Source organism: Hyphomicrobium sp. 99 (genome assembly GCF_000384335.2).
Taxonomy (GTDB): domain Bacteria; phylum Pseudomonadota; class Alphaproteobacteria; order Rhizobiales; family Hyphomicrobiaceae; genus Hyphomicrobium_B.
The window spans coordinates 2,467,496-2,525,166 of the sequence record NZ_KQ031382.1; the positions used below are offsets into that span (position 1 = coordinate 2,467,496).

Annotated in this window: 52 protein-coding genes (2 of these 52 running past the window's edge); 23 read left to right on the forward strand and 29 right to left on the reverse strand. The window is 59.8% G+C overall.

The window, feature by feature from the left end; genetic code table 11:
* Together G359_RS11850 and G359_RS11855 are read left to right on the forward strand one after the other, a co-directional pair.
* A protein-coding gene (locus G359_RS11850; protein WP_045836304.1) for a hypothetical protein crosses the window boundary here: on the forward strand, nucleotides 1-342 show its 3' portion. 24 nt of this gene lie to the left of the window's left edge; the window shows 342 of its 366 coding nt (coding positions 25-366); the start codon falls outside the window, past its left edge; the stop codon is at nucleotides 340-342.
* Nucleotides 343-456: 114 nt separating this feature from the next.
* Nucleotides 457-1,725: a GNAT family N-acetyltransferase gene (locus tag G359_RS11855; RefSeq protein ID WP_045836305.1), complete on the forward strand. Its 1,269-nt coding sequence runs from the start codon at nucleotides 457-459 to the stop codon at nucleotides 1,723-1,725.
* Between the two features lie 4 nt (nucleotides 1,726-1,729).
* Here G359_RS11855 and G359_RS11860 read toward each other — a convergent pair whose 3' ends face one another.
* From G359_RS11860 to G359_RS11870, 3 genes are all read right to left on the reverse strand, one after another.
* Nucleotides 1,730-2,812, reverse strand: a complete 1,083-nt coding sequence (locus G359_RS11860) for an NAD(P)/FAD-dependent oxidoreductase (RefSeq protein WP_082072908.1) — start codon at nucleotides 2,810-2,812, stop codon at nucleotides 1,730-1,732.
* A gap of 31 nt (nucleotides 2,813-2,843) precedes the next feature.
* A complete protein-coding gene (locus tag G359_RS11865) occupies nucleotides 2,844-3,164 on the reverse strand; it encodes a 2Fe-2S iron-sulfur cluster-binding protein (protein ID WP_045837936.1) in 321 nt (106 codons plus the stop codon).
* Nucleotides 3,165-3,325: 161 nt separating this feature from the next.
* The gene (locus tag G359_RS11870; RefSeq protein WP_245280003.1) at nucleotides 3,326-3,652 is read right to left on the reverse strand and encodes an Hpt domain-containing protein; all 327 of its coding nucleotides are present in this window, start codon (nucleotides 3,650-3,652) and stop codon (nucleotides 3,326-3,328) included.
* Between the two features lie 443 nt (nucleotides 3,653-4,095).
* Here G359_RS11870 and G359_RS11875 point away from each other — a divergent pair, with 443 nt between their 5' ends.
* Nucleotides 4,096-6,849 carry a coiled-coil domain-containing protein gene (locus G359_RS11875; RefSeq protein WP_045836306.1) on the forward strand — a complete coding sequence of 918 codons (2,754 nt, stop codon included), beginning with the start codon at nucleotides 4,096-4,098 and terminating at the stop codon, nucleotides 6,847-6,849.
* Between the two features lie 62 nt (nucleotides 6,850-6,911).
* A complete protein-coding gene (gene dgcA, locus G359_RS11880) occupies nucleotides 6,912-7,889 on the forward strand; it encodes an N-acetyl-D-Glu racemase DgcA (RefSeq protein ID WP_045836307.1) in 978 nt (325 codons plus the stop codon).
* Nucleotides 7,890-7,895: 6 nt separating this feature from the next.
* On the opposite strand, the gene G359_RS11885 is transcribed toward dgcA, so the two are convergent.
* A complete protein-coding gene (locus G359_RS11885; protein WP_045836308.1) occupies nucleotides 7,896-9,101 on the reverse strand; it encodes an MFS transporter in 1,206 nt (401 codons plus the stop codon).
* Between the two features lie 158 nt (nucleotides 9,102-9,259).
* On the opposite strand from G359_RS11885, the gene G359_RS11890 reads away from it, so the two are divergent.
* Complete coding sequence (locus tag G359_RS11890; RefSeq protein ID WP_045836309.1) at nucleotides 9,260-9,808, forward strand: hypothetical protein; 549 nt, start codon at nucleotides 9,260-9,262, stop codon at nucleotides 9,806-9,808.
* A gap of 76 nt (nucleotides 9,809-9,884) precedes the next feature.
* On the opposite strand, the gene G359_RS11895 is transcribed toward G359_RS11890, so the two are convergent.
* The 10 genes from G359_RS11895 to G359_RS11940 form a co-directional block, all read right to left on the reverse strand.
* Nucleotides 9,885-11,129 (reverse strand): OmpP1/FadL family transporter, encoded by a 1,245-nt coding sequence (locus tag G359_RS11895; RefSeq protein ID WP_045837938.1) that lies wholly within the window; start codon nucleotides 11,127-11,129, stop codon nucleotides 9,885-9,887.
* Nucleotides 11,130-11,495: 366 nt separating this feature from the next.
* Nucleotides 11,496-12,311 (reverse strand): bifunctional hydroxymethylpyrimidine kinase/phosphomethylpyrimidine kinase, encoded by an 816-nt coding sequence (thiD, locus tag G359_RS11900; RefSeq protein ID WP_045837939.1) that lies wholly within the window; start codon nucleotides 12,309-12,311, stop codon nucleotides 11,496-11,498.
* Between the two features lie 19 nt (nucleotides 12,312-12,330).
* Nucleotides 12,331-13,128, reverse strand: a complete 798-nt coding sequence (locus G359_RS11905) for a cytochrome c biogenesis CcdA family protein (RefSeq protein WP_045836310.1) — start codon at nucleotides 13,126-13,128, stop codon at nucleotides 12,331-12,333.
* A gap of 48 nt (nucleotides 13,129-13,176) precedes the next feature.
* Nucleotides 13,177-14,376, reverse strand: coding sequence for a phosphoglycerate kinase (gene pgk, locus G359_RS11910; RefSeq protein ID WP_045836311.1), 1,200 nt, complete (start codon nucleotides 14,374-14,376; stop codon nucleotides 13,177-13,179).
* 50 nt (nucleotides 14,377-14,426) lie between these two features.
* Nucleotides 14,427-16,436: a transketolase gene (tkt, locus tag G359_RS11915; protein WP_045836312.1), complete on the reverse strand. Its 2,010-nt coding sequence runs from the start codon at nucleotides 16,434-16,436 to the stop codon at nucleotides 14,427-14,429.
* A gap of 179 nt (nucleotides 16,437-16,615) precedes the next feature.
* Nucleotides 16,616-18,469 carry a monovalent cation:proton antiporter-2 (CPA2) family protein gene (locus tag G359_RS11920; RefSeq protein WP_045836313.1) on the reverse strand — a complete coding sequence of 618 codons (1,854 nt, stop codon included), beginning with the start codon at nucleotides 18,467-18,469 and terminating at the stop codon, nucleotides 16,616-16,618.
* Nucleotides 18,470-18,675: 206 nt separating this feature from the next.
* The gene (locus G359_RS11925; protein ID WP_245280004.1) at nucleotides 18,676-19,329 is read right to left on the reverse strand and encodes a PQQ-dependent catabolism-associated CXXCW motif protein; all 654 of its coding nucleotides are present in this window, start codon (nucleotides 19,327-19,329) and stop codon (nucleotides 18,676-18,678) included.
* A 32-nt stretch (nucleotides 19,330-19,361) separates the two neighbouring features.
* Nucleotides 19,362-20,321: a substrate-binding domain-containing protein gene (locus G359_RS11930; protein WP_045836314.1), complete on the reverse strand. Its 960-nt coding sequence runs from the start codon at nucleotides 20,319-20,321 to the stop codon at nucleotides 19,362-19,364.
* A gap of 193 nt (nucleotides 20,322-20,514) precedes the next feature.
* Nucleotides 20,515-21,381 carry a c-type cytochrome, methanol metabolism-related gene (locus G359_RS20930; protein WP_245280005.1) on the reverse strand — a complete coding sequence of 289 codons (867 nt, stop codon included), beginning with the start codon at nucleotides 21,379-21,381 and terminating at the stop codon, nucleotides 20,515-20,517.
* Between the two features lie 253 nt (nucleotides 21,382-21,634).
* Entirely contained in the window at nucleotides 21,635-23,455 is a 1,821-nt protein-coding gene (locus tag G359_RS11940) for a methanol/ethanol family PQQ-dependent dehydrogenase (RefSeq protein ID WP_045837941.1), read from the reverse strand.
* Nucleotides 23,456-23,899: 444 nt separating this feature from the next.
* Here G359_RS11940 and G359_RS11945 point away from each other — a divergent pair, with 444 nt between their 5' ends.
* Nucleotides 23,900-24,868 (forward strand): quinoprotein relay system zinc metallohydrolase 2, encoded by a 969-nt coding sequence (locus tag G359_RS11945; protein WP_045836316.1) that lies wholly within the window; start codon nucleotides 23,900-23,902, stop codon nucleotides 24,866-24,868.
* 108 nt (nucleotides 24,869-24,976) lie between these two features.
* Here the strand turns inward: G359_RS11945 and G359_RS11950 are convergent, their stop codons facing one another.
* The 4 genes from G359_RS11950 to G359_RS11965 all read right to left on the reverse strand — a co-directional run bounded on the left by G359_RS11950 (nucleotide 24,977) and on the right by G359_RS11965 (nucleotide 27,773).
* On the reverse strand, nucleotides 24,977-25,351 hold the full coding sequence (locus G359_RS11950) for a hypothetical protein (RefSeq protein WP_045836317.1): 375 nt from the start codon (nucleotides 25,349-25,351) through the stop codon (nucleotides 24,977-24,979).
* Entirely contained in the window at nucleotides 25,348-26,040 is a 693-nt protein-coding gene (locus tag G359_RS11955) for a hypothetical protein (RefSeq protein WP_045836318.1), read from the reverse strand. Before G359_RS11955 ends, G359_RS11950 begins: the two co-directional genes overlap by 4 nt.
* Nucleotides 26,041-26,265: 225 nt before the next feature.
* A complete protein-coding gene (locus G359_RS11960) occupies nucleotides 26,266-27,156 on the reverse strand; it encodes a beta-propeller fold lactonase family protein (RefSeq protein ID WP_045837942.1) in 891 nt (296 codons plus the stop codon).
* Nucleotides 27,157-27,230: 74 nt separating this feature from the next.
* Nucleotides 27,231-27,773 carry an SRPBCC family protein gene (locus G359_RS11965; protein WP_045836319.1) on the reverse strand — a complete coding sequence of 181 codons (543 nt, stop codon included), beginning with the start codon at nucleotides 27,771-27,773 and terminating at the stop codon, nucleotides 27,231-27,233.
* Between the two features lie 225 nt (nucleotides 27,774-27,998).
* On the opposite strand from G359_RS11965, the gene G359_RS11970 reads away from it, so the two are divergent.
* From G359_RS11970 to G359_RS11990, 5 genes are all read left to right on the forward strand, one after another.
* Nucleotides 27,999-29,285: a formylmethanofuran dehydrogenase gene (locus G359_RS11970; RefSeq protein WP_045836320.1), complete on the forward strand. Its 1,287-nt coding sequence runs from the start codon at nucleotides 27,999-28,001 to the stop codon at nucleotides 29,283-29,285.
* A 20-nt stretch (nucleotides 29,286-29,305) separates the two neighbouring features.
* Nucleotides 29,306-30,973 carry a formylmethanofuran dehydrogenase subunit A gene (locus G359_RS11975; RefSeq protein ID WP_045836321.1) on the forward strand — a complete coding sequence of 556 codons (1,668 nt, stop codon included), beginning with the start codon at nucleotides 29,306-29,308 and terminating at the stop codon, nucleotides 30,971-30,973.
* Nucleotides 30,970-31,875: a formylmethanofuran--tetrahydromethanopterin N-formyltransferase gene (gene fhcD, locus G359_RS11980; RefSeq protein WP_045836322.1), complete on the forward strand. Its 906-nt coding sequence runs from the start codon at nucleotides 30,970-30,972 to the stop codon at nucleotides 31,873-31,875. The genes G359_RS11975 and fhcD overlap by 4 nt, the downstream gene beginning before the upstream one ends.
* On the forward strand, nucleotides 31,875-32,687 hold the full coding sequence (locus G359_RS11985; RefSeq protein WP_045836323.1) for a formylmethanofuran dehydrogenase subunit C: 813 nt from the start codon (nucleotides 31,875-31,877) through the stop codon (nucleotides 32,685-32,687). The genes fhcD and G359_RS11985 overlap by 1 nt, the downstream gene beginning before the upstream one ends.
* Before the next feature lie 109 nt (nucleotides 32,688-32,796).
* The gene (locus G359_RS11990) at nucleotides 32,797-32,997 is read left to right on the forward strand and encodes a hypothetical protein (protein ID WP_045836324.1); all 201 of its coding nucleotides are present in this window, start codon (nucleotides 32,797-32,799) and stop codon (nucleotides 32,995-32,997) included.
* An 18-nt stretch (nucleotides 32,998-33,015) separates the two neighbouring features.
* On the opposite strand, the gene G359_RS11995 is transcribed toward G359_RS11990, so the two are convergent.
* The 3 genes from G359_RS11995 to G359_RS12005 form a co-directional block, all read right to left on the reverse strand.
* Nucleotides 33,016-33,759 (reverse strand): DUF1194 domain-containing protein, encoded by a 744-nt coding sequence (locus tag G359_RS11995; protein ID WP_245280006.1) that lies wholly within the window; start codon nucleotides 33,757-33,759, stop codon nucleotides 33,016-33,018.
* A 169-nt stretch (nucleotides 33,760-33,928) separates the two neighbouring features.
* The gene (locus G359_RS12000; protein ID WP_052699337.1) at nucleotides 33,929-35,203 is read right to left on the reverse strand and encodes an O-antigen ligase family protein; all 1,275 of its coding nucleotides are present in this window, start codon (nucleotides 35,201-35,203) and stop codon (nucleotides 33,929-33,931) included.
* Nucleotides 35,193-36,695 carry an undecaprenyl-phosphate glucose phosphotransferase gene (locus G359_RS12005; RefSeq protein ID WP_082072909.1) on the reverse strand — a complete coding sequence of 501 codons (1,503 nt, stop codon included), beginning with the start codon at nucleotides 36,693-36,695 and terminating at the stop codon, nucleotides 35,193-35,195. The genes G359_RS12000 and G359_RS12005 overlap by 11 nt, the downstream gene beginning before the upstream one ends.
* 382 nt (nucleotides 36,696-37,077) lie before the next feature.
* On the opposite strand from G359_RS12005, the gene G359_RS20490 reads away from it, so the two are divergent.
* From G359_RS20490 to G359_RS20495, 3 genes are all read left to right on the forward strand, one after another.
* A complete protein-coding gene (locus G359_RS20490) occupies nucleotides 37,078-37,479 on the forward strand; it encodes a hypothetical protein (RefSeq protein ID WP_156150747.1) in 402 nt (133 codons plus the stop codon).
* Nucleotides 37,480-37,702: 223 nt separating this feature from the next.
* Nucleotides 37,703-39,355 carry a L,D-transpeptidase family protein gene (locus G359_RS12015; RefSeq protein WP_045836326.1) on the forward strand — a complete coding sequence of 551 codons (1,653 nt, stop codon included), beginning with the start codon at nucleotides 37,703-37,705 and terminating at the stop codon, nucleotides 39,353-39,355.
* Nucleotides 39,356-39,493: 138 nt separating this feature from the next.
* The gene (locus G359_RS20495; RefSeq protein WP_156150748.1) at nucleotides 39,494-39,667 is read left to right on the forward strand and encodes a hypothetical protein; all 174 of its coding nucleotides are present in this window, start codon (nucleotides 39,494-39,496) and stop codon (nucleotides 39,665-39,667) included.
* A gap of 85 nt (nucleotides 39,668-39,752) precedes the next feature.
* Here G359_RS20495 and G359_RS12020 read toward each other — a convergent pair whose 3' ends face one another.
* Nucleotides 39,753-40,376 carry an N-acetyltransferase gene (locus G359_RS12020; RefSeq protein ID WP_156150749.1) on the reverse strand — a complete coding sequence of 208 codons (624 nt, stop codon included), beginning with the start codon at nucleotides 40,374-40,376 and terminating at the stop codon, nucleotides 39,753-39,755.
* Between the two features lie 394 nt (nucleotides 40,377-40,770).
* Here G359_RS12020 and G359_RS12025 point away from each other — a divergent pair, with 394 nt between their 5' ends.
* On the forward strand, nucleotides 40,771-41,655 hold the full coding sequence (locus tag G359_RS12025; protein ID WP_045837947.1) for an HlyD family secretion protein: 885 nt from the start codon (nucleotides 40,771-40,773) through the stop codon (nucleotides 41,653-41,655).
* Nucleotides 41,642-43,192, forward strand: a complete 1,551-nt coding sequence (locus tag G359_RS12030; protein ID WP_045836327.1) for a DHA2 family efflux MFS transporter permease subunit — start codon at nucleotides 41,642-41,644, stop codon at nucleotides 43,190-43,192. The genes G359_RS12025 and G359_RS12030 overlap by 14 nt, the downstream gene beginning before the upstream one ends.
* 59 nt (nucleotides 43,193-43,251) lie before the next feature.
* On the opposite strand, the gene G359_RS12035 is transcribed toward G359_RS12030, so the two are convergent.
* From G359_RS12035 to G359_RS12060, 6 genes are all read right to left on the reverse strand, one after another.
* Nucleotides 43,252-43,986 carry a CBS domain-containing protein gene (locus G359_RS12035; RefSeq protein WP_045836328.1) on the reverse strand — a complete coding sequence of 245 codons (735 nt, stop codon included), beginning with the start codon at nucleotides 43,984-43,986 and terminating at the stop codon, nucleotides 43,252-43,254.
* A gap of 539 nt (nucleotides 43,987-44,525) precedes the next feature.
* Entirely contained in the window at nucleotides 44,526-45,764 is a 1,239-nt protein-coding gene (locus G359_RS12040) for an aminotransferase class I/II-fold pyridoxal phosphate-dependent enzyme (protein WP_052699340.1), read from the reverse strand.
* A gap of 482 nt (nucleotides 45,765-46,246) precedes the next feature.
* Nucleotides 46,247-46,516, reverse strand: a complete 270-nt coding sequence (locus G359_RS12045) for a hypothetical protein (RefSeq protein WP_045836329.1) — start codon at nucleotides 46,514-46,516, stop codon at nucleotides 46,247-46,249.
* Between the two features lie 40 nt (nucleotides 46,517-46,556).
* Nucleotides 46,557-46,901: a DUF2147 domain-containing protein gene (locus G359_RS12050; protein ID WP_045836330.1), complete on the reverse strand. Its 345-nt coding sequence runs from the start codon at nucleotides 46,899-46,901 to the stop codon at nucleotides 46,557-46,559.
* Nucleotides 46,902-47,033: 132 nt separating this feature from the next.
* Nucleotides 47,034-47,498 (reverse strand): MerR family transcriptional regulator, encoded by a 465-nt coding sequence (locus tag G359_RS12055; protein ID WP_045836331.1) that lies wholly within the window; start codon nucleotides 47,496-47,498, stop codon nucleotides 47,034-47,036.
* A 118-nt stretch (nucleotides 47,499-47,616) separates the two neighbouring features.
* Nucleotides 47,617-48,879 carry an OmpP1/FadL family transporter gene (locus G359_RS12060; protein ID WP_045836332.1) on the reverse strand — a complete coding sequence of 421 codons (1,263 nt, stop codon included), beginning with the start codon at nucleotides 48,877-48,879 and terminating at the stop codon, nucleotides 47,617-47,619.
* Nucleotides 48,880-49,393: 514 nt separating this feature from the next.
* Between G359_RS12060 and G359_RS12065 the strand changes: the two genes are divergently transcribed.
* Nucleotides 49,394-49,972 (forward strand): prepilin peptidase, encoded by a 579-nt coding sequence (locus G359_RS12065; protein ID WP_052699342.1) that lies wholly within the window; start codon nucleotides 49,394-49,396, stop codon nucleotides 49,970-49,972.
* Between the two features lie 22 nt (nucleotides 49,973-49,994).
* Here G359_RS12065 and gspD read toward each other — a convergent pair whose 3' ends face one another.
* Nucleotides 49,995-52,106 (reverse strand): type II secretion system secretin GspD, encoded by a 2,112-nt coding sequence (gspD, locus tag G359_RS12070; RefSeq protein ID WP_245280008.1) that lies wholly within the window; start codon nucleotides 52,104-52,106, stop codon nucleotides 49,995-49,997.
* Between the two features lie 719 nt (nucleotides 52,107-52,825).
* Between gspD and G359_RS12075 the strand changes: the two genes are divergently transcribed.
* The 6 genes in view from G359_RS12075 to G359_RS12100 are tightly spaced (at most 32 nt apart) and all read left to right on the forward strand, a layout consistent with a single transcriptional unit that may run on beyond the window.
* Nucleotides 52,826-54,559 (forward strand): GspE/PulE family protein, encoded by a 1,734-nt coding sequence (locus G359_RS12075; RefSeq protein ID WP_245280009.1) that lies wholly within the window; start codon nucleotides 52,826-52,828, stop codon nucleotides 54,557-54,559.
* An 18-nt stretch (nucleotides 54,560-54,577) separates the two neighbouring features.
* Nucleotides 54,578-55,792 carry a type II secretion system F family protein gene (locus G359_RS12080; protein ID WP_245280010.1) on the forward strand — a complete coding sequence of 405 codons (1,215 nt, stop codon included), beginning with the start codon at nucleotides 54,578-54,580 and terminating at the stop codon, nucleotides 55,790-55,792.
* Nucleotides 55,793-55,824: 32 nt separating this feature from the next.
* The gene (gspG, locus tag G359_RS12085; RefSeq protein ID WP_052699343.1) at nucleotides 55,825-56,292 is read left to right on the forward strand and encodes a type II secretion system major pseudopilin GspG; all 468 of its coding nucleotides are present in this window, start codon (nucleotides 55,825-55,827) and stop codon (nucleotides 56,290-56,292) included.
* Nucleotides 56,273-56,746: a GspH/FimT family pseudopilin gene (locus G359_RS12090; RefSeq protein WP_045836334.1), complete on the forward strand. Its 474-nt coding sequence runs from the start codon at nucleotides 56,273-56,275 to the stop codon at nucleotides 56,744-56,746. Before gspG ends, G359_RS12090 begins: the two co-directional genes overlap by 20 nt.
* Nucleotides 56,747-56,750: 4 nt before the next feature.
* Entirely contained in the window at nucleotides 56,751-57,134 is a 384-nt protein-coding gene (locus G359_RS12095; protein WP_045836335.1) for a type IV pilus modification PilV family protein, read from the forward strand.
* Between the two features lie 10 nt (nucleotides 57,135-57,144).
* A protein-coding gene (locus tag G359_RS12100) for a PulJ/GspJ family protein (protein WP_045836336.1) crosses the window boundary here: on the forward strand, nucleotides 57,145-57,671 show its 5' portion. 235 nt of this gene lie beyond the right edge of the window; only the first 527 of its 762 coding nucleotides appear in the window; its start codon is at nucleotides 57,145-57,147; the stop codon falls past the right edge of the window.

Consider the following 57,671-nt stretch of genomic DNA (forward strand, 5'->3'; position numbering starts at 1 on the left):
ATCGCTATTAAAGCCGTCGCTGGCCTCGTCCTGTTGATCGTGCCGCTCACGGCACTCGCGATCGCCGGGTTGGCGCGGCCGACCACCGGCCTATGGCCTCGTCTCGCCGGTGCGCTTTTACTGGCGATCGCGGCGAGCATCTGGATCGGGCTGGAGTATCCGGCAAGTCGAGGATCGATCGGCCCGGCGGCCCTCGTGCCGCTCAATCTTTTTCCGGCGGCCGTGCTGATCGCAGCACTCGTGATGGGAACGGCTGCACCGACACGCCGTGGCAAGGTCGTCCTTGGACTGACCGCTATTTTGCTGACGCTGCTGGCTTTTCTCGAAATTGCACACGTCTAAGGACATTCCTCAGACTTAGGCCGTGTAACGCTCACCTAACATTTCCCCGCTACACCTTCAGAAGGAAATCCTGAAGCCCGGGCCCACCCCCGCCAATCCAGATCGTGCTGAGCCATGAGCGTTGCCGCCCGTTCGCTGACATCTTTCGAGCTGCCGGCTTTGCAAGAAGACCGTTCACCCAACGTCGTCCGGCATCCCACGTTTTGCGAATTCGATCTCATCACCGAGCGCCGAGCATTCGATGCGCTCGAAGCCGATTGGAACGATCTCTTCGCGCGTGCAGGCAATCCAGCAAACGTCTTTCAAACCTTCAGCTTCTGCTGGCACTGGGCCAATCATTATCTGCATGAGCCGGATCTCCGCGAGCGTCGCAGCCGATCGAGCGGACTGAAACTCCGGCTCATCACAGCTCACCGCGACGGTCGCCTGGTCATGGTATGGCCCCTCGTCTCCGAGCGCGTGCGCGGCATCACGCAAGTTTTCTGGATGGGCGAGCCGGTCAGCCAATACGGCGACGTGCTGATCGACGCCGTCGAGGATAAGGGTGCAATCCTCCGAGCCGCATACGAATTCCTGCGCACGCAAACCCGAGCCGACATCCTCCGCCTACGCCGCGTAAGGGAAGATGCTAACGTCGCGCCGCTGATGGCGGACATCTCAGCTACCGCCGCCGACCGCCAGCTCGCCCCCTACATGGATCTGACGTCGGCGAACGATTTCCAAGCATTCGAACAACGCTACTCAAGCAAGACCCGAAAAAACCGCCGCCGCCTCTTCCGTCGCCTCGAAGAAAAAGGTCCGATCGAGTTTCTTCGTCTGCATGGCGGAGAAGAAGCACGTCAGCTCGCCGTCGAAGCCGTCGCGCTCAAAGCGGAGTGGCTCAAATCGCGCGGCCTGCTTTCGAACGCCATCGCCGACCGGCGAATGGCGGGTCTTTTCGCTGATCTTGCCGAAGGCAAAACGAAACCCACGGGCTGCATTGTCTCGGCGCTCAAATCGAACGGCGAGATCGCAGCTCTCGAAGTGTCCTTCGCCTGCAAAGCGCGACTTGCGATGCATCTCATCGTCTTCAATCTCGCGTTCGAGAAATCGGGCGCCGGCGTCCTGCTTCTCGAGCAGAGCTTGAAGGATGGATACGCAGAACGCTTCGACGCACTCGACATGCTGGCACCGGGCGATGATTACAAATTCGACTGGTGCGATAAGTCGGGCAGCGTTGTCGACTGGGTGAAGCCGCTCACGCTCCGAGGCGAAATCTACGCGCGGGCTTACCTTGGTTTCTTACGCGGACGCATCAAGACCGCGCTCAAGAAACTGCCTCAGCCGTTGCGCCGGCTGATGCGCAACGGTTTGGCGAAAACCGCGTCTCCCTCTTCGGAGTGACGCGCTACTTCACGCCAAGTTTTTTCTGCAGGCTGGACGACGAGGTCGTGTACTGGAACAGGAGCTTCTTGTCCGGATAGACGATCCTGTGCGCGGCCTGCGCCATCAGCGCACCCTCATGGAAGCCCGACAGAATGAGCTTCAGCTTGCCAGGGTACCAATTGATATCGCCGATCGCGAAGATGCCGTGTTCGTTGGTCTCGAACCGCTCGGTGTCGACGAGAATGAGGTTCTCGTGAAGATTGAGACCCCAGTTGGCGACAGGCCCGAGCTTCATCGTCAAACCGAAGAACGGCAGCATGGCCGAGCAGGCAATGCGCTCGGTTCCTGAAGCTGTCTTGACGTCAAGCGCCGACAGCTGCCCGTTCGCGCCCTCGAGCCCCGTGACCTGACCGATGAGCAGACGAACGCTCGACTCTTCGACGAGCTTGCGCATCTTCTCGACGGAATGCGGCGCGGCGCGAAACTCGTCGCGGCGATGAATGAGCGTCAGGCTCTTTGCAACCGGCGCGAGATTGAGCGTCCAGTCGAGCGCACTGTCACCACCACCGACGATAACGATATCGTGCCCGCGCATCGTTTCGATCTTGCGGACGGAATAGAAGACCGACTTGCCTTCGTACTCTTCGATGCCGTTGAGCGGCGGACGCTTCGGCGTGAAGGATCCGCCACCCGCAGCGACGACGACGACCTTAGACAGAAACTCAGTGCCAGCGTCCGTCGTCAGGCGAAAGCGGCCGTCAGCCTCGCGGCTCAATGCATCGATGCGTTCGTTGAAATGAAATTGCGGCCCGAACGGCTTGATCTGCTCCATCAGCCGGTCGGTCAGCTCTTGCCCCGTCACGACGGGAAGCGCTGGAACGTCATAGATCGGCTTCTCGGGATAAAGCTCCGCACACTGTCCGCCGGGGCGGTCGAGGATATCGATCACATGCGATTTGATATCGAGAAGCCCCAGCTCGAAAACCGCGAAGAGACCGCAAGGCCCCGCGCCGATGACAACGGCATCGGTTTCGATCGGCCCGGAGGTTTCAGCGGCCTCCAGAACTTCGGAAGTTTCGGCCGCTGCAGGAGTAGTTTCGATCATTTCGATCGCCCGTTGAAAAAGCTGACTGCGTTCAGAACTGTTTTGCCGGCACGCGGACGACGAGCCCATCGAGAGCGTCCGTGATCTTGATCTGGCAGCAGAGCCTGCTGCCTTCGCGGACATCGAACGCGAAATCCAGCATGTCCTCTTCCATGTCGGCAGCCTTGCCCGTTTTGTCCCGCCATGCCTCGTCCACGTACACGTGGCAGGTTGCGCAGGCGCACGCGCCGCCGCATTCGGCCTCGATGCCCGCGATATCGTTAAGCTTAGCGGCCTCCATGACGGTCAAACCGTTTTCCGCTTCCACCGTCTGACTCTCGCCGTCGGGTTGGATGAACGTTATTTTCGTCATGGTTGCGTACGCGTCCTCAAAGCTGAAAAGGCCACTCATAGGCGGCGGCTAGCGAAAGGGGATGATTAAGTTAGCGCGCACACTTAGAGGGACACCGCACGCATTTCAAGCCGAACGGGCACGCGCGTCCCTGCGACGCGCAAATGCTGTGGCTGCGGCGCTTAGCCGAGCTTATCGGATTGATGGACGAACGTGCGGGCTTCCGACACTGCCGCTTCCAGTTTGGATATCGCATCCAAGCAGGCTTCGGCCTCATTTCCCCGAAGTGCCTCAGCCTGCTGCGCCAATGTGGCAATCCGCCAAGCCCCGACCGCCCGGCTCGATCCCTTGAGCGTATGTGCCGCGATCTTCCAGTCCCGTTCTGTCGCAGCTGAGCGCAAAGCCGCCAATGTCTCGGGAAGTTGCGCTAGGAAAAGCTGAAGAACCTCGTCTTCCAGCGCCTTATCCCCAAGCGTGTAGCGCCGCAAATGCGCGAGATCGACCGGCAATTCATTCGCACCCCCCCGGTTATCCGGGGACTCGACATCGAACGGCCGAGCCGGCTGTGCATCCATCTCAGGCACTTGAAACGCACTTTGCATCGTTGCGACCATAGCTCTGCCATGGCGAGTCGTCAGAATATTATGGTCGCAAATGCGCGATAACTCTGGGTAAAGCGGCCCTGCGTGTTTCGGCCATTCCTGTAAACCGCTACTTAACCTATTGGCTTGAGGCCGCAGGCGGCCCCGCCGGACGAACTTGGCCGCAATCCGGCCGCATTAACCGGTCCAACTCACTAAGTCGTTTAGATGCATAGACATTCCGTATGGTTACCCATGTGTTTCCATTTTGTAACCAAGTAAAAATATTATAGGGTGCGAATGGGAGTTCCGGTGGGCCTGAAGCGCACGGGCTTGTGTCGCGTACCGGATCGAGTGGGGGGCATTGCGCAATGTCGCAGGATCAAATTGCGAAGCTCATGGCTATCGGCGGCAAAACGCAGCCGGCATCGGCGGAGCCTACATTGAGCGCTCCTGACGCTTTGCGCCAAGCGACAGGCCAGGCGACGAACCCATCATCGCTTCAAAAAGGCTCTATCGACACCCCCCTGGCCCTGCCACCGCCGCCGCCGTTACTCGGCGAGGACAACGCACGGCCATCGCCCCCGACGCCCCTCCAAGCCGATAATGAAACCGCCAACGACGAGCCGCCGAGCCGTCGCGTTGCGCGTCGCCGCCCCGCAGGTCCCGTACGCGGAAAGATTGCCGCAAACGACGATGTGCCGAGCATCGGCGGCCTGATCTACGCGCTCGAACAAAAGCCATCGAGCAAGGTCTTCCGTTTTGCCGCGATTGGAAGCGCCGTCTGGGCCGTCGTCGGGCTGACCGTCGGCGCGCTGACGATGGCGCCCGGCTGGCAGGCAGGCGAGTCGCTTTCCTCGCTCCTGCTACAACCGGCAACGTTCTACACCATCACCGCCATCGTCGCGCCGATCGGAATTATCTGGCTGCTGGCTCTGCTGAACTGGCACATCGCCTCCCTCGCCCTCAAATCCGCGACGATGAGCGAAGTCGCCATTCGCCTCGCGGAGCCCGACCGAACCGCCGAGCAATCGATCGCAAGCCTCGGCCAAGCGGTCCGCCGCCAAGTCTCATTCATGAACGACGCCGTATCGCGCGCCCTGGGCCGCGCTGGCGAACTCGAAGCGCTCGTGCACAATCATGTCGCCGAACTTGAACGTTCCTACGAGCACAACGAACGCCGCATCCGTGAGCTGATCAACGAATTGGGCGGCGAACGCCACGCCCTTCTCGACACATCGACGAACGTCACCGAGACACTGAAAACGCTCGGCACCGAAATCCCGACGCTGATCGAAAAGCTTTCGCAGCAGCAGCTGACGTTGCGGGGCATCATTTCGAACGCGGGCGAAAACCTCGCGAACCTCGAAGGCTCGTTGGCAACCGCGACCGGCCGTTTCGAAAACGCGGTCGGATCGCGCACCCTGCAACTGCAGTCCGTTCTCGAAGACTATACATCCGCGTTCTCGACGGCCCTCGGTGCCCGAACCGAGCAGATGCGCGCGACGTTCGACGGCTATATGCAAACCCTCGACACGACACTCGGCAATCGCACCGAGAATTTGCAGACTGTCTTCGAGGAATACGCCCTGGCGCTCGACACGACGCTGTCAAATCGTGCCCAGGCGCTCGACGTTCAGCTTGTAGAACGCACCCGCTCGCTCGACGAAGCCTTCCAGAAGCGCCTCGAACTCTTCGACGATCAGATCGTGCGCTCGACGTCGGCGATCGATACCGCCGTCAGCGAAAAGGCATCGCTGCTTACCAACGCGCTCGAATTGCATTCGCGTACATTCCGCGAAACGATCGCGCATCAGGCGGCCGAACTCGACGATTCCGTGATGAACGGCATCAACGCCGTGCGCCGCACCAGCGAAAACATCACGCGTCAGACGATGAAGGCCATCGACGGGCTTTCAAAGCAGTCTGGCGTACTCCAAAACGTCGCCGAAAACCTGTTCTCGCAAATCCACGGCGTCACCGACCGCTTCGAGAACCAGGGCGAGCAAATTCTCAAAGCCGCAAATGTGCTCGACACTGCGAACCTCAAAATCGAAACGACGCTTCAGTCGCGCCACGCCGAGCTATCCCACACCCTCGATCGCCTTTCCGGCAAGGCCGACGAATTCGGACGCACCATCGCCGGTTACTCGACGAACCTCGAAGGCTCGTTCTCCAACATCGAACTCAAGGCGAGAGCCATCGCCGAAGAGCTGCGCGACAGTGCTGAAAACCGTTCACGCGCCCTGATGGCCGAACTCGATCGCGTCAAGCACGAAACCGAAGCCCAGGGCGACCGGGCGCTTGCCGATCTCCGCAACCGCTTCCAGAACGTATCGGGCGAACTCTCGCGCGAATTCGAAACGTTGACGAACCACCTATCGTCCGCGTCGGACGAAACCCGCCTCCGCGCGGCCGAAGCCGCAGCGACCCTTGCCCGTGAACAGGCCCGCATCCGCGAAGAAGCGGCGCGCCTTCCGGCATCGACGCGAGAGACGGCGGAATCCATGCGCCGCGCCCTCCAAGATCAATTGCGCGCCATCGAACAGCTGACGCAGATCTCCCAGCGCGCCAACGCACCGCGCGAAATCATTCGCCCAGATCCGACGCCGGCTCGCCTATCGGGCTCGTTGACCTCTTCTCTCGTTCAGCAGGAGAGCCCGCCAAGCCGCGGAAGATCTACGGCACAGCCGGAAACGCGCGAAGGATGGTCACTCGGCGATCTATTGGCCCGCGCCTCGCACGAGGATGAAGCGCCCGCCCCTGCTCCCGAACCGCCGCCAGCACCGGCTCCCGTCCGCCTCGACGTCGGAATGATTGCCCGCTCGCTCGACCAGGCGACTGCGGCCGCAATCTGGAATCGCATCCGCGCCGGACAGCGCAACGTCCTCGTCCGCAGCATCTACGCCCCTGAAGCGCGCACGCTTTTCGACGAAATTGCCAATCGCGTCAAAACTGACAATGAGCTGTCCCAGTCGGTTTTCCGCTACCTGGCGGACTTCGAACGGATCATCAAAGAAGCGGAAGCGCGAGATACGACGGGCCGCACCGCGCAGGGCCATCTCGTTTCCGAAACCGGACGGGTGTATCTCTTCCTCGCCCACGCAGCTGGTCGTATTCGCTAGCGGGCTGGCCGCCCGCTTCAGCCCGGCGATAACAAATCCGATGCAAATCCGGGCCATTTCCGATGACGGCGCCAACCATTGAAGCTCGCGGCGAAACCTGGCCGCTGAAAGAAGCCTTCGTCATTTCGCGCGGTGCCAAGACCGCAGCCGAAGTCGTGGTCGTAACGATCTCCGACGGCGAGCATCGTGGCCGCGGCGAGGCTGTGCCGTATGCCCGCTACGGGGAGACGGTCTCAGGTGTTCTCGACGATATCCGGCGCGTGGCAGGACACGTTTCCACTCGCACCAATCTCGCGACATATCTAAAGCCCGGCGCCGCACTCAACGCGCTCGACTGCGCATTTTGGGATTTCGAAAGCAAATGCACGGGCGTTCGCGTCGCCGAGCTCGCCGCCCTCGCCCCGCCTGTCGCGAAGGCAACGTCCTTCACGCTCAGCCTCGATGCGCCCGCGACAATGGCCGACAAGGCAGCGCAAGTTCCCCACCTTTCGCTTTTGAAACTCAAGCTCGGAGGTCCGGGCGACGGTGACCGCATGCGAGCTGTTCGCGCGGCGCGTCCCGATGCGCGGCTGCTTGTCGACGCCAACGAAGCTTGGACAATCGACACCATTGAGAACCTCATATCCGTCGCGGCAGAGTGCGGCATCGAACTGATCGAGCAACCGCTTCCCGCCGACCAGGATGAAGCGTTGCGCGGAATTGATCGCACTGTCCCGATCTGTGCGGATGAAAGCGTGCACACTGCCGCCGACATTCCCCGCCTCGCCGCGCTTTACGACGCCGTGAACGTGAAACTCGACAAGGCCGGCGGACTGACTGGCGCAATTGCCCTCGTCCGCGAGGCCCGGCGGCATGACCTCAAAATCATGGTCGGCTCGATGGTTGCGACCTCGCTCGCCGTTGCCCCTGCGATGCTGCTTGCTTCCGAAGCGGACTGGATAGATCTCGATGGCCCCCTTCTCCTGGCGCATGATCGCGAACACGGCCTGCGCGTGGAGAACGGCATCATCTATCCGCCTGAGCCGGAACTCTGGGGCTAAGGTCGCTTACGCAGATTTCACCTCGGTGAAGACGGCACCCCTCTGCGATTTGACAAGCCACAAACCCGCGGCGAGCGAAATCATCGATATCGCAGCCATTGCGAGATAGGATAGCGATCCCCCGCTCGCGTAGATCCATCCCGCGATCAATGTCGAACATCCCATGGCGAGGCCCGAAGACATCGTCGCATAAAGCGCCTGCGCCGTGCCCTGCTTCTCCCTATCGACGGTATCGTGAATGAAATGGATGGCACCGATGTGCGTCGCGCCGTACGTCAAGCCATGCAGGAGTTGCAGCGGCAGGAGCACGGCGAGCGGAGGGTCGAACGCCATGACGAGCCAGCGCACGATCGAGGCAGCCGCACCGAGCGCGATCAATCGCGCCGCGCCAGTACGTTGAATAACGTGTCGGGAAACAGCGAACAGCAACACTTCCGCAAAGACGCCAATCGCCCAGAGGCTGCCGGACCAAGCGGCTGAGAGCCCTTGCCGTTCCCAGATCAGAATGCCGAACGTGTAAAACGCTGCATGGGAGGCTATAGCGAGCCCCACCGCGACGAGGAAAAAGCGGAATTCCCGCTGCTTCAGCAATTCGCGCAGCGCCTCAGCCCGCCAAAGCGGTAGCGATGGCTTCACCGGCCCTTCGAACCGGTCTTGCGCCGGCAGAATCTGTCCCGCGACAACGGTCAGCGCGCAGCCGAAGGCAACGAGCCAGACGCCCGCACCGCCTCCAAACACGTTCATGGCGACGCCGCCACCAAAGCTCGCCGCGACAAACGACAACGAACCCCAAAGACGCATACGGCCGTAATCGAGCCCGCGATGGCGCATGCCATTCACTGCGATCGTCTCGATCAACGGCATGATCGTCGAGTTGCAGAGCATGAGGAGCGTCGCGAAAATGAGAATCGTACCGAACGATGAAGAGGCGGCGAGCGCCAGCACGAAGCCCAAGCTCAACCACGCGAAAATGATCAAGTATCGGCGATGCGCCATCTCGCGATCAGCCGCCATGGCGACGACGGGGGTGACGAACAGCCTGAGAAAGAGCGGAGCCGCAATGACGACGCTGATCTCGCCGGGCGTTAGTCCACGCCAATCCAGCCACACCGGCATGAACGGCACGTTCGTCCCATAAACAACGAAGAGCGCGGCGAAGAACAATGCCACCGGCACGGCAAAGCGTCGCCTCGCTTGGCCTTCAACGCTCATGCCTGGGTCTCGTCTGCTCAATTTGCTCAGGTCACCGTATAAGGTCGAACTGCCGGGGACGATCCACCAGTTCGGCTTCGTTCAGCTGGAGGTTGTGTCTGCGCCTCATGAGAATCGCGTAACTCATTAAGCTGATTTTTGCGGAGCAAAAAACGGCCATGCAGGCTCTTACATCGGTCATCCCTAGCGACACTGAAACCGAATATCGAGCTATCGAAACGACGCTGCTGGAAACCGCTCGCGGGCGCTGGTTTCTGGCAGAGCACGGGCGCCGCGCACGCAGGCTCGACAGTGCACTTCTCGAGGACGCGATCAAGCGCTTGCAAACCTCGCTTCGCGAACCGCCCGCCCTCCTCGGTCAGCTCAAAGCTGAGATTGAATCTATCAAGGCGCAGATGGCCGAAACGCGGGCCGCCTTGCTTGCGAGACCCGTGGTCGATGAAAGCATTCTCCCGAGCCAAGCGATTCTGAAGGCGGCGGAAGACATTCACGACATCGCGTGGTCACTGCAGGCCAATCCGTTCGATCCGAAGGGCTGCGAGGAAATCGCCCGCAACGCCGGCAAGCTTTACGCGATGAGCCAGTCCCAAGCCGCACAGTCGAACCGCGTCGTCTCCGCAGCGGCCGCGCTCGAAACGTCGGCAAACAAGCTCGAAGGCATTCTCGAAAGCATCATGCACGAGATGAAAGTCGACGACGCCGCTTAAAGCTTCCATCGAGAACCGCGCATAAAAAAACCGGGCAGATGCGCCCGGTTTTTTTGTTTTTAGCCTAGGAAGTGACCTACCACTTCGTCCGCATGCCGACCGAGAACAGATCGATCGATGCTTCGGCGGTTCCGGAGAAGGTCCCTCCTGTTGCATGACCGTCAAATGTCGGCGGGGACAGGCTGACGCCGCCGTCCTGAACGAAGATGTGGGAATAACCGGCATCGAGCGTGATCGAATCGCTCCACTTGTAGCTCGCACCGACGCTCAACCAGACCCGATTGTTGTCGGGGATCTGCACAAGTCTTTCCGAAGCGTCCTGGATCGGCGACAGCTCATAGGCGACGCCGCTGCGTAGCGTAAGACGCGGCGAGTAGTCGTATTCACCGCCGACGGAGAAAAACCAACCGTCATGCCAGTTCGCCTGGACCGCCAACTCATGGCCCGGAATTGACATCGGAAGGTCCTTGAACACGCTCCAGTTCGTCCATTCGACCGTGCCCAAAAGCCTTGTGGTCGGAGTGATGACCTGGCGTCCGCTCAACGTCACGATATCGGGAAGGTTGACCGTGGCGACTGCAGGGGCATTGGCGCCGCCGGTGAGAACCGAATGAAAGGTTCCCTCGAGATCGTGGGTCATCTGAGAGCGGTAACCGAGGCCGATCGTCGTGCCTTCTCTCGGCTCAATCGTGATACCCGCCGTGCCGCCGAACGCCCAATCGGTACCCCCGAATTGAGCTACGGTAGTCGTAGAATCACGGAATTGCAGCTTCGTTTGCGCCCATTCGATCTGCACGCCGGCGCCGATCGTGATCCCCGGCGCGATGCGGTAGGCGATCGTCGGGTTGGCGTTGACCGTGAGAAACTTCGAGGTCACGCCCAGGAAGGAGCCCACATAACCTGAATTCTCGGGCTTTGAGGCTAGGCCGAACGGCGAGTTGATTGCAATGCCGAGCCAAACGTCCTTTGAAACTTGATATGCGCCGTAGCTTGCGCTGGTCGTCGCATCGATACCGATGTTGCCGCTGTTGCCGGGACCAAAAGGCGAATCCTTGATGTCCACTTTCGCGTCCGGCAGGATCAGCGTGTAGGACGATTCCGAGTTCAAACCCGGGAATTGCGCCGTCGCCGCCGGGTTCCAGAACATCGACCCGAGGCTGCCGCCCGCCGCGGAGCCTGCCGAAGCCGACCCGAGGAACACTGTTGACTGCTCGTGAATGTCGAACCCGCCCGCCGAGGCCGCACCGGACCAAGCCGCGACTGCGACCGCGCCGATTGCGGCTACACGAATCGTGTCCCGACCTGTTTTAAAGTTCCGCATGACGTGCGCCCCCACGCATAAGCAGCCGTTAACCTTACTTCTCACAATACGTGTATCTGAACGCCGCCACACCGCCCGAAATACTCAGGCGCGAGGAAACCGTGAATCTGTGCCACTTAGGCAACAAAAAACCGGCCCGCCAATGGCGGACCGGTTCTTGCCAAGCCCCGTTTCAATCCCTCGAAACTTAGCTTGGCGCTCCCCCCGGAGTCTGTGAACGGCGTATAACGCCGAAACCGCGCGCAAGCTGCCAAAGTCTCTGATGCCGCGCAAGACTTGACGCTTTTCCCACAGTGAGAGTCGAACTTCCTAGATGCTCGCTCGCAACAGATGCGGCTCACACATCACTCTCAACGTATTGTGAAGCTACGCTTCCTTGAGCGCGAAATTGTGGTCGACGGGTCCGTTGCCGCTGCCAACCCGCATATCCGCGCCGGCCTGAAGCGCACGCCAGACAAAGAGCTTCCCAGCCTCGATAGCGTCCGGCAGCGGCTTGCCCTCGGCCAGACCCGCCGCGATCGCTGCCGACAGCGTGCAGCCGGTGCCGTGCGTATTGCGCGTCGCCACGCGCGGCCTGCGGAAAATGCGATGCTCTCGTCCATCGAAAAAAACATCGACGGCGTCCGCGCCAGCGCCGTGACCACCTTTGATGAGCACGGCTCCGCAACCGAATAACATCAACGCCTCGGCCTGCATGCGCATCTCGTCTTCCGTCGCAGCCTCCGCACGATCGAGCAGCCTGCTGGCCTCCGGGATATTCGGCGTGATCAGCTGTGCCCTCGGAATAAGCGCGTTACGCACCGCATCGATGGCATCGGCAGCCAGAAGCACATCTCCACTCGTCGCGACCATCACCGGATCGACGACAACCGGAACGCCCGGAACTTCCGCGAGAAGCCGGGCAACCGTCTCGACCGTCGCCGCGTCGCCGAGCATTCCGGTCTTGATCGACGAAACATTGAGATCGGAAACGACGGAATGAAACTGTGCGGCGATGAATTCGAGCGATATCGGAAACACGCCCTGCACACCGAGTGTATTTTGCGCCGTCAGCGCCGTGACGATGGTCGCGCCATAAATGCCGAAAGCGGAAAACGTCTTCAGATCGGCCTGAATGCCAGCGCCACCCGAAGGATCGGACCCGGCGATTGTCAGCGCGATTGGGACGCTCTCTGCCGTCATCTCGTTCATTTCAGCCTGCTTAGGGCATGCCCTTCTTCAAGATCTCGGATCCGAGATTAGAAGGCGTGACGTAGGATTCGATACGGCCCAGCGCCGGAAAATTTTCGATCATCCACTGGCTGAACCAGTTCTGAGCGCCGAAAACGAACAGAAGACCTGTCACGACGAGCAAGAGGCCCATGAACTTTTCGAGCGTTTCGAAATGACGTTTGAACCGCTTCATGAAGCCAAGGAACGGTCTGATAGCCACCGCCGCGAGCACGAACGGAATGCCGAGCCCGAGCGAATAGACGAGGAGAAGACTGACCCCTGTCCAGAGGCTCGATGCACTCGCCGCGAGCGTCAGCACGGTGGCGAGCACCGGCCCGATGCAAGGCGTCCACCCGAACGCGAACGCCAGCCCCATCACGTAGGAGCTGGCAAAGCTCGCTTCCATTGCGGCTGCCGAGTACCGCGCTTCCTTGTAGAAAAGATGGATGCGGAAAATGCCGAGGAAATGCAGACCGAAGGCAATGATGACGAGGCCGGCGAGTGTTCCGAGAATGGCGCGATAGGAAAGCAGCACCTGCCCGATCGTGCTGGCTCCGGCTCCAAGGCTGACGAACACGGTCGTGAAGCCCAACACGAAAAAGACCGCGGAAATGACGACGCGCACCCAAACGCCCCGATCGATCCGCTCCTCACCCGTGAGCTGATCGAGCGTCGTTCCGCCGATATAGCCAAGATAGGGTGGCACGAGCGGCAACACGCACGGTGAAAGGAAGCTGGCGAGGCCCGCTAAGGCGACGCCGAAGTAGATTTGAGCATCTGCCAGCATTGCCGCCTACTTCCTTAACGCACTTGCTTCTTGGTCGTGCCGCGGGCTTTAGCGCGTGAGCGCCGCAACGCCCGGCAATTCGCGGCCTTCGAGCCACTCGAGGAACGCACCGCCTGCCGTCGAAACATAGGTAAAATCGTCCGTCACGCCTGCAGAATTCAACGCCGCCACCGTGTCTCCGCCACCAGCGACCGACACGAGCTTACCCGCCTTCGTCAAAGCGGCGGCAGCACGCGCCAGCGCAAACGTACCCTCGCCGAAGGGTGCAATTTCGAACGCCCCGAGCGGCCCGTTCCAAAGCAAGGTTTTCGTCTGTTCGAGGAGTTCGCTCAAACGGGCGATGGACTGCGGCCCGACGTCGAGGATCATGGCATCTGACGGAACGCTGTCGATCTTGACGACTTGGTACGCGGCACCTTCCTTGAATTCCGTTGCCACGACGGCGTCCACGGGAAGAACGATCTCGCAGCCCTTCTGCTTGGCTTCCGCCATGATGTCCCGCGCGGTGGCGTGAAAATCAGGTTCTGCGAGAGACTTTCCGACCGCGACGCCCAGCGCCTGGAGGAAAGTATTCGCCATGCCGCCGCCGATGATGAGGCGATCGACCTTGGCAACAAGGTTCGTCAAAACGGGAATCTTCGTCGAGACCTTCGCTCCGCCAACGACAGCTGCCGTCGGACGCTTCGGCTTTTCGAGTGCGGTTCGAAGCGCGTTGATTTCTTCCATCAACAGCGGGCCGGCGTAGGACGGAAGAAAATGCGTTAGTCCCTCGGTCGAGGCATGCGCGCGATGCGCACATGAAAACGCGTCACCCACGAAAATATCGCCGAGCTTTGCCAGCTCACCCGCGAAAGCCGGATCGTTCTTCTCTTCGCCCTTGTGGAAGCGAAGATTCTCGAGAACGGCGATGTCGCCGTTATTGAGCTTGTCGACCGTGCCTGCAGCTTCCTCGCCGATGCTGTCGGCACCGAATGCCACTGGCCGGTTCAAGAGACGTTGCAGCATCTCGGCGACCGGCTTCAAAGAGAACTCGGCATCCGGACCATTCTTCGGCCGTCCGAAATGCGAAATGACGATGACCTTGGCGCCGCGATCGGCAAGTGCATTGAGGCCCGGCAGCAATCGCTCGAGACGCGTCGCGTCCGTCACCTTCCCATCCCGCACCGGAACGTTGAGATCCGCTCGAACGATGACGCGTTTGCCTTTGACGTCAATGCCGTCGGTCGTCTTCAACTTGTCGAGGTTCATTCGGCTACCGTTCCGATGTTCCGATGATGTGAGTGCGTATCGTTAGTTGGTCATCCAGCCTTCGAAATGAGGCGGCGCGCTTCGTCCGCGACGCGAGAAGCCGTGATGCCGAAATGCTCGTAAAGCTGGGCGGCAGGTGCCGAGGCGCCGAAACCGTTCATGCCGACGAAGGCATCGGACTTCCCGAGCCATTCGAACCAGCATTGGCCGATGCCGGCTTCGACCGCAACGCGCGGCGCGTCGCCAAGAACCTCGCGTTGATAGCTCTCCGGCTGCGCACGGAAGAGTTCGAATGATGGCATCGAGACGACGGCTGCATTAATGCCGTCCTTTGCGAGCGCCGCGGCAGCTTCGACGGCGAGACCGACCTCTGAGCCCGTCGCGAGCAACGTCACGTCCCGCTTGCCCTCGGCGGCCTTCAGAACATAGGCGCCCTTTGCGCTGAGGTTCTCGGCGCCTTCAGTGCGAAGATTTGGAACCGCCTGCCGCGATAGAGCCAGAACCGAAGGTGCCGTCTCCGAAGCGATGGCAAGCTCCCAGCACTCGGCCGTTTCAATACCGTCGGCTGGACGAAACACTTGGAGGTTCGGGATTGCGCGCAGCGAGCTCAAGTGCTCGACGGGCTGATGCGTCGGCCCGTCTTCGCCAAGCCCGATCGAATCGTGCGTCAGCACGTAAAGCACGCGCTGCTGCATCAAGGCCGAGAGACGGATCGAATGACGGCAGTAATCCGCGAACACGAGGAACGTGCCGCCATAGGGAATGAACGAACCTGAGAGCGCGAGGCCGTTCATCGCCGCGGCCATGCCATGCTCGCGAACGCCATAGTGGATGTAGTTGCCTGAGAAGTTCTCTGGCGTCACCGAGCTGTGATGCTTCGTCCGCGTGCCGTTGGATCCCGTAAGATCGGCCGAACCGCCGATCAGCTCAGGAAGAACCGGCACAAGGCGCTCGATGGTCAATTGCGACCAGACACGCGTCGCGCGCTTCGCGCTATCGCCAGCGAATGCACTCTTCGCTTCGGCTATCGCCTTGGCGACGATGTCTTTCGTCTCCCGGCCTTCGATCAACGCCTTTGCTTCCGGGCTCGCATTGGAAAAGCGCTTCGCCCAATCCGCACGAACCTTCGAATGCGCGCTGCCGACGTTGCGCCAGGCGGAAAGAACGTGTTCGGGAATCTCGAACGGCCCATACGGCCAACCGAGCTTCTCGCGCGTATTCTTGATCTCTTCTGCGCCGAGCGGTTCGCCGTGCGCCGAAGATTTGCCAGCCTTGTTCGGCGAGCCGTATCCAATCTGCGTCTTGCACGCGATGAGCCACGGCTTTGACGGATCGCCCTTGGCTGCCTTGATCGCAGCAGCTACAGCGGCGCTGTCGTGACCGTCCACGCGGATCGTGTTCCAGCCCGAAGCTTCGAAGCGCTTCACTTCGCTGTCTGAAACCGAAAGGTTCGTTGCGCCATCGATCGTGATGGAGTTGTCGTCCCAGAGCACGATCAGCTTGCCAAGCTTCAAGTGACCGGCAAGCGAAATGGCTTCCTGGCTGATGCCCTCCATCAGGCATCCGTCACCGGCGATGACGTAGGTATGATAATCGATGAGATCCGAGCCGACGCGCGCCGCAAGCAGGCGCTCCGAGAGCGCCATTCCAACCGCATTGGCGATGCCCTGGCCAAGCGGGCCCGTCGTCGTTTCGATCCCGGGCGCGTGGCCGTATTCCGGGTGACCGGCGGTCTTCGATCCGAATTGACGGAAGTTCTTGAGCTCCTCGATCGTCATTCCGGGATAGCCCGTCAGATGAAGGAGCGAGTAGAGAAGCATTGAGCCGTGACCGGCCGACAGAACGAAGCGGTCGCGGTTCGGCCACTCGGGCGCACTCGCGTCGAACTTCAGCGCTTCGGTAAACAGCGCAGTGGCGGCGTCGGCCATACCCATGGGCATTCCAGGATGGCCGGAATTGGCGGCCTGAACGGCATCCATCGCGAGAGCGCGGATGGCATTGGCCATGTCGCCGTGGCTTGCTGCCAGCGACGTGTCGGCCTTGATCTGGGCTTTACTCATTCTGTTCGTGGATCCGTTTTCATGAGCGCCGCGAGCGCCGCCGTGAGGTCGAGGGACATTTACCGGGGAGTTGCTGTGTCGTCTACCGCGCTGAGCCCCTTGGTGCACGGCAAAAACAGCCCCTCCGGACCCTTTCCCGGCGGGGACCAAGTGTCACGCTCCGGAACCCCGCATTCAGGTCAGGAGGCAATCTCGCCCGCCTTGGCCTCCCGCAAAGTCTTGCCCTCGCGCTGGTTCTTTTCACTCTGAGCGAGCTTGGCCTCTTCCACCTCGTCCTCGTGAAACAGCTTGTCGAGCATGGCCTGCGACGTTCGCGCCCGCTCGAGCAGCTTCTCGACGTCCGACGACAGCTTGTAGTCCTCGTTGAGACGGCGCACGTCATGATCTCTGAAGGTCTGAACGATGCGGCTCGCGACCCGGTCAGAATACCCGAGCCCCAGCATCAGCTCGCGCGTCAGGTCGAGCGATGACAAAAAGGTCTCACGCCGGATCGCCGCGACGCCGAGATCGAGAAGTCGATAGGCGTGCATGCGGTCGCGCGCACGCGCGTAGATCGGTACGTGCGGATAGTGCTTCTTGACGTATTCGGCCGCGCGCATGGACGCCTCGACGTCGTCGATCGCGAGCACGAACGCGCGCGCCTTGTCCGTCTGCGCAGCCTCCAGCACCTCGGGTCGGCTGGCGTCGCCGAAGAAGGCTTTGCTGCCGAAGCGTTTCACGAAATCGACCTGCTCGACGCTGATGTCGAGCGCCGTGAATGGAATGCCCTTCGCGCGCAGGATACGAGCCGTGATTTGCCCGAACCGCCCGAACCCCGCAATTACGACATGCCCCTCCTTTTCCGGCAGCGTATCGAAAGGACGTGTCTGCGTTTTCACCTTCGCGGCCAGCCTTCTGTCCAACATCAGAAGCACCGGCGTCATCGCCATAGACAACGTGATGACGACGGCAAGAATTTGCGATGGCGTGCTGCCAAGAACGCCGGCCGCCTGCCCGACCGACAGCAGAACGAAAGCGAATTCACCGCCTTGCGAGAGCGCGAATGCAAGCCGTCGCGACGGGCCTGATTCAAGGCCCTGCCAGCGACCCAAAAGAAACAGGACGATCGATTTCACGACGATCAGCGTCAGCGTCAGCGTGATGATCATCCCCGGCTCGGCGAGCAGAAGCCCGAGATTGAGCGACATGCCGATGGCCGTGAAGAAGATCCCGAGCAGCAGCCCCTCGAACGGCGCAATATCCGCCTCGAGTTCGTGCCGGTAGCTGCTTTCGGCAAGAAGCGCACCCGCGATGAACGCGCCGAGCGACGCCGACAATCCGACGGCTTCCATGATCAGCGTGATGCCGACGACGGTCAGAAGCCCCGCCGCCGTCATGGCTTCCTTCACGCGCGACAAAGCAACGAGACGCAGGAAGGCGTCAAGCACATAGCGTCCGACGACGACAACGAGCACGATCGTCCCGAGCCCCTTGGCGAAAGCAAAGTAATCGATGACCGGTGCCGCCTTGGCTGCCGTCACCGCGAAATAGGGCGCGAGCGCAATAAGCGGAATGGCGGCAAGGTCCTGGAACAGAAGCACCGAGAAACCGAGCCGGCCGTGACGAGTCGCAAGTTCGTTGTTCTCTTCGAGCACCTGCAAGGCGAACGCCGTCGACGAGAGCGCAAGAGCCGCACCAGCAAAGAGAGACGGCTGCCACTGCGTGCCGAAGAACAGAATGCACACGAACCCGAGTGCGATCGACGTGATCGCCACCTGCAAGGTGCCGATGCCGAAAATCGCCTGGCGCATTGACCAAAGCCGTTTCGGCCGAAGTTCCAATCCGATCAGAAACAGCAGCAGAACAACGCCGAATTCGGCAAAGTCCAGGACCTGCTTCGCATCGTGCTCCGTAAACAGACGCCCGACGCCATAGGGCCCGAGCACGACGCCGGCTATGAGGTAGCCGAGTACAGCCGCTATGCCGAGCCAGCGAGCGAGCGGTGCGGCAAGCGCCAAGGCAGCCAAGAGGATAGCCAGTTCGTGGAGTGTCAATCGATCCCCTCTGTTCTCGATGTGTTGTTGCGTACGGCGAAGTTACACTGCGGTCCACAATACGCCACTTGGCGGCGTTGTATGGCAACCCCGAATCTAAATAGGAGCAAAAGCGACTAGCATCCCGCCCGCACGAAAACCGTGGCACGCGTGTGCGACACATTGCATTCAAATTTTAGCTTCGAACGCGCGCTTCAACGTGGATCTCATGGCAGAGGATGCGCCTCGACGACGAGACCACCAGCCTCCTGCCAGCCGTCGCTCCCGTCCCGATACCACGAGACGTTCTTATATCCGAAGCTCAATGCGCGCTTCGCGGCGTTCCAGCTCATCCAGCAATTCTTGAGACAGAAGAACACGAGCGGCTTCGCCTTGTCGCCATTCGTCAGCATTTCCAGGTTGCGCTGAAAATATTGCGAAGCTTCCGCTGACAGCACGCCGTAGCCGACGTTTGGAAGCCATACAGCGTCTTCGATCGTCATGTGAGAGGGATCGCGCCAGATCGTACCAGCCGGAAGACCATCAGGTTTGGGCGGACGCGGATAAACGTCGATGAAAATTGCGGACTTCGCTGCCCAGACTTTCATCGCCTCTTCGTCTGAAAGCACTGCTGCGCCTTCGAGCGTCAACGGAACGGGCTTGCGATAATTGTCGGTGCGATACGAATGAGGCTCGGCAGGCGGCTCGCCGGAGGGCGCGGGGCCCGAAACATCCTCCTCGGCAGAGACGCTGACGGAGCCGGCAATTGGAACCCAAAACGCCGCGCTAACGCTCAACACAGCGATCATGCAGAGACGCGATAGAAGCATCTTGGGCGCGGCGCTTTCCAATGGCTCGAACTCGGGGAAAGCGGCAAACAAAATCCGCCGCTTCCTGAGTTTCGTCTTGCATCTTAAGGGGTGGCGGAAGCAGGAGCTGGCGCCGTCGCTGCCGTGTCTCCGCCCGGCGCAGGCTCTGCGGAGGCGGACATGCGCGGCTTCGTGATCCTCTCAGTCGACGTATCGTCATCGACAAGCAGCGGCACGCCGTAATCGAGCAGAACCTTGTCGATATCGCCTTGCCGCTTACGGATCACTTCGTTGAGCTTGCGCTTCCATGCGTCGTCTCCGTTGCGCACGCCCATCGTGATGCGGAATGCGATCTTGGCCGCTCCCGCCTCTTTGACGAGAGGCACGACGACGAGCGGTTCGCCATCCCGCGCGGCCCAGTAAGAAGCTATCGGTCCCCACAGGATACCGGCGTCGACCTCACCCTTGCGGATGTCGTCCACCATATCCTTTGCGGGATTTGCGTAACGGCGGTCGACCATCATCGGATAGCCGTGGACGTTGGACATCAGACCGTAATGGGCCGCGAGCGTGCCGCCTGCCGAACCCTGCTGGACACCGATCTTCTTCCCTTGAAGGCGAGGATCGGCGAGCGTGTCGACGCCATCCAGCCCCGTGCCCTTCTTGTAGATGAGCGCAGACGTCGAACGATAGATCGCGTTGGTGTTGAGTACCAAGTCGTCACCCTGGCCCCAACCGATCACGAGATCGCATCGCTTGGCACCAAGCGTCATGCGCACGAAACCCGTCGCTTTGGGAAACCACGTGTAGACGACCGGAAGCTTCAGCTCGTCGCCAATAATGTTCGCGATCTTGTTTTCAAACCCTTCTTCCTTTTGATTTGAGAACGGAAGATCAGCCGGGTCCGCGCAAACGCGCAGCTGCTGCCTGTTGACGAGATCAGCCTTGGGCGCGTCGGCTGCGCTCGAATGAGATGCGAAAGCAAATATCGAAACGGCTGCGGAAATTCCCAAAGCCAATGCCGGCCCTGAAAGAAATGAAATCTTGAGCGCTTGTTTCCTCACGTTGGTAACCTTTTTGTTATGGCGGCGTGAACGTCGCGGCTCCTGATATGGAGTGGGGGCACGTCGCAAATGCGACCCGCCCCCTCTAAACCTTCGCTAGCGATATCTTGGCGGTCTAGCGCGACACCGACGCGCCAGACCGGCAATTAAGCCCGACAATCATATGATGAGAACTGGAGAAAATTCCAGATGCTCAACCCGTGCACTCTTCGGCAGACTTTTTGGCTTCCGGCGAGATGTCTTCACGGCCATTCGGGCGGCCCGCAGGCATACCCGTCTTGCTGTCGGTCGCGTTCTGGGAACGTGCCTTAATGTACGTGTAGATATCGTCGATGTAGCACATGATGTTCTTGTCTTCGCCGAACGCCGGCATGACGTACTCTGTACCGGCGCGGTTGACGACGCGGCCGCTGGAAACAGTCGCGATGAACGTGTTGTAATCCATCGTCTTCAAGCTGTCGGCCAACGCCGGCGCGAAGGTGCTGCCGAGGGCATTCGGACCATGGCAGACGTGGCAAGCGTCATGATAACGGCGGAAGCCGTTCCAGGTACCCCAGTCAACCATGTAGTCCTTCGTGACGACCGGAACTGGATCGCCGTCCTTATTGCGATAGCGGCCATCTTCAAACTTGATGCCTTCGCTCTTCGCGAGGTCGCTGACCGGGTTCGGATAGACGGCATCGCCATCGGGCTTACGCGAGCCCGGCGGCGGCGCGTTCGCATCATCCGGATTGGGGGCAGCCGATGAAGCTGCGGGAGCGGCCGGCGCTGCCGGTGCTTCAGCTTGCGCAACCTGCTGCGGCTGGGCAGCGGCGGGAGCCGGGGCTGCAGGAGCTTCCGCTTTCTTCTCGGGCTCGGCAGCCGGTGCCGGAGCAGGTGTCGAGGCTGCCTTCGCGGGCTCGGCTGCGGGTGCGGCGGCTTCAGATTTCGCTTCCGGTGCAGGAGCGGATGTCGAAGCTGCAGACTTTTCTGCGGGCTTGTTCTGCTCCTGGCAGGCGGCGGCGCCAGCCGCGGCGCAGGCCATCAGCGCGACGGCCATTCTCTTACTGAACTTGTTCACGATGTTCCTCTTCATCCTGTCGATTGCATTGCGTGGGGTCCCACCGCACTGACCATTTCCAGACCGTGGATGGTGAGCCGCCGTTCGCCGAACGCTTGCGCTTTTTGCGCCGCGTTCTCAAGCGAAAGAAGATCGCCACTTGTCGCGCCGTCGTTAGAATGCGGCTGTTTTTTTAATGCAAGGGGAGATTGCGGACGGCAAAGAGCCGGCGCAGGTTTCCCTGCACCGGCTCCCTTATTTGTAGGCTCAAGCCCTATGGGAGAGCGAACACGGTGAGCGAGCCACCGAGGTTCGTGTACTCCGAGAGGCCAGCGTAGCCACCAACGGCGCCGAGGCCATCGGTCGGGTTCGTCAAGCCAGCAGCAAGACCGATACCGGCCCAACCACCAACGCCCGAGAAGATGCCAACGTACTGCTTACCGCCGTGGCTGTAAGTCATAGCGTTGCCAATGATGCCCGACGGCGTCTTGAACTTGAAGAGCTCCTTGCCATCCTTCTGGTCGACGGCTTTGAAGTAGCCTTCGAGCGTGCCGTAGAAGGCAACGCCGCCAGCGGTGGTCAGAGCGCCCGACCATACCGAGAACTGCTCAGGCTTCGACCAGACGATCTTGCCCTTTGCGCCGTCCCAGGCAATGAAGTTGCCCATACGCTTCGGTTCATCCGGACCCGGGAACATGGACAGCGTGGCGCCAACGTAAGGCTGACCAGCCGTGTACGAAACCTTGAAGGGTTCGTAGTCCATGCAGACGTGGTTCGTCGGAACATAGAACAAGCCGGTCAGCTTCGAGAACGAAGCCGGCTGCTGGTCCTTAGAACCGAGAGCCGCAGGGCAAACGCCCTTCGTGTTGAAGTCGGCACCGTTCTTGAACGTCGAGTACTTTGCGACGCGGATCGGACGGCCATAGTCCTTAGAGGACTTGTCCATGTCGATGCCGGTTGCCCAGTTCACGACCGGATCATACTTCTCAGCGACGAGAAGCTCACCCGTTGCACGATCCCAGGTGTAGCCGAAGCCGTTACGGTCAAAGTGAGTTGCCGTTTTGCGCTTCGCGCCGTCGATTTCGAGTTCGGCCAGGATCGGCTCGTTGATGCCGTCATAGTCCCACTCGTCGAACGGCGTCATCTGGTATGCCCACTTGGCAACGCCGGTGTCGACGTCACGAGCGAACATAGTCATCGACCACTTCTGGTCGATCGGCTTGCCATCCGGTCCCGCACGCTGTGCAGGGTTCCAGGTCGATGGGTTGCCCGTTCCGTAGTAGATCAGGTTCAGTTCAGGATCGAAGGCCATGTAGCCCCAGGTCGAACCGCCACCGATCTTCCACTGATCGCCGTTCCAGGTCTTGAGCGAGGAGTCCTTGCCGACCGGCTTGCCGAGCGACGTGGTCTTCTCGGGATCAACGAGGATGTCAGAATCCGGGCCCATCGAGTAGGCGCGCCAGACCTTCTTACCGCTGTTGATGTCGTAGGCGGTGACGTGGCAACGAACGCCGAACTCAGCGCCCGAGATACCGATGATCACCTTGTCCTTCGTGACGAGCGGAGCACCGGTGCCCGTTTCGCCCTTCTTCGGATCGCCGTCGACGACCTTCCACAGTTCCTTACCCGTCTTCGCGTCGAGAGCGACGAGAGCGGTGTCGGCCTGATGGAGGAAGATCTTGCCTTCGGCATACTGCACGCCACGGTTAACCGTGTCACAGCACATCACGGGGATGACCGAGGGGTCCTGCTTCGGCGTATACTTCCAGATGATCTTCTGTTCGTCGGCGAGGTTCAAAGCGAACACAATGTTCGGGAACGCCGAGTGAAGGTACATCGTGTCACCGACAACGAGCGGACCGCCTTCGTGACCACGAAGAACGCCCGTCGAGAACGTCCATGCCACTTTCAGCTGACCAACGTTTTCAGTGTTGATCTGGTCCAGTGCGGAATACCGCGTGCCGGCATAGTCGCCGGACTGCTGGGCCCAGTTATTCGGATCTGCCGACAACTTGGCAACGTCATCGTTCGCCCAGACGGGCGCCGAGAACGCGGCTGTTGCGAGCAAACCGTATGCGAATGCACTTTTGCGCATCGCGCTTCCTCCGTTTTGAGAAAAGTCTTGCCACGCTTGCAAGTCGAACCCGAGAACTTCCGATATCCCCTTATCCGGCATTGGGAATTGCGAGATTTTCTCCCGTCTTTGCCCCACCGGATGAGAAGTTCTTCACGAAACCGTGTAGAGATCGGTAGTCCGCGTGAACGAGCGGCATGTAGACACTTTTTTTTTCTGCTCGCAACACGAAGTGCGACACTCATTCTCCTGCGGCAAATTAGGACAACACTTCTGACCCAAATTATCCCTTTATTCACGGGAAGAATTTGCAATGCATCAAAAATGCTGCAGCGCACGTCTAGTTGTTTTGACGGCTCAAAAATCAGGCTTTGTGATCACGGGTTCTCGCAAGTTCGTGAAAAGTCCAGAACGAAAGTGGCATTTAGGCCATCCATATTCCGTGACTTCGACAGGCGAACTTGAATGACAGGAATTCCTCCTTACGGCGCAAAACCTTCGCGCAAAGACTTCCTTCGCGGCGCGACGCTGGCAGCGCTGCTCCCGCTTTTGCCTCGGGTTTCCCGCGCCGAAGCGGAAAGAATCGGAGTCTTGGAGATCGCGCCCGGAATCTTCGTCCACGTCGGCAAATATGAATTGGTTAATCGCGAAAACCGCGGCGACATCTCGAACGCCGTTTGCATCATCGGCGCCAACGCAGTCGCCGTCATCGACACCAGCGGCTCTTACGCAGCCGGAAAAGATCTTCTCGAGGCTATCGCAGAGATCACCAGCAAACCTATTCACTACGTGATCAACACGCACATGCATCCCGATCACGTGATGGGAAACGCCGCGTTCAAATCGCAGGAGGTGCAGTTCGTCGGTCATCATAAGCTTCCAGCTGCGCTCTACGCGCGCAAGGAAAGCTATCTGACGAATGCGCGTGAGCGCGTTGGCGACACCGCATTTGCCGGCACTGAAATCATTCCACCGACTTTGCTCGTCAAAGACACGCTCGACCTCGATCTCGGCGGCCGGACGCTGACGCTCAAGGCGCGCCCGACGGCACACACCGACAACGACTTGACGATCTTCGATTCAGCGACCGGCACATTTTTCCTCGGCGACCTTCTCTTCTCAAACCACGTCCCGACGCTCGACGGATCCATCGTCGGCTGGCTCAATCTCATTCCGGTGCTGACGCAGGAAAAAGCCGATCGCGCCGTGCCGGGACACGGACCCAAGACGATGCCCTGGCCCGATGCGATTGCGCCCGTAGAGCGCTATTTGAAGGTTCTGGCCAGCGACGTTCGGAAAATGATCAAGGACGGCAAAACGATCGAGGAAGCCGTCGCGACGGCCGGACAATCGGAGCGCGGCAAGTGGGCTCTATTTGACGAGCATCACCCGCGCAACGTCACCGCCGCCTTCACCGAACTCGAATGGGAATGATATCTCTTCCGCGCTCGGCGGCCGGCTCGCGGAACGCGAGCGCCGTACGCCAGCATCAAGACGCGCCGGGCGGCCGGCTCCCCATCGGGGAGTCGCCGGGCGCCAACATCAGAAGCAGCGCAACTCGCCCTCGACTTGCGCGCGTCGAAGGTTTTTCACCTTTTCCTGAAATTCCGGCGATTTCGTCCAGGCAACGTTTTCGCCGCCACGCAGGCCAACTGAGAGCAACGTCTCGGCTTCCTCGTATTGGCTAAACGGCAAAATGTTCGCGATCTCATCGATCGAGCACGAACACTTCTCGAGAACCTCGCGGTTCTGACCGTTCACCGCCATGCACGCGTAAACATAATCCGCGCGCGCCGACGTCGGATAGTCATTCGACGGTAGTTCCTCCGCCGCGACGCGCCCCGAAGAGGCGGAAATCAGAACTGCCATCGCCGCGAAAAGTCCGCTGCAAACGCGGACCGCGAAGCGCTTTATCATTTCACCTCTCCTACACCTTCGAGAGTCGTCGTCTCTTCAAGCGTCGGGGACTTCTTGTCCGTATTTGTGTACTCCGAAATCATCTTGGCGAAGTATCCCGGAATTTTATCCGACAGCGCTATTGTAAACGTCGCGCCTTCGAAACCGTTCATCTTCCCTTTCGCCGGATCGTCAACGAAAGGTGTCGCGGTCACCTTATAACCCTCGACCGGCTGACCCTTGTAGACAATCGTTGCCGGAGCGATCGTCGCGCCCTTTCCGAGATACCTGCTGAACATGCCCTTGAGATAAGCACTGTCGCCGCCCGCCAGCATGCGGAAATGCGCGACGGCATTATCGAGGTAGATCACGAGCATCGGATTGCCGTCCATGTCGGTGATCCGCTGCGGCTCCCGGGCTCTGTCCCCAGAGTACATTTTTACCAGCACATTCTTCTTCCCCGGCGCGCCATCGCTCTCGACCTTCACGATGATGTCATCGGTGAAGCCCTCCCCGAGCGCCTTCGGATCGGAAGGCTTGCGCTCGAATTTGTAGACAAGGTCCGTTCCAGGGGTGACCGCTGCGATATGCGGCCGCTCGAAGAGGACCTCCGTCGGCTTCGGTATATCCGCCGCGACGGCGCCGACGGCACCCAGGCAAACAACTGCGAACGCAGCAAGGCTGGCTCTGCGGAAGGAAATTTGGGGCATATGGGGCGATCCTCCAGATCGTCTATTCGGAATTTTTTTGTCCGGCTGTGTAGCGGGACCAGGGCTGCTTGACCAGACGACTTACAAATTTCAGTCAATAGCCAGGGCACTGACCCGGTTTCCGACTGAAGACTAGCTTGCCGCAGGATGCCGAAAGATCAGAAAGTCTCAACTTACAAGGCAGTAACCCGGGCGAAGCGCTCACTGCCCCTGCCAAAACGGACATCACCGAAGGAATTTGCCGAACGCGCGGGGACCGTTGCCGACGGGTGCCTTCCCGGTCACTTTGAGGCCTTGGGGATCTATACGCAGCAACACGTCGTCGCCCCAGCAAGCGACATAAATATTTGTCTCGCCGGCGTCAGCTTCGATACCTTCGGGATGATCGCAGGCCTCGATCCGCTTTATCGGAGCAAGCGTCCCCAGATCGAATACGGTGATCGTCCCGCCATATTGATCGGTGACGAACCCCCTCCCCTTGGCCAACGCCACTGCATAGGGCCTCCGGCCAGTCGGCACCCGGCCGATCAGGGTACTCGTGGCGATCTCGATCACGGTGACGTCGTCGCTTTTGACGTTGGCCGTAAACGCTCGCGCCCCGGCATTATCGATCGTTATTCCAAACGGGCGACTGCCGACCGCGACTGATCCCAAACGCGCACGCGTGGCCACGTCGATAATCGAAACGGCGTCGCTGTCCCGGTCCGCTGAAAGCAGCAAACGGCCATCCGGCGTCACCGCCACACCCGACGGCGACTGCCCGACGGGGATCTCACCCGAGATCTCAAACTTGCCGGTATCGACGATGATCAGCTTATGCGCATACCAATCCGCGATATAAACTTCCGGACGGGTCGGATGCGCAGCAATCCCGAGCGGGGCGCCGCCGAGAACGAGGCGCCGCTTCACCGCCCGCGAAACGGCATCGATTTCGATGAGTTCTTTGCTGTCAGGTGCGGTGACATACGCGGTCGCCTTGTCGGGCGAGAGAGCGACGCCAGCAGGCTTACCGCCGACTTCGACGCGACCAAGCTCTTTCATCGCGTTGAGATCGACGAACGAAACGCTATCGCCGGGCTGATCCGTTACGATCGCCTCGCCCGCGACGGCGGGCATTCCTGCTGAGCAGAGCAGCGCGAGCAGGCAAATGCCCAGCTCGCGCCGAATGTACGTGACGTTCAAACGCCAGATCAGCTTCCGCCCTCGATCTTCTTCTTCAACGCCGCGAGCGTCGAGGTGTAGAGGTCTGTGATCGCTTTGTTGGCAACCTCGTCCGACAGTTCCGGCGGCGGGTCGTTAAGCATGTAGCCGCGGTAGAACGCGCCCTTCCATTCGACGGTCGTCTTGTCGCCGTTCGCCGTCACCGTGATGTGGGACGAGTAATCATTGATCGGCAGAACCTTCACGTCGACCTTGGTGATCTCGTATCCGTAGGATTTCTCCTCGGCGTCATACTTATCGAGCGCTTCCTCGATCGTGCCGCCGTTCTGGAGAGTGAGCTTGCGCGTCGCGCCGACGTCGTTGCCACCCTTGCCTTCCGTCTTGGCGACGGCCGGGATCCAGCTCGCATCCTGGAAATTGCCGATCACGGCCCAAACCTTGTCGGCCGGGGCGTTGATCTCGATGGACTCAACGACTTTCTGACGTGATGGGCCGTGCGCCCATGCTGCGCCGGTCATGGACAGCGGCACTAGGCCGAAGATCGCTGCGGCGATCAGCAAGCGTTTGAGCATACATTTCCTCCGGAAACTTTATGATGCGTTGGGCGGGACTTTGGCCCGGGATCGAGCGCGGGGACATTAGGCAGGTTCATGTTCAACGGAAAGACGGCAAAATGTGTCGCATTCGAGGTGAACGTTCGCAACGCTTGACCGCTTGGGTAACGTTGTTTTACCTGCGGCCGCGTGCTTTGGTCGAATCCCGCCGGTTGCAAGACCAGGGGACATGAGGAGCAGGATTTGGAATCCCAAAAGTCGAGTAACAGCGCAAACCATTATGAGAACGTCGCCTGTCCTTTTTGCGGCATTCTTTGCGACGATCTAGAGATCGGCCCATCCGGTGACGGGCTGAAAGTTCTGAAGAACGGTTGCGCGAAATCGGTTGCCGGCTTCGAACGTCCGCTCGCGGAGCCTAATCCGCAGGTCGACGGCAAAGACGTGTCGTTGGACGAAGCCATAGCAACCGCCGCCCGTCTTATCAGAGAGAGCCGCTTGCCGAGCTTTGGCGGCCTTGGCACCGACGTTGATGGCGTCCGCGCGATCATGGCGCTTGCCGAAAAGGGCGGCGGCATCGTCGACCATGCACTGAGCGACGCTCAGTATCGCAATTTCCGAGTGCTCCAGTCCTCCGGCTGGGTGATGACCACGCTCACCGAGGCGCGCAACCGCGCCGATCTGTTCATCATCGCCGGCAGCGACGTCCACAAGTTGCATCCGCGTTTCTTCGAACGCATCGTCTGCAACGAAGCCTCGATGTTCTCCGATAATCCGCCGAAGCGGACGGTCGTGTTCCTCGGCGAAGGTCTCAACGAGTCCGCCGTCAAGGGACAAGAGCGCATCGGCGAGGTCGTGACACTGCCGGTGAAAACCGAGCGGATCGGCGAAGTTCTCGATGCCATGCGCGCGCTGAACAAGGGCGCGACGATCCCAGGCAACGACATCGGTGGCTTGCCACGCGCGGCCGTCGACGATCTTCTCGCTAGATGCAAGGCCGCGAGCTACGGCGTCGTCGTATGGGCTCCGCCGAGCCTCGGCTTCCCGAGCGCCGAGCTGACCGTGCAGGCCATCTCCGAGTTCGTGAAAGACATCAACCTGACGTCGCGCTTCGCGGGGCTCGCCCTCGGCGGCAACGAAGGTGCCGTCTCTGCGGGCGCCGTTTGCGGCTGGCAGTCAGGCTTCCCCCTCCGCGTTTCCTTCGCGAGCGGCAAGCCCGACTACGATTCAGAACGCTACGCGATTAGCCGCCTGCTCTTCGCGAAGGAAACCGACCTGCTGTTGTGGCTCGCATCCTTCTCGCCCGACCTGACGCCGCCGGATACCGACATCCCGACGATCCTGCTCGGTACGCCGTCGATCAAACCGGCACGCACGCCGAAGGTCTATATTCCTGTCGGCACGCCCGGCCTCGACCATACCGGCGTGATGGTGCGCGTCGACAACGTCGTATCGCTACCGCTACGCAAGCTACGGCAATCGAAGCTGCCGAGCGCCGCCAGCGTGCTGGAAAAAATTGAAGCTGCCCTCTAGGCCCAATACCGAGATCGATAATGTTGATTAAGCTCACCGGCGGCAAAGTCTACGACCCCGCTAATGGCGTCGACGGCGAGGTTCGCGATATTTTCATCGAGAACGGCCGCATCGTCTCTCCGGAGCCGAACGCCAAGGTCGATCAGGAATACGCGTTGCATGGCCGTGTGATCATGGCTGGCGGCATCGATCCGCACTCGCACATCGGCGGCGGCAAGATGACGATCGCCCGCATGATTCTTCCCGAGGACCACATCGGCAATGAAGTCGCGCGCACGGAATTGACGCGCGCCGGCGTCGGCCATGCTGTTCCCTCGACGATGACGACGGGCTACCGCTACGCCGAGATGGGTTACACCGCAGCTTTCGAGCCCGCGATGCTGCCCGCGAACGCCCGCCAAGCTCACATGGAGATGGCCGATACGTCGATTATCGACAAGGGCGCCTTCGTCATGCTCGGCTCAGACGACTTCTTCCTGCGCCAGCTCGCCGGCAAAGCCGACTTCTCGGCCATCAAGGACTACATCGCCTGGACGATGCACGCCGCACAGGCGATTGCCGTGAAGGTGGTCAATCCGGGCGGCATCAGCGCCTTCAAGTTCAATCAGCGAAAGCTCGATCTCAACGAGAAGCACACTTATTACGGCGTCACACCGCGCGACATCATCCTGACGCTCGCTCGCGGCCTGACGGAACTCGGCGTCGTCCATCCGCTGCACATTCATGGCTGCAACCTTGGCGTTCCCGGCGGCTACGAGACCACGCTCGAGACGATCAGAGGCTCGGAAGGCCTGCCGATCCATCTCACGCACATTCAGTTCCACAGCTACGGCACCGAAGGCGACCTGAAGTTCTCGTCCGCCGCCGCCCCGATTGCCGAAGCCGTCAACGCCAACAAGAACGTCTCGTGCGACGTCGGCCAGGTCATGTTCGGCCAGACGTGCACCGCATCGGGCGACTCGATGCGCCAGTTCGTCAACACGCGCTCCGCCGATCCGAAGAAGTGGGTCGTGATGGATATCGAGTGCGACGCAGGTTGCGGCGTCGTCCCCTTCAAGTATCGCGACAAGAGCTTCGTCAACGCTCTGCAGTGGGCGATCGGCCTCGAGTTGTTCCTACTCGTCAACGATCCGTGGCGCTTGTTCCTGACGACCGACCATCCGAACGGCGGTCCGTTCACATGGTACCCGCATCTTATCCGGCTCCTGATGGATAAGAACTTCCGCCGGGACATGATGCAGAAGATCAATCAGGATGCGCTGAAGTATTCGACGCTTGGCTCTCTCGACCGCGAATATACGCTCTACGAAATCGCGATCATGACGCGCGCCGGTCCGGCCCGCAGCCTCGGTCTCGTGGATCGCGGTCACCTCGGCGTCGGCGCCTGGGCGGACATCACCGTCTATGACGACAACCCCGACCGCGAAGCGATGTTCACCACGCCCGAACTTCTCTTCAAGAACGGCGAGCTGATCGTCCGCAACGGCAAGATCGTCAAGGTCGTCAATGGCGGCACGCACGTCGCGCGGCCGAGCTACGATCGCGGCGGCATCGAGAAGTCTTTGAAGCGCTATTTCGAAGATTACCACACGGTGCGCATGGATAACTTCCGTCTCTCAGACGACGAAATCATCAACGGCGGCCGCGGCTCGCTGATCATCCAACCGACCAGGGCGCGCGCAGCATGAGCAAGACGGTCAACGGCGTCGTCATCGACGATACCTTCGCCGAAGCTTTCGGCATGAGCGGAACCGGCATCATCATCACGGCCGATACGCTGAAATGGGCGCGCATCGCCGCAACTGTCGCGACAGGCTTCGGCACCTCGGTCATCGGCTGCGGTGCGGAATGCGGTATCGACAAGGAATTGACGCCCGACGAAACGCCGGACGGCCGCCCGGGCGTCCGCATTCTCATCTTCGGATTTTCGCCCGACGCGCTCGTTCCGCAAATCCGCAACCGCATCGGCCAGTGCGTGCTGACGAGCCCCGGCTCCGCCTGCTACGCTGGCTTCAAATCCGATAAGTCGATCGCCCTCGGCAAAGGCCCGCGGCTATTCGGCGACGGGTTTCAAACGGCGAAAAAACTCGGCGGAACCCGCTACTGGCGCGTGCCCGTCATGGACGGCGAGTTCGTGATCGAAGAAGAAACCGGCCTGACGACCGACGCGGTCGGCGGCGGCAACATGCTCATTCTCGGCACGGATCGCGCGGGCCTTCTCGAAACAGCGGAAGCCGCGGTCGATGCCATCGCCAAGGTCGATGACGTCATTACCCCCTTCCCCGGCGGCATTGTGCGCTCGGGCTCGAAGGTTGGCGCCAAGTACGCGGGCATGTTCGCTTCGACGAACGACGCCTTCTGCCCGACGCTTCGCGGCACCACCAAAAAGACCGAACTCGCACCCGACACGCTCGCGGTCCTTGAAATCGTCATCGACGGTCTGACGTCCAAAGCAGTTGCCGATGCCATGCGCGTCGGTCTCAAGGCCGTAACCGACGTCGGCGCCAAGCGCGGTGTCACGCGCATCACCGCCGGCAACTACGGCGGCAAGCTCGGACAGCATCACTATCATCTGAAGGATCTCATCTGATGAGCGGCCTCACGCTGCGCCTCAAGGCGCCCGCGACCGAGCGGTTGACGCTCTCCGGCATAACGCCCGCAAAGCTCTCGGCCCTCTCGGAGCACGACATCGCCCACCTTGACGTCGGCATCGAAAAGGGCGGCATGGCGCTCGGCGACGCCTTCGACATTTCAGGCAGCGCGGGCGACGTCCTCACCATCGAAGGCGCAACACCCGAGCTCGATTTCATCGGTCTGGGTCTCGACAGCGGAACGATCCGCGTCATCGGCGACGCCGGCTCCTACGCAGGCCGGAAGATGACGGGCGGCAAGCTCGAAATTCACGGTAACGCGGCACACTTCTTAGCCTCCGGATCGACCGGCGGTATGATCCACGTTCGCGGCAACGCCGGGGATAATCTCGGCGGCATGATCCCGGGCGACCGCTTCGGCATGCTCGGTGGCATCACCGTCGTCGAAGGCAACATCGGCTCTCGCGCAGGCGATAAGATGCGGCGCGGCGTCATCGTCGTTCGCGGCAAGACCGGCGCTCACACCGGCTCACGCATGATCGGCGGCACCATCTGGGCTGAGGGTGGCATCGGTCCCGAACCCGGCTTGATGATGCGGCGTGGCACCCTGATCGGTCCGAGCGTCGAGAAGCTGCTGCCTACATTCGTCGATACCGGCAAACACGATCTCGTGATCGTGCGCGTGATCTCGCGCTACCTGAAAACGGTGCTGGGCGATTTGGCTCCGAAGCCTATGCCCTTGTTTGTCCAGAAGATTGGCGGCGACTTGGCAACCATCGGACGAGGCGAAATTCTGCTGCCGGCAGCCTGACGCGTCGGTTTGTCAGCATTTTTCCGATTGGGCTCACCTGAAACAAATCCCCGGGCTGTAACGTCACGGTATGCTGAAGTACCGCTGACGTTCAATCCGGAACATCGCCATGCTTGCAATCGTTCTATCAGCCTGCCTCACGAACGATCCCAATGTTTGCCGCGACTACAGGATACCGATCGACGCTGATGTCGATGCCATGACGTGCATGGTCGAAGCCCCACCGCATTTCGCGAAATGGGCCGAAGAACATCCCGGTTGGCAGGTCACGCGCTGGCGTTGCGCCTCCGCCTCCGAAAACGACATCTGAAATTTAAACACCCGTCAGCTACCGGGTGAAGTTCGTCAGCGAGAAGGTGGGCGGGCTCAAGCCGCTGACCTCAATCACGAATTTTTGGCGGATCGCGCGTTCGAAATCACCGTAGCCCTGCGCAGGCAGCACGAAGCTTCCCGGGCCCGCCATGACGTGCTCGCGGTACCATTGTTCGAGCGGATGCTTCCCGCCGGGAACGGCTTTCGGCAACAGCGCGGAATCCTCGGGCGTATCGAGCAGGATCGGCAGACCGTTGATCGTGACGCCGTTGTTCACGAGCTCGTTGCGAACGGTCTCGATGGATTCCTCGGCATTGCAATTGTCCGGTCCATCACCCGAGACGTCGACGAGTATGCGCGCGGCCTTGGCCGGGACCTGCGGAACGATCTTATCGTTCACCGATCTCAGCATGCGCGTCATGCACGTGAATTCCCCGCCCTGCTGCGGCAAGGTCCGAACCCGCTTCGCTGCCGCAAAGGCATCGGCCTTGTTCGCAATCCTGATCCACGGAATGACGAACGACGGCGTATCCGCCCACGTCACCATCGAGAACAGAATGCCCCCGGCCGACCCACCAGTGATCGCGTCGATGACGCCTGGATCTTCGAGCGCCTTGGCGATCCCCTCCATCTGCAGCCGGTAACGCGGCGCATCGACCGAGTTCGAGACGTCTACAGAGACGACAAGCGCCGTATCGACGGGCGCTCCCTCCTGCGCCGCTAGAGACAAAGCTCCAGCCAAGAACGCGGTGGCAGCCATCACAGCGGCAATTGCCGCCCGCCGCTGATTGATCAAGCTGAAAATGGAGAAAACTCCCGCGGGCATCGCACGGCAACACATGCCGAGCCTATGACCCATACCTATCAAAGAGAATTTTTCCCGCCAAGCGGTCCCTAATGACTCCGGCGAACACGCGTGACCTGCCTGACTAGGCTTCGACGTCGTCCGCCCGCCGTCGAGGGTCGCTAACGGGAGGCGTGGCGTCAGCCAGCCCCCAGATCAAGCCGGCCATCAGGAAGAAATGGCGCCAGTGATCGCTGTCGATAACGAAGCCCTCGAAGGCCAGCCCGGCGAACGACGCAAAGGCGATGACAGCCGGCCCTTGAAGGCGCGTCCTCTGCAGCGCGGTTCGCAAACCGAGATAGAGCGTCGCCACCACGGAAAGAACGTAGAGCAGGCCCCCGAGCCAGCCCGCGTTCAGAAACATGGTGAGGTAGACGTTATGCGGCTCCTCGTGGTGATAGGTATCGCGGAACGTATGGGTGCCGATCCCGAAGGGATGCTCGACGATCAGCGCCCGCGCCTTTTGCTGCCCGCCGAACCGCCCATTCGGTCCCTCGTCGTAGCTCTGGTCGAGGTTGGCACGCTGGCTCAGCAAATCGCGCACTTGATCGATCTGCGTCGCGAGCGCAAGCGCACCCATCAGCCCGACAATGCCGATAATGGTCACTTTGCCGAAGCGATTGAAATCCGTGCTCCGCCGCGAACGGAAAAGGACGATGCCGATCAATATGCAAACGGAAAGCGCCGTCGAAATCCACGCGCCGCGCGAGAAGCTGATGAGCAAGCCGATGACGAGCGGAAACGCGACCGCAGCCGCGACGAGCGCGTGCTTCGGCCGGCCGCGTAACATCACCCACACGAGGCTGACGATGGCCGGCGCGACGGCCGCGCTGTAGACGTTGGGATCCTTGAAGGTACCGCGCGCGCGATCGTAGTTCGTGAAGAGCTCGTATGTCGAAGGGATCAGCCGAAAGTAGCCGACGAACGCCGCGGCCGTCGCAATCAGACATGCGATGACATAGCAGGAAAGCACGAGCTTCGCGCGCGGTTCGGGATCTTCCGCGACGTAGCCCGCAATTACGAAAGCGCCTGTCGCAAGAAACAGCGTCACGAGCTGATGAACGAACGCGGTCGGAAACGTCGTTGACAGCATGGTGCCAACAAAGCCCAGCGCAAAGAGCGCGAGCCACGCGGAATAATTGAAGAACGACGCTTTGCCGAATTTCAGCACGCCGAGAACAGGCAGAACACCGATCACCACGACCATCAAGCCGTCGGCGATGGCAGGCTCTGAGAAAACGATCGTGCTGAGCATGGTCGCAACCGCGACGAGCACGCCCGCAAGCGTACTTCGCCGGATCGCCAACGACCTTGGAGCGCCGGGATAAAACTCGGGCGCTGAAGCGGCCTCAGTACGCATTCTTCCCCGTAATCAGCGAAACCGGTGTCATCGCGATAATGTAGAGATCGAACAGCACCGACCAGTTGTCGATGTAATAGAGATCGTGCTCCACGCGGCGCACGAGCTTCTCATGCGTATCCGTTTCGCCGCGCCAGCCGTTGATCTGCGCCCAGCCTGTAACGCCAGGCTTCATCCGATGGCGCGCGAAATAGCCTTGCACAACGTTCTCGTAGAGATCCCGTTCGGCCTTGGCGCCGGTCGCATGCGGACGAGGTCCGACGAGCGACATCTCACCCTTCACCACGTTGATGAGCTGAGGCAATTCGTCGAGGCTCGTGCGCCGGATGAACCGGCCGACCGGAGTCACCCGCGGATCGCCACGCGTCACGAGGTTGCTCGCCGTCGCATCCTGTTGCTCGACGTACATCGAGCGGAATTTCAAGACTTCGATCAGCTCGCTGTTGAAGCCATAGCGCTTCTGACGAAAGAAAATCGGACCCTTGCTATCGAGCCTGACAGCGATCGCGACGAGGGCCATGATCGGCGACACGAGCAACAGCAGCAATGCGCCGAGAACACGGTCTTCGACGTTTTTCATGACCCGGTCCCAATCGCTCAGCGGCTTGTCCATCACCGCCAGCATCGGCACGCGGCCGATGAAGCTGTAGGCGCGCGAGTTGAGCCGGAGCTTCGAGTTCAATGCTGATACGCGAACGTCGACTTGCAGCGTGAACAGTTTGAAGAGGATCTGCATCAGCCGCTCTTCAGCGCGCGCGGGAACGGTGACGATGAGCAGGTCGACACCAGAATCGCGGCAAAAGTCCGTGAGCGTCTCGAATGTTCCGAGCCGCGCGATGCCGCCGTAGCTCCGCGCAACCCGTTCATCCTGCCGGTCATCAAATACGCCGAGAATACGCATGTGGTTCGTCGGGTCGGCGGAAAGCTCAGCTATGAGATCTTCGGCGTCTTGACCGCCGCCTACGATGACAGTTCGCCTGACCAGACGACCGGCACGCGTCAGCCGGTCTATCGTCCACGCGGCGACCGAGCGGATCACGCAAAGAAATACCGCCGACAATTCCATCCATGCCGCGATCTCGCGCGGCGCGACTTCATTCTGATCGAACAGAAAGGCGAGACCGGAAATCGCGAGCGCGACCGCCGCAAGGGACGTCAGAACCTTCAGGACTTGCGAGGTGAACCCCCGCAGCGAAGGAATGGAGTACGACCACTGCCGGCGCAGCACGTAGATCGACAGCACGCCAACCAATGTCGTCAGCGAGAAACTCGTCCATGACGGGACGAAAGGATTGCCGAGCAAAATTTGCGACAAGGGCCACGCCGCGATGATCGCAAAGAGATCGGCTGCCGTTACCGCCAGAAGCAGTTTCGGACGCGAAGCACTGCCAAGCCTGTCGAAAAAGAGCGACTTCGCCCAGGCTGTCATTCGGTCGGAACGGGGATATTCGTTTTCGAGGACGATGTGGGGAGATCTGGACTTCTCGGGCATTGCTGATCGGAACCTTGGAATTGAATACAATCCCATACGATCGGTCTCGTGAGGCGACGGTAAACAGCGTCCATTCCCGCCCCAAAAGAATAGGCGACAAAGGGCGGTCCTGCGTATCAAGGTAAAAGAGCGCTAATCTGAAGCCCCGGAATGGTGCAGGCCCCCCTCCGGCATTTTTCTCATCCGCGCTGTTCCCGGCGGAACACGTCCCCACACGCCCCCACAGCTAAAGTGTGGTTAACGGCGGCTAAGCCGCGTTCTTCCGGCCAGCACATGCGATGCGGCCGCGAGTGATTTTGATCACAACACTGATCGAGAACGCACGTCCCTGTCGGGTCGCGGCGATGAGGCCGGATGCCTACGCTCAAAAAGGAGAGCAGCAATGTCGCGAAAATTTCTTCTCAGATGTGCCGGCGGAGCCCTTGCGCTTGCGACGGCCGCCTGTGGCGCTGTAGCGGCGCCACTGAACCTCGCTCCAATCCCAGCACCGGTCAAAGATAACAGTCTCCAAACCCTCGTACGGTCCGGCGGCGGCATGCACGGCGGATTTGGAGGCGGGTACGGCGCCCACGGCACGGGCGGCGGACCTCGCTTCTACGGCCGCTCATTTAACCGCGGATTTGCTCGAAACCATTTCGCCGGCCGGCATTTCCACCATCGGCATAACCGCTTCTTCTTCGCCGGTTACCCCTACTATTACGACGGGTATTACGACGATTATGGATACGGAGATTCCTGCTGGTGGAGCCGCTCGCGCCGCCGCTGGATCTGCGACTACGACTGAATGAATATAGTCAGATCCTAGAAAACCGCCCTCAACGGCAACATGCGTTGGGGGCGTTTTGCGCGCAAGACGTGCAGGTTCGCGCATTGAGGCTCAACGGCCTCGCAAAGAACCGAAACATGGATGATGATGCTAGTGTTGGACACGCGCTAATTAATGCTCAATCATCCTCAGACTACGCTGCTTCGTCATCTTCCCCGCCACCATACTCAAGGTCTGAAAAATGTTTCGTCTGCACCCTCTGCGGCAATACCTCTCCATGGGCCTTGCTTCGATGGCATTGGTTGCATTGGCATCGACATTGACCTTCCATGACGCCGAAGCCGCAAGCCGCCGCTCGCGTCATGTAGTCGAAGACGTCGCCCAGGACACACTGAACGGCCAGCCAGTTATGGCGATTGTTTCCATTAAAGATCAACGCGTTACCATTTATGACGCCGCCGGCGGGACAATGCGGTCACGCGTTTCGAGCGGGCGAACGGATTACGAAACGCCCGTGGGCGTCTACAGCGTTCTCCAAAAGGAAGAGGAACACTATTCGAACGTCTACGACGACGCCTCGATGCCATTTATGCAGCGCATCACGTGGTCGGGCGTGGCGCTCCATGGCGGCGCGCTGCCGGGCTATCCCGCGTCCCATGGATGCGTGCGCCTCCCGGAGAGCTTCGCCCAGCGCCTATATCCGCTGACGAAAGTCGGCATGCGCGTGATCGTTGCATACGACGACGTAGCCCCTGTCGAGATTACTCATCCGCTGCTGCTGAAGCCCACGCCCCAACCGGCGATCGAGTCCGCAGTCGCGATCCCGATGTCCTACCAGGATCAAGACAGCACCGATAACAGCAGCCCATTCGAGCCCAATGTGAAGCGATGGCCAGCGCGCCTTGCCCAACTCGAAGCCTTGAAGTCGATCGCAGCCGGCAAGCAGATTGAAGCCGATGCCGCAAACGATCAGGCCGACCAGATGAAACAGCTGGTCGCCGAAAAGAAGGAGCCGCGCGACAATGCGGCGAAGGCTCTGCGCAAAGCGGAAGCGGCGAAAAAGTCCGCCGATGATAAAGTTGCAAGGGCCGACAAGGGACTGGCAGCCGCGAAATCCCCGAAGGCCATAAAGAATTGGGAAGACACGAAGGCGAAGGCCATCAAGACTGCGGAAGACGCAGCCTCGAAAGTTGCGTCATTGACCGAAACGCTCAAAGCCGCCGAAGCCGAGTTGCAGACAGCCATGCAAGAAGCAGCGCCCGTTGAAGCGGCACGAGCCGCGGCCGTCGCCCAGGCCGACGAAGCAAAGCACAAGACGCAACCCGTTTCGATCTTCATCAGCCTCAAGACGCAACGCCTCTACGTCCGCCAAGGCTACGAGCCGGTATTCGAAGCGCCGGTCACGATCAGCGAGCCCGAGACACCGATCGGCACGCATGTGTACACGGCCGTCGACTATACCAACGACGGCAATGATCTGCGCTGGACTGCCGTGACCTTGGAACACAAGGAAGCGGATTACGCATCCTCCGAGGACCGCCTCGACCAGACGAGCGACGCCACCGAGACGCCGCAAACGGATGTCGCGAAGGCCACCGCCGCGCTCAATCGCATTACCATTGCGCCGGACGTTCTTGCCCGCGTTACCGAAGCGGCGTGGCCGGGGTCATCGCTCATCATTTCAGACGAGCCAATGAGCAAGGAAACCGCCAAGGCGACCGATTTCATCGTACTCGTCAGCACCGAACCGCAAGGCGGTATCAGGAAGCGGCCGAAGCAGTTCTTCCCCTCCGACAACTTCTATCGCGATAGCTCGGACGATTTTTATTACAACTACGACCGCTACGGCCGGCGGCAAATGTATCCGCGCCAGAAGTCGCTGTTCTGGTGGTGACCTGAGAAGCCGTCGGAGCTTCCTTGAAGCCTCCCGGGCCCACCCTGACAGCAAGAATATGCGGCGGGGTTTGCCGTCTCCTTGAAAATGCCGCGAGGACGTTATTGCCTCCGAACAAACAAATTCGGAGGATCTGTCATGAATGCCCAACCGCGGCTAGCAAGCGATATGTCGACGCTCGGTGTCATTGAGCAGCTGCGCGACGCGTTGAAATACGCTGACAGCGAACTGCAGCGCCGCTGCGTCATCTCGAGCAAAATTCGCGAAGCCCTCGGCGTTGCGGAACGCTTCCTTGCTAACGCTGGTCCCTGACGAGACGCCCGGCTAATTGCCTCTGGCGAAGCTTCGAACCGCACAGGGTAACCTGCGCGGGCGTCTCCCGTTGGGCGGCCCGAGATCAATCGGAGGGCAGACGGAAACCCCACATGAAGCGGGAAACGAACGCGTGGAACCGATCGCGCGTCCGGTCCCAAAAACTTTTTTTGCGCGCGCCGTCGAACAGCTCTTCGAACTCGAACCGCGGCCGGAGGCCAAGCCGCTGCCGATGAGGATAATAAAATACGAGGACGGGCGAACGCCGCCACCAGACTTTGAATTGCGCATCCGACATTTCCCGCGGCGATACCGGCCACAGCAGTCCGCCGGCATGGACCATATCCGACGATATCAATTCGTAGACCGCAGTCGCGATGCCCTTTCGTTGAAACGATCGCTGCACCTCGGCTCGGGTGATGAGCGCAATGCCGTTGACCATCCGGCCCACGTCGCAAAGCCCAACCGCTTCCTCGCCGATGATCGCCGATAGCTCCGTGCGAAAAACACGGTACGTCATCCCCGTGTCCGACATTGCCCGCCGCACGAAAAACGGCCGTCCGCTTTTGGTCTTGATTTCGATGAGAGGCTGACCCCTGGTCAGCGCCCTCAACCGTGACTCCGCTTCCATCGGATCAAAGTCCGATTTTTCTTGTTGCGCCATCAATCTGAAGTAGGTCGCTTCAGCTCGTTCAAATCGTTGAGACACTGACCGGCCCCTTCAACTTGCGCGCGTTTTCCCGCATCGCGCCGGTCATTTCAGCGCAATGCTATGGTCGAAGATCGGCCTAAGGAGTTAACAAGCGCCCAATACCCTCCCCACACCGACGATCTGAAATACCAGAATCCCCTTATTTATCGGAACATATCCGCAACAAACCTGCTGTCGACGTACCGCCCGCGCCGCATTTCGAACTCGGAGTTCAGGGGAAAGCCATCAAGGTGAATTGCCATCAGGCCCCCGGCTCACGATGATCTTTTCTATCGCCCCCAATCGATGCTGCAAGTATACAGCCCCCAAGCAGCCCTGAGCTGCGCCGAGCCTTGATGGCAACTTTAAGGGATGACGAAAGTTGCAGCCTACGAACAAGCGGAAAAAATCGATGCAAGACCGATTGCAAGAGAAGAAGCCGGTGGCCAGTGCTGTCCCAAGCACCAGTCCTGCATCCGCCCGCGAGCCGCTTCTTTCCAAGCGAGCCCTGACGGTCTTCGGCATTCTTGCCCTCTTCGCTCTCGTCGCAGCCGGCTACCTTTATTTGAAACACACGGCACTCTTCCCCGCGACTGAAAATGCGCAGGTCCAAGCCAATATCGTTCAGATTACACCGCGCGTGACGGGAGCCGTTACTGAGGTCAAAGTCCAAGACTTCGCCGCCGTAAAATCCGGCGACGTCCTCGTCCAGCTCGACACGGCGCCTTTTGAAGCCGCGCTGAAACTCGCCGAGTCGCGTCTCAGCATTGCGCAGCAGCAGGCAGCGGCAGTAACCGGCCCACAGGCCGCACCCGCCAAGGCGAACGTCGAACAAGCACAAATCGCAGTTGATCAAGCCCGCGCCGATCTCGATCACGCGACCATCAAAGCACCCGCCGACGGAACGGTTGGGAAAGTCCGCATTCAGCCCGGTGAAATCGCGAAAGCGGGCGTCGGTATGTTCCCGCTCGTCGATACGGCGCATTGGTGGGTCGATGCGAATTTCAAGGAAACCGATCTCGCACGCATCAAACCCGGCCAAACGGCCACCATCACCATCGATGCGTATCCGTCCCAGACATTCAGCGGCAAGGTCGAAGCTATCAGCCGCGCGAGCAACGCAGCGTTTTCTCTGATGCCGTCTGAGAATGCGACAGGCAGCTGGGTGAAGGTCGTCCAGCGATTTCCCGTCCGCATCGGACTGACGCTCAAGCCGGACGATCCCCAGATTGGCATCGGCGCTTCCGCATACGTGACAGTCGACACCGCCGAAGAGGCGAACAGTGGCGGTAAGTGATCGAGTTGCTGATCAATCGAGCTCGCCGCTGCCCGAAAGGCTCCTGAGTTCGCTCGCCGTTCTGCTAGCGGTGCTCATGGTCATTCTCGACATGACCGTGGTCAACGTCGCGCTGCCCGACATGATGGGAGCGCTCGGCGCGACGCCTGATCAGATCACGTGGGTCTTGACGTCTTACATCGTTGCGGAAGCCATCGTCATTCCGATGAGCGGCTTCCTTGCCGAACGGTTCGGCCGAAAGAATGTATTGATCGTCAGCGTCGGCGGCTTCGTCGTTGCCTCGATGCTTTGCGGTCAATCCACCACGCTCTTCCAGATGGTGCTCTTCCGCCTCTTCCAAGGCGCGTTTGGCGCGAGCGTCGTTCCGCTCTCGCAAGCGACGATGGTCGATTCCTACGATGCGGAAAGCCGCGGCAAGGCTATGGCCGTTTGGGGTATCGGCGTCCTCCTCGGACCGATCATGGGCCCGACGGTCGGCGGCTTCATCACCGATCATCTCGGCTGGCAATGGGTGTTCTACATCAACCTGCCGATCGGCATCGTCAATCTGGCACTGCTCGTCGCTTACATCCGGCCGACAAGAGCTATTCGAGTGCCAATCGACTGGCTCGGCGCCGCTCTTCTGGCCGTCGGCGTCGGCAGCCTTCAGATGGTGCTCGATCGCGGCAACGTGGAGGACTGGCTACAATCCTCGACGATCGTAATGTTGAGCATCGTATCGATCCTATGCCTCGTGACATTCGTCATCAGAAGCTTCAATCGGCCGGACGCAATACTGAAGCTCAACCTCTTGAAGGATCGCAACCTCGCAACGTCGACGTTCCTCATTATGGCGTTCGGCGTCGGAATGCTGAGCACGATCGCGCTGCAGCCGCTCTTCCTCGAGCACCTGCTCGGCTATCCCGCGAGCACGGCGGGACTCGTCATGGCGCCGCGCGGTATCGCCGTCATGGTTGGCATGGTCGTCGTCGCTGCGCTGATCTCGCACGTCGATTCACGATGGCTCGTCTTTTTCGGCCTCGCCTTGGCGGCCGCCGGCACGTACGTGACGACGAGGACGTACAATCTCGAAATCGATAAATTCTCGATCATCGTGCCGACCATCGTACAAGGCATCGGCATGGGCATGATTTTCGTGCCACTTTCGACGCTTGCCTACCAGACACTGCCGAAGGAAGCGTCGGACCAGGCCGCGAGTATCTTCAACATCGCCCGGACGATCGGCGGCTCGCTCGGCATCGCAATCGCCGCAACGATTTTGACGCGCACCTCGCATCAGAATTGGCAAACCCTCGGCGGCGCGCTCGATCCTTATAATCCCGCGCTGCACTCATGGTTCAACGCTACAGGACTTGCAGCCTCCGATCCGCGAGCGCAGCAACTGCTGGGCGCTGAACTCATGCGTCAGTCGATGATGATCGGCTTCATCGAGGCCTTCGGTTTCATCACGCTGAGTTTTCTCGTCTTGCTCCCATTCGTGCTGTTTCTGAAGGACACCGGCGCGGGCTCTCCCTACGCCCCTAGCAGCACGAAATAACTCTCCGGCCAAATGCGCAGCGCCGCCTGCGCATTTGGCGCGAAACGTTGAGGCTCCGCTCAAGATACCTGTTCCGCCGGAAGGCTGTCGTCGGGCGAATAAATGACCAGACCAGAAACCGGATCAACCCACGCGAGGTGGTTGCGGACCTCTTTGACGCCCGGAACATTTCCTGCAGCGATCACGGCCGCCTGATCCTGCCGAAAGGCAGTGAACGAGCCCCAAAGATCGACGATACCGTCTTTCACAGTCGCGCTGATGAACTCTCTGGCCGTCCACGGAAGCTTTCCCAGTTCCGCCAGTACCTTTTCGCGGATCTCGACATCATCCGGATGAACCGAACCGCTGCCGCGAACGAGTCCCGCCAACGCCTGCACGAGATTTGCCCTGCTGACGATTCCGATGACAGAGCCGTCCCTAACCACGGGCAGACGCTTGATCTGATGCTTCTCCATGAGATGAATGACTTCATCGAGATCGGTATCTTCGCCGATTGTGATGAGATCACGCGTCATCACATCGCTGACCTTTCGTCCGTGAGAACGAATGTACTCGCCGGCGAGCGTTTCCGGACTAGCAAGAAACGAGCGCCAGCCCGATCTCTTAACTTGCGTCCCCGTCTCAGCGCGGCGCAGGCAATCACCTTCGGTGACGACGCCGACCAGTTCACCTTCCGCGTTGATCACGGGCAAACCGCTGACACGGAATTGCTGCATCTTTTGCGCCATTTCTGCGATTGAACAATCCGGTGTGACCGACACCACATCTCTGATCATAATATCCCGAGCCTTCATGAGTGAGCTCCTTGAGGACGCTTTCGGCCCCTTTCCAGAGTAACTTTCACTTCGTCACGGCCCCCGCTCTTCGACGCGTGATAGCGACATCAAAATAACAGGGCGTGCAATGTCAAAAAGCTGAGCGTTTTATCAAAATCGAAAACATCTTGATCGAACCATCGATGAAGAACGTCGCGGAGATCCCTGACGGACGGCTTGCACCGGCCCTACCTCAACAAAACTGACGGATCCAGACGCTTTAGTTTCGATGGCTCACGCCAGTCTGCGAATGATGCAACGATAGGCGTGACCCGGCTAACGCCATCGACCACCGCAGTTCGTTGTCGATCAGAAACTGTCAGAAGCGGAAGACCATAGGTCGGCATGAGACCGATCGATCATCGTGGTGATCGTCTCGCGCGCGCCGGAATAAATCGCCGCTTGGCCCGCCATTAAAATCACTGAAAACGCCACCCCGGCAAGCGTCCCCGTGAGTCTCAGCTTGTCGTGCAAAAGATTGCGAAGGGCTAATGTAACAATCACGACCCCAATCGCCGTTAGCGCACGGATTCTGATCCGCTCAAAGCCTCCGCGCAGGATTGAAGTTCATAGACGGAGTGCTCCGACGAAATGAAAAACCGCAGCCGGCTCGAATTGATCCGGACGCCTGGATAGATGATCGGCGACGGATTGAAGCCCCGCTTGATCATCAGCTCCATCCACCTGCCCGTTTTCTTCACCGAACCGACCATAATGGGGATCATTCCAAGCCCGATGCTCGTGCCGGTGTCGAACCCGCGTGCACGGCATTCTCCGAAAAACAACTTGCAATTGTCATGGAGACGATGGACGCGTTCCGGCTCGCTTCTAAGAATGCGCAGACTTGCAAGTGCGGCGGCGGTCACTGCGGGGGGAAGGCCTACCGAGTAGACGAAAGCTGGCGCCGAATATTTGAGAATTTCATTCAGTTCGGCATTGCCTGCAATAAAACCGCCGCAGGAAGCGAGCGCCTTGCTCAGCGTGCCCATGTAAATGTCGATTTTCCTTGGGTCGACAGCCGCGTATTCCGCAAGTCCGCGGCCGCTTTCGCCGAGGACGCCAACACCGTGCGCGTCGTCAACCATAAGCCAACAGCCGAACTCTTGCTTGATCTGAACAAGGCGGGAAAGATTGACGCAATCGCCCTCTGTTGAATAAAGCCCCTCAACGACGATCAATACGTTTTTAAAACGTTCGCGGCTTTCCAGCAGTACCCGAATAAGCGATTCCAAATTGTTGTGCTTGAAGGGCTTCATTTCAGCGCCGGATAACCGCGCACCGACTATTGCGCTGTTGTGCACCAACTCATCATGAACGACCAAGTCGCCCTTGCTCAAAAGTGTGCCGATTGTCGACACGCTGGCGGCACGCCCGCTCACAAACACAAGTGCATTCTCAAAGCCGAAAAACTCTGCAAGCTCCGTTTCGAGCTGCCGATGCATTTGCAGGTCCCCCGAGACCATGCGGCTTGCAGATATACACGAACCGAACTCGTCGATCGCAGACTTCGCCGCCGCCAGCACCTTGGGATGATCGCTGAGACCAAGGTAATCGCACCAGCCGAAGTTAATGAGTTGTCGCCCGTCGATGGTCACGGACCTCTTCGAACGGCTTTCCTGAATCTTGAAGAATGGATTTTCTACCCCCCAAGCCTGCCCCAACATTTGATATTGCCGTATCGACTGAAATAGCGACGTATCGGAAAATGCCGCAGCCTTTCGATAGCAGGGCTTCAAGGCGCGAGTGATAGATGCCATGGGCTGGCCCTTTCCATCCTAACGGGAAAAGATGCGTCCCTGAGATAATCCGTTAGAAGAATAATCCTGATGCAGGCCTGGTTCCCCTCATGGGCGAAGGCCTGGTCCAGAGGTCGCAGAAATCCCAAGCATACAATCGCTTGACCCGTCGATGACCCAAGCCTTGCGGAACAATTCGCTTTCACCAGTCGAGCTAGCTGAATGGCCTAGTCACTTCGATGGGTGCTCAAAAACTCTGTCCGCACACGCCAATGCGATCGCGCATCCTCTCCCGGAAAAGCGCAAACGCTTCTTCGCGTTGAAGGAGTTTTGTGCTTCGAACCACGACGATGGAAAACTGGGAGTTCGCTCCTCACTGATCCTGACAGCGAACCTGAACGATAGTCCGCAGCAACCGCCAAGACTCTCGCAGCTACGGAGGATCCCACAAGGAATGACTCATCGGCCAATCAAGGGCCCGTCCGACGAATAGAAAACGGAAGCTACAAAATTCCGGAGTTGCTTACGCCGTCGATGAACTTCGCGAGGTCATCTTCTTTCATGTTCCACAAGCGGATCCAGTTTCTGACCGTTTCTGCAGACGCCTGAAGTTCTTGAGCGCGCAATTTATCGAGCATGCTTTGAGCTTCATCTTTACGGCCGAGCTTGCCGCTCACCGTACTCAATGATCGATGGCTGACGTTTCTAAAGAGCCGGAAACGACCGACCTGGGTCACCTCGAACTCCGCATCGCCGTCGGCGCCACTCTTCAAACTTGGCGAGCGGCCCGACGCGATGCGCTTTTCATCGAGCTTACTTGACGCGAGACCACGTCTCGTTCTTGCAGATAAGACCTCCGAGCACGCAACCGGAGAGTTCAAGTTGGCTTCCCGCGACCGTCACGGTGCCCGAATATTGGTTGCCATCCTCAGTCGACGTCAGTGTTCCCTGATACTTACCGCCGCCGACAGCTTTAGCGCCGCACATAATGACCTTGCCGGTGTCGACGACGCGAAGACCAAGGCCGCCCCCGCACGAATAGGATTGTACGTGCTTGCCTGTCTTCGGCCTGAGCCAGGTGCCGCTAAGATCCGCAGCACTCGCGACACTTGCCGACATCGCGACGACACCCGCGAGCAGAATAAGTTTTCTTATCATTGCAGTCCCTCCCTTTGCTCCCGCCGTTTTTGGGCGTGTGAAATTCGTCTCTGCGCTCCCACCACTCTTTTTCCTTTTCCCGCGCCCTCACCGCAGCAGCGCGTCGCGCGCATCGCGTGTTGATCCGCCTTTTTAATCGGATTGGGACGACGGGCCGGGTTCACCTTCCCCATCTTGGTGACTGGGAGCTGAGGTTCGGGTCGCATCGAGGGCTAACTCCTCGATCTCGCGCAGTTCGGCCAACGTTTCGTCGAGCGCCTCACGCTGTTGCTCGAGCAATTCGATGCGATCTCGCACGAGATGCAGAAGACGATCGATTTGCGCGCGCTGCGTTGGATCGGCGTCGTAAAGATCAAGGTATTCGCTGATCTCCCGAAGCGAAAACCCAAGCTGTTTGCCTCGCAAGATGAGGATCATCCTGGCGCGATCACGCGGCAGATACACACGCGTGGCGCTCACGCGCTGCGGCTTGATGAGACCTTTGTCCTCATAGAAGCGCAACGTTCGCGGCGTCACGCCGAGCTCTCTTGCCAATTCGGTGACCGAGTAAATCCGCTCCGCGGCTTGAATAGCGTCCGGCTTCGGAGCTTCAGTCATCTTTCGTTCCCATGGAGAAGTCCTGATGTCGGGACGCAGCGGGCACTAAGAAAGTTTTTGCTCACAAGGGCTCCGGCGCCGGCTTCGATTGAGTGCTCAAAGCCGGCGCCGCTTGCGATTACCAAACTGTTCGCATGCCCACGGATACGATGTCGGCCGCCGCGTCTATAGTTCCCGAAACCGTCGCAGGTGATCCCGGCGGGTGACGGTTGAAGCCGCCATCCTGAACAAAGATGTGGCTGTAGGCGACGTCGAACGAAACCGTGTCACTCCACTTGTAGCTGGCTCCGAAGTTGAGCCAGACGCGGTTGTTGTCGGGGATGGTCGTGAAACGCTTTGCAGCACTGTCTTCGGGCGAGAGCTCGTAAGCGACGCCGCTCCGCAGCGTTAGGGCCGCCGAGTAGTCGTATTCGCCACCTACAGAGAAGAGCCAGCCGTCGCTCCAGTTTGCCGGGATAGACGTGCCCCCCGTCGGAACGCCGGCGGAGACCAAATCCAAGCTCTTGAAGCGGCTCCAGTTCGTCCACTCGACGGTCCCGAGAAGTCGCGCGTAAGGGCTGACCTCTTGCCTTAGACTGAGCGTTACAATGTCGGGCAGATTGATCGTGCCGGTCGCGCCATAAGATCCAGCTATACGGCCTGCCCCAAGCGTATGCGGTCGGTTGAAATTACCTCCAAGCTCGAGATCCATCTGAGAACGGTAGCCAAGGCCGATGGATGTCCCTTTCTGAGGCTCGATCATGATGCCTGCGGTACCGCCGAAGGCCCAATCGGTGCCGGTGAATTGTGCGACCGACGACCCAAACGGGTTCTCGTTAAACTGCAGCTTGCCCTGCGCCCACATGATTTGAACGCCGGCACCGATCGTGATGCCGGGTGCAATTCGATAAGCAAACGTCGGATTGGCATCGAACGTGACAAGCTTCGTCGTCAGCCCGAGAATAGAACCGGGGTAAGATGTGTTCTCGGGCTTGGTCGCCAAGCCGAAAGGCGAGTTGAGCGCCATACCGATCCAGAAATCATTGGACACCTGGTAGGTGCCGTAGCTGGCGCCGACTGCAGCATCGATCCCGACATTGCCGCTACTGCCAGTTGTTCCAAGCGGAGAGTGATCAACTTGGACATTCCCGTAAGGCAGGATCAACGAGTAGGACGATTCTGTATTGATCCCTGGCAGCGCGGCCGTTGCAGCCGGGTTCCAAAACATCGAGCCGATGGTCCCGCCAGCGGCCGCGCCGGCCGTGGCCGATCCTAGAAAAACCGTCGATTGTTCCCCGACCGCAAAGCCACCCGCCAAAGCATGGCTCGATAAGGTGGCGAGCGTCGCGAGAGTGGCACTGACAAGACGCAACGAATGCTTTTTTACTTTTGACCGACTCATATTCCCCCCAACATGACGCTTTGGAATGCAACTTGACGCTTACGTCATGCGACAATACGACCGTTATTCAGTGACGTCAGCGCCCAAAAATGAACGCCTTGTACATAAGGTGGCTCAATGTGTCCGACGGGCAACAGACGGAGCGTCGCTCTGCCTACGTGCGCAAACCCAAGATGAGCGCACCGTGCCGACCGGCCGTGCGGCAAAACTTTGCCGAGCTTTCAGGAGCCGCGTTGGCGAGGACAAGCTCAAAGATCCTGCTACCGGATTCACTCAGTCATTCTGGTATCGCTTCAGGGGAGCAGGCCACAGGAACATCCGATCGGAAAGGGTAGGCCCGGATAAATGATGAGATCCGCGCCCCAAACGTTCCAGAAACCACTCACATCGACATCACAGGGAAAACTGCAAAGTCTTCCGCCATTATCCGTAAGCTACCCTTCGCGAAGTCTTGATCACGGCATCATGGTCAAGCTTTGTGACCGAGCATTGCCCGTGTTTCAAAGAGACTGAGATGACATCACGACAAAAGTTCGCGCTGATCGCTGCGCTGGTTGCACTGATTGGTGCGGTCTCCTTCGCCGTCTTCTCCCCTGACGTTGCGCTCGTCTCATGCTTGCTGGGATGGTCGATGCTTGCCATCGCGGCGACCGATGCGGAGCACTTCATCATACCGGACATTCTATCGCTACCCGCGATTCCGGCCGGTCTGCTCATCGCGCACGGGTTCGGCAACGGCTCCTCGTTCGGCGGCGAAGCCGTCCTGATGCATCTCGGAGCCGCAGTCTTCGGCGCGGCTGCGCTCTATGGCATCAGGGAGTTGTATCGACGTTGGCGGGGACGAGAAGGCATCGGCTTCGGCGACGTCAAGCTCGCGGGAGCTGCAGGCGCATGGACCGGCTACGAGGGACTGGGCCACGTGTTGCTGCTCTCATGTGGGATGGCGTTCCTCTACGTGTTTTTGGCCAATGTGCGAAACATTCGCGCCATAGAAGGAACGACGGCAATCCCGTTCGGCGTCTTCCTCGGGCCGTCGATCTGGCTGGTCTGGTGCGCCGGCGTTATGGCGCCGGGCGCCTCAACTGGACTTTGATGCCGTCCGTCCGTTGAGCGAGCTATTTGAGCTTGCGATTTTCGATCTGAGTATCCCAAGCCGCTGCCCGCGGTGCCATGGACTGCATTCCGCCGCGAACGGCCTCAGCAACGTTACTCGCGTCCTGCGGATCGTGGATGACGACGGGCCGTAAGAACACAACGAGCTCTGCTCTGGACTTGCCGTTGGTGGTATTGCCGATCATGTCGCCCAGATAGGGAATCTTGCTCACGACGGGAACGCGCTTCTTCTCACGATCGACTTGCTCGCTTATGAGACCACCGAGCACGACCATTTGCCCGCTTTGCACCGCAATCGTACTGCTGATGCGACGCTGCGAAATGGTCGGCGTCAACGTCTCGGAACTCGTGGCACCGGCCACAGCGCTGATCTCCTGCTCGATCTCCATCGTCACGAGACCGTTCGAATTGATCCTGGGCGTGACCTTGAGGATCACACCGGTATTTTTGAACGTGATCTCGTTCACCACCGGTGAGTCGGGATTGATGACGCTCGTTGCCTGCCGTGTGGTGATCGGAACCTCGTCGCCGACCTGTAACGTCGCCGTCTGATTATGCAGCACCACGACCGATGGCGACGAGACGACACGCACCGCGGTTTCGGTAGCCAGCGCGTCAAGCACGACTCTCGGGTTCGAGGCTATGTTGCCGACAATGAAGTTCAGGCCGGGCGCGGACGGCGAAATTTCGATCTGCGATCCGTTCGTGAAGCCAAGGCCGCCGCTCTTACCGTCTCTCTTCTGCAGGAAGAATTGCACGCCATACTTGAGATTATCGTTGAGCGTCACTTCCGCCAGCGTGGCGTTGATCAGCACCTGCAGAGGCGGCTGATCGATGCGGCGCAGAATGCTGAGGATTTTCCGCAGGTCCGCGCCCGACGCCTTGATGAGAAGCTTGTTGTTGCGCTCATCCGGCGTGATGCGAACCTCCGCCCCGCGCGATTGACCGCCTCCGGCGCCCGAAATTCCCATCGTATCGGCTGCGAGCGACGACGACGTTGTCAGCGACGCGGTACCATTGCCACCAGTGCGCTTGTCAGAAGACGCTTGACCATCTCGCTCTCCGCCGCTGCTGTTACTGCTACCACGGCTTTGCGAACTCATACTGGTGGCGATCTCGGTGGGCGCAACCTGTGTTTCCTCGGCGTGACGGCCGCCGGCGCCGCTCGATCCCGTGAATGCCTCCATGAGCAAAGCCGCAAGATCTTTGGCCCGCCCGTTCTCCACGCGGTAAACGTAAAAGTCCTCACCCTCGCCGCCGGCGCGATCGAGACGGGCAATCCAGGTCTCGGCCTCATCCAGAAGTTTGGATTTCTGTGTCAGCATCAGGATCGCGTTCAATCGGGCGATCGGCTGAAAGCGAACGAGATCCTTGCCCTGCCCTTCAGCCTGGAAGACCTGCTGGAGCTCCTTGATGACATCGTCGGGCGCCGCATTCTTAAGGACATAGATGCCGGCCGACTGTCCGCGCATCCAATCGACATCGAACATCGACGCCAGTTCAAGAAGCGATTGACGCTCGCGGCCCGTGCCGCGAATGATGAGCAGATTCTTATCGATGCTCACTCCAAGGCCGTCTTGGCGTGCCGAGACGGACTCGAGCATCCGCTTCATCGTCTCGGTCGAAACGAACTTGAGCGGCATGATCGTCACGCCAAAACCCGGACCAACGGATTCACGTTCCCTCGCATAGTCGAAGGAAGAGACAGCTTTGAGATTGCCTTCCGTCTCCGGAACGATGCGATAGAGGCTGCCCTCGACGATCAAGGCTCCATGATACATCGCCAACGTGCTTTCGAGTATCGAAAGCAATTCCTCCCGCGACACGGCGCCGCCAGTCGATAGCGTCACGCGTCCCTGCACGGCGGGATCGTAGGCGTAAGGAATGCTAAGCGTGTCCTTCAATATGACTTTCGCCAGATCGGAAAGCTCGGCATCATTGAAATTCAGCTCGTAGCCGTTCGGCCCCTGCGTGACACCATGCAATGTTTGCCTGGGCTTAGCCACCGTGTCGGTGCCTACATATTTTTCGGCATAACCATCGACCTTTGATCCTTCCGGACTTTGCTGACGCGTCGGTCGTCCGGCGTTGGCCGATAGATTTGCGTTCGACAATTGGTCGATCAGATCCGGCGGCTCCAACGAGGGCACCGCGCCCGGAGCCGAACAGGCCGTAAGCACTGCGCAAACCAGGCTCGCCAAGAACGACCGGACCCGGCAAATCATCAACGCGCGCCTTGCGTCGCTAAGTGCAGAAGAGAAAACTTGCAGGATCTTACCCTCTTGCGATCGAGCTTCGAACGCGGTCGACCGGCCGAAACTTCACTTGCTCACGCGAGTCCCGAATACAAAACCACCCAAAATGCGGACATTCCCGCTTCTTTCACATTCACGACGCTGCAACTTCGGTGACTCGAAACAGAGCGCGCGACGCCTTATCGCGATCGCTTCGCACATCGCACCAGTTTCCTTCGTCGCTCTTCGTCTTTGAATTTCGCCTGTTGCCCACACGTAACGTCATCAATCCTTCACAATGCGCGCCCCCACATTCAATGCGCGACACACACTCCATCCGCCGCGTGCGCACATCCACACGATGGTTGACCGACGAAGGTACCTACCGAACGACCGTCGTCGGTGACGTCGCCGAGACCGCAGTCGGATGACGTCATCGTCTACTTGTTGATGTCCCCAGCAATGCCATGACATCTGCCTGTCACAGCTTTGCGACAATCTCCGCCGCGCGATGCCGCACGGCATTGAGCGATCGTAAATTTGCATCCACGGCCACTGCTTCGAGCGGGTCGGGTACTGCGCAAAACCCATGGCCCACGGTGGACGGTTCTCAAATCCAAAGAGTTAGTACGAGCGATCACGCGAGCGTCGCACGAGATGTATCCCCCTCGTTCGAGGACTACCTGCTCGAGCGCGGCCTCATATCGAGGACCGACTTCGAGAAGGTTGAGCGCATTCGTCGAGAGACAGGAGCGACGCTGCATGCCGCTTTGCGAAAATCCTCTGCGCTGACCACGCACGCGCTGGTTCACGCGATTGCCGAATATCACGGCGTGCAGGTCGTCCGAGAAGACCAATGGTTGAATCAGCAGTCCGACTTCACCAGCATTTCTCATGCGTTTCTTCGCGAAAATAAGGTCTTTCCGCTCGAAGAAGTCGACGGCGCCGTTCTCCTCGCCATGGAGGATCCGTCCGACGTCAGGACGATCAACGCCGTGCGTCTGGCATTGGAGCGTCCGATCATCCCACTCGCCGCATCGGCCGAGGACATTCAGACTGCGATCGAGCATGCGGCCCGTCGCCGCGACGCGCCGTCGGTTTGGACGGAAGCACGAACAGAAACGTCGGGAGACGATGTCGAGCATTTGCGCGACATGGCCCTCGGCGCGCCCGTCGTACGATTTGTAAATCAAATGCTTCAGGACGCGGTCCACACGCGCGCCACCGACATCCATATTGAGCCCTTCGACGGACGCCTTTCCATTCGCATGCGCGTGGACGGCATGCTTCGCGATACCGCACCGCCTCCATCGCAAATGTCGAAGGCAATCATCTCCCGTATCAAGATCCTCTCCGGCTTGAACATCGCCGAGCGGCGACTGCCGCAAGACGGGCGTGCCCGCATCCGCGTCGACGATCACCGTCTCGATTTGCGTATTGCCACCGTACCGACGATCCATGGCGAAGCAGTCGCAATCCGCTTGCTCGACAACGTCCGCCGCGTCTTGGAGTTCTCTGCACTCGGCTTTTCACCCCGTGATGAGAACGTCATTCGCAACCAGCTTTCCGCCCCCTACGGTCTGATCCTCGTCACGGGACCGACGGGAAGCGGCAAAACCACCACGCTCGCGACCGCGCTCTCCGTGCTCAATCAATCGCACCGAAAAATCCTGTCGATCGAGGACCCCATCGAGTACGAGATCAACGGTGTAAATCAAACGCAGGCGAAACCTGCGATCGGCCTTACCTTTGCGAACGCTTTGCGTTCGTTCTTGAGGCATGATCCCGATGTCATGATGGTCGGCGAGATGCGCGATGCCGAGACGGCGAGTATCGGCATCCATGCCGCACTCACAGGCCATCTCGTGCTGTCGACCCTCCACACAAACACCGCTGCTGGTGCAATCCCGCGGCTTCTTGATATGGGTATCGACGCCTTCCTTCTTGCCTCCTCGCTCCGCTGCGTCATCGGTCAGCGACTCGTCAGAGTCTTGTGCACCCACTGCAAGGAATTAGCGGCGTCGCCTGACGACGCTCTTTTTTCCCGGCAACATGGATCGACGGCCTCGGAGCTAGCCGGTCAAAAGCACTGGCGTTCGGTCGGTTGCGATCGATGCTTCGGAACGGGCTACAGTGATCGCATCGTCATCGCCGAGGTGCTGGACGTGGATGATGAGATCCGAAATCTCATACAGCCGAATGCGCGCCCGGCGGCGATCGAGGAAGTGGCGTGCCGAAACGGCATGACAAAAATGGTCAAAGATGGACTCGCGAAGTGCAGCGCCGGGCTGACCACGCCCGAGGAAGTGCGCCGGGTGGCGCTAGATATATAGCCACCGCGAGGAACTCGAGTGACCGTCTACAGATATAGCGCTGTTACCCGCAGCGGCGGCAAACTGACCGGCGAAATGGACGCCGTCAGTCCCGCCAGCGTCGTCGAGTACCTGCACAAACTCGGACATCTGGCTGTCGATGTCAGTGAGAGCAACCGCGCTGGCCAAGGGAAAGGCACGATCGGACATATTTCCGGCAAACCTTCCGACAGCCAGATTACCCTATTTACGCGTGAGCTTGCCATGCTGCTGAAGGCGGGACTCCCACTCGATCAGTCTCTCGGCTTCTTGGAAATCGACGCACGCTCCAAAAAATTGAAGCTGCTCATCGGCAACATCGCCGGTCTGATCAGGAGTGGAAAAAGTTTCCACGAAGCCCTCGAGGCGCAAGGCAAGGCGTTCCCGCCCATCTATGTCAGCATGGTACGCGTCGCCGAGGCGAGCGGCACACTTGAACCCGTTCTCGATCGCATCGCCCAATGGCGCGAAAAAGCACAAAAGCTCCGCGGCAAAGCCCTGTCGCAAGTTCTTTATCCCAGCATCTTGATTGTCGTCGCCATCGCCGCCGTTACGATCATGCTTCTGTTCGTCGTGCCGCGCTTCAAGCAGATGATCGTCCAGGGCGGCACGACTATTCCCGAACAGGCACGCATCGTCATCGGGGCGTCGGACTGGCTTCTCGCCAATGGACACTATTTGCTCATCGGGCTCAGCCTCGCCGTGCTGGCCGTGGTGTTCGCCTGGCAACGAGGGCTCGGCCGGCAAAAGATCGAGACGTCTTTGCTCCGGGTGCCGCTGATCGGCACAATTCTCCAGCTCAATCTCACCATCCGCTTCTGCCGCGCACTCGGAATTCTACTTGAGAACGGAGTTGCGCTGCCGGTCGCGATGAAGCTCGTGCGTGAGGTCATCGGCAGCAAGTTCGCCGCCGGCGTTCTCGACGAAACCTATGACGCACTTCGCAAAGGAAAGAGCTTTCTCGAGCCGCTGTCACGCTCCGGCCTGTTCCCGCCCGTCGTCGTCAACATGCTGCGCGTTGGCGAAGAGACCGGCAACCTGACGGCATCGCTCTCCCACATGGCGGATATGTTTGAGGAAAAGCTCGAAACGTCGGTGCAGCGGACGTTCACGATCCTAGAGCCCGTCATCATTCTGCTCGTGAGCGGTTTTGTCGCCGGCATCATCATGTCCATTCTGAGCGCCGTCATCAGCGTCAACGACTTGGCGCTCTAACGACATTCACAAACGATCTAAAGGGTAAGGCAATGTTCTCAATTCTTGACCTATTCCGCCGTGGCGACCGCCGTGTTGCGGCCGCCCGATCCCACGAGGCCGGCTTCACACTCATCGAGCTTCTGGTCGTGATGACGATCCTCGTGCTGCTCGCAAGCCTCGTTGCGCCCCGCGTCATGGGTTATCTCGGCAGCTCGCGCACAAAGACCGCAAAGGTCCAGATCGAGAGCCTGAGCACCTCGCTCGAGTTGTTCAAGCTCGATACCGGCCGTTATCCAAATGCGCGCGAGGGCCTCAACGCGCTCGTGCAGCAACCATCCGACATCAAAACCTGGAATGGCCCATATCTCAAAACCGATCGAGTGCCGCTCGATCCCTGGGGACAGCCATACCTTTACCGCGTTCCTGGCCAGCGCGCAGCCTTCGATATCATTTCGCTGGGCGCCGATAAGCGCGAGGGTGGAGAAGGCGAGGATCAGGATGTCTCGACCTCGAAATAGCGCGCCCGATAATCGCGCCGCTGGCTTCACGTTGTTCGAGGTTCTGGCCGTGATGGTCGTAGTCGGCATGATGGTCGTTGCTCTATCGACATTCAATCGCCCGGGAACGGCCGCGCTGGAGCTAAAGGCGGCTGCGATGCAGACGGCTTCCCGTTTGCGCGACCTGCGCTCGGTCGCCATCACCAAGGGAAAGGACCGGGTGGCTCTTATCGACGTCAACGCCCACTGGGTAGAGTTCAACGATGGACGCGCACCAGTGACCATCAATCGCGCCATTGCTGTCGCCGTGACTGCCGCCGAAAGCGAACGCCGCTCCCCGACGACGAGCGGAATTCGCTTCTTCCCGAACGGCAGCTCCACGGGAGCGACGATCAAATTGAGTACCGAAAGGCAAGCCTATGAGGTTCGCGTCAACTGGCTCACAGGCCGGGTCTCGACAAGGGTGCTCAATTGAGGAATTGGCTGAAGATCCCCGCGCAGGTTTCACGCTGCTTGAGACCATGACGGCACTGACGATCCTCGCAATCGCATTCGTAAGCCTCTACGAGGCGCACTCGGCTGCCATGCGAACGGCGAGTGCTGCCACTGATGGAACGAGAGCACGCATAGTTGCCCAATCTCTGCTCGCAGAGGCAACGAGCGGGTGGAACATTCATCCAGGTTCTCGAAGCGGAACGGACGGCCGCTTTAATTGGTCAATCGTGATTGCGCGGGAAGAGGCTCCTTGGGGCACCATCAAATCAAATCAATGGCGCCTCAATCGCATCCGCGTCGCCGTCACTTGGGACCGAGCAAGACGCGTGCAACTTGATACGCTGAAGTTCGGACGTTCCGATGAATAGCAGCGCATCAATGCTAAAAAGCCGGACCGGCGTCGGCATCAAGCGGGCTGACGAAGCCGGCTTCACGCTCATCGAGATGCTCGTCAGCCTCACCATCTTGAGCGTCGTTCTCGGGCTCTTGGGCATTGGGATCCGCATCTTCTCGAAGAACTGGGAGGCGAGCTCAAAACATATCGAGACCTTGGACATGGTCTCCCGCACGTACGACATCCTGAATAGAGATACAGCAGGCCTGCAGCGCTTGATCAGGGTCGATGGCGGATCTCCGCGCTACCTCTTTTCCGGCACCCGCGATGCGCTCTCCTTCGTCACCCTGGAGCCACCTTACCCGTCTGAAACTGGTCCGTACTTCGTCAGTTATTCGGCCGCCGCTGGAGTCCAAGGCACAGAGCTGATCAGAGCTCGCGCTCCCTATCAAATGGGCGTGCAGACATTGCCGAGCGCGACACCGGCAAATCAAGTGCCTCTGCTCGAGGGACCGTTCGTCTATCGATTTTCCTACGCCATAGCGAGCGATGGGCCAAAGGACTGGCTTAC

What these genes read in the sequence shown, in the direction of transcription:
- fhcD (WP_045836322.1), top strand. Translation starts at nt 30,970, where the DNA reads ATGAGCAAGACGGTCAACGGCGTCGTCATCGACGATACCTTCGCCGAA.
- G359_RS11965 (WP_045836319.1), bottom strand. Translation starts at nt 27,773, where the DNA reads ATGCTCAAACGCTTGCTGATCGCCGCAGCGATCTTCGGCCTAGTGCCG.
- G359_RS12050 (WP_045836330.1), bottom strand. Translation starts at nt 46,901, where the DNA reads ATGATAAGAAAACTTATTCTGCTCGCGGGTGTCGTCGCGATGTCGGCA.
- G359_RS11945 (WP_045836316.1), top strand. Translation starts at nt 23,900, where the DNA reads ATGACAGGAATTCCTCCTTACGGCGCAAAACCTTCGCGCAAAGACTTC.
- G359_RS11950 (WP_045836317.1), bottom strand. Translation starts at nt 25,351, where the DNA reads ATGATAAAGCGCTTCGCGGTCCGCGTTTGCAGCGGACTTTTCGCGGCG.
- G359_RS12015 (WP_045836326.1), top strand. Translation starts at nt 37,703, where the DNA reads ATGTTTCGTCTGCACCCTCTGCGGCAATACCTCTCCATGGGCCTTGCT.
- G359_RS11975 (WP_045836321.1), top strand. Translation starts at nt 29,306, where the DNA reads ATGTTGATTAAGCTCACCGGCGGCAAAGTCTACGACCCCGCTAATGGC.
- G359_RS11885 (WP_045836308.1), bottom strand. Translation starts at nt 9,101, where the DNA reads ATGAGCGTTGAAGGCCAAGCGAGGCGACGCTTTGCCGTGCCGGTGGCA.
- G359_RS11940 (WP_045837941.1), bottom strand. Translation starts at nt 23,455, where the DNA reads ATGCGCAAAAGTGCATTCGCATACGGTTTGCTCGCAACAGCCGCGTTC.
- G359_RS11990 (WP_045836324.1), top strand. Translation starts at nt 32,797, where the DNA reads ATGCTTGCAATCGTTCTATCAGCCTGCCTCACGAACGATCCCAATGTT.
- G359_RS11860 (WP_082072908.1), bottom strand. Translation starts at nt 2,812, where the DNA reads ATGATCGAAACTACTCCTGCAGCGGCCGAAACTTCCGAAGTTCTGGAG.
- G359_RS12025 (WP_045837947.1), top strand. Translation starts at nt 40,771, where the DNA reads ATGCAAGACCGATTGCAAGAGAAGAAGCCGGTGGCCAGTGCTGTCCCA.
- gspG (WP_052699343.1), top strand. Translation starts at nt 55,825, where the DNA reads ATGTTCTCAATTCTTGACCTATTCCGCCGTGGCGACCGCCGTGTTGCG.
- thiD (WP_045837939.1), bottom strand. Translation starts at nt 12,311, where the DNA reads ATGACGGCAGAGAGCGTCCCAATCGCGCTGACAATCGCCGGGTCCGAT.
- G359_RS12005 (WP_082072909.1), bottom strand. Translation starts at nt 36,695, where the DNA reads ATGCCCGAGAAGTCCAGATCTCCCCACATCGTCCTCGAAAACGAATAT.
- G359_RS12060 (WP_045836332.1), bottom strand. Translation starts at nt 48,879, where the DNA reads ATGAGTCGGTCAAAAGTAAAAAAGCATTCGTTGCGTCTTGTCAGTGCC.
- G359_RS11955 (WP_045836318.1), bottom strand. Translation starts at nt 26,040, where the DNA reads ATGCCCCAAATTTCCTTCCGCAGAGCCAGCCTTGCTGCGTTCGCAGTT.
- G359_RS11895 (WP_045837938.1), bottom strand. Translation starts at nt 11,129, where the DNA reads ATGCGGAACTTTAAAACAGGTCGGGACACGATTCGTGTAGCCGCAATC.
- G359_RS12090 (WP_045836334.1), top strand. Translation starts at nt 56,273, where the DNA reads ATGTCTCGACCTCGAAATAGCGCGCCCGATAATCGCGCCGCTGGCTTC.
- G359_RS11905 (WP_045836310.1), bottom strand. Translation starts at nt 13,128, where the DNA reads ATGCTGGCAGATGCTCAAATCTACTTCGGCGTCGCCTTAGCGGGCCTC.
- G359_RS12035 (WP_045836328.1), bottom strand. Translation starts at nt 43,986, where the DNA reads ATGAAGGCTCGGGATATTATGATCAGAGATGTGGTGTCGGTCACACCG.
- G359_RS11960 (WP_045837942.1), bottom strand. Translation starts at nt 27,156, where the DNA reads ATGCCCGCCGTCGCGGGCGAGGCGATCGTAACGGATCAGCCCGGCGAT.
- G359_RS11855 (WP_045836305.1), top strand. Translation starts at nt 457, where the DNA reads ATGAGCGTTGCCGCCCGTTCGCTGACATCTTTCGAGCTGCCGGCTTTG.
- G359_RS11890 (WP_045836309.1), top strand. Translation starts at nt 9,260, where the DNA reads ATGCAGGCTCTTACATCGGTCATCCCTAGCGACACTGAAACCGAATAT.
- G359_RS12000 (WP_052699337.1), bottom strand. Translation starts at nt 35,203, where the DNA reads ATGCGTACTGAGGCCGCTTCAGCGCCCGAGTTTTATCCCGGCGCTCCA.
- G359_RS12065 (WP_052699342.1), top strand. Translation starts at nt 49,394, where the DNA reads ATGACATCACGACAAAAGTTCGCGCTGATCGCTGCGCTGGTTGCACTG.
- G359_RS11985 (WP_045836323.1), top strand. Translation starts at nt 31,875, where the DNA reads ATGAGCGGCCTCACGCTGCGCCTCAAGGCGCCCGCGACCGAGCGGTTG.
- G359_RS12040 (WP_052699340.1), bottom strand. Translation starts at nt 45,764, where the DNA reads ATGGCATCTATCACTCGCGCCTTGAAGCCCTGCTATCGAAAGGCTGCG.
- dgcA (WP_045836307.1), top strand. Translation starts at nt 6,912, where the DNA reads ATGACGGCGCCAACCATTGAAGCTCGCGGCGAAACCTGGCCGCTGAAA.
- G359_RS11995 (WP_245280006.1), bottom strand. Translation starts at nt 33,759, where the DNA reads ATGGCTGCCACCGCGTTCTTGGCTGGAGCTTTGTCTCTAGCGGCGCAG.
- G359_RS12055 (WP_045836331.1), bottom strand. Translation starts at nt 47,498, where the DNA reads ATGACTGAAGCTCCGAAGCCGGACGCTATTCAAGCCGCGGAGCGGATT.
- tkt (WP_045836312.1), bottom strand. Translation starts at nt 16,436, where the DNA reads ATGAGTAAAGCCCAGATCAAGGCCGACACGTCGCTGGCAGCAAGCCAC.
- G359_RS20490 (WP_156150747.1), top strand. Translation starts at nt 37,078, where the DNA reads ATGTCGCGAAAATTTCTTCTCAGATGTGCCGGCGGAGCCCTTGCGCTT.
- G359_RS20495 (WP_156150748.1), top strand. Translation starts at nt 39,494, where the DNA reads ATGAATGCCCAACCGCGGCTAGCAAGCGATATGTCGACGCTCGGTGTC.
- G359_RS11865 (WP_045837936.1), bottom strand. Translation starts at nt 3,164, where the DNA reads ATGACGAAAATAACGTTCATCCAACCCGACGGCGAGAGTCAGACGGTG.
- pgk (WP_045836311.1), bottom strand. Translation starts at nt 14,376, where the DNA reads ATGAACCTCGACAAGTTGAAGACGACCGACGGCATTGACGTCAAAGGC.
- G359_RS11875 (WP_045836306.1), top strand. Translation starts at nt 4,096, where the DNA reads ATGTCGCAGGATCAAATTGCGAAGCTCATGGCTATCGGCGGCAAAACG.